Origin of the sequence: Paenibacillus germinis (assembly GCF_013141785.1) — a bacterium.
Lineage (GTDB): Bacteria > Bacillota > Bacilli > Paenibacillales > NBRC-103111 > Paenibacillus_E > Paenibacillus_E phytorum.
The window spans coordinates 1-57,671 of record NZ_WHOC01000170.1 but is presented as its reverse complement, the minus strand read 5'-3'; the positions used below and the strand labels follow the sequence as shown (position 1 = coordinate 57,671).

Below are 57,671 nucleotides of genomic sequence, written 5' to 3'. Positions count from 1 at the left end.
AACCTTGGTTGTAGTTAAAACGGAAATATGTACGTATAATTCCGAAGTGTATCTATTAGAAAATTGAATCCTGTAGTATAAATATAGTAAGCGCTATCAGAGAGGGGCAACTAGCGCATTGAGCAGAAGGAGAATCATGTTGAATACCAATTAAAAAACGGTATGCGACAGGTTATGCTCCAGTCTTTGCATATATCCAGTAATGTGAGGAGATAGAAAAATGAAAATTCAATATTTCTCTGCAGCTGAAAAGTGGACAGAGGCGCTGCCCATTGGTAATGGCCGACTCGGTGCCATGATATTTGGCGGGGTGATGAATGAACATTTGCAATTCAATGAAGATACGTTGTGGTCCGGTTCCCCAAAGGACGGCAACAATCCCAAAGCCAAAGAAGTACTTCCAGAAGTCCGCCGTCTTCTCATGGATGGTAAATTCATAGAAGCAGATAGGCTGAGTAAGGAAATGCTGGGTCCGTACACGCAATCCTATATGCCGCTTGGCGACTTGCACATTAAGTTTGATCACGGGGATCTTTATCAATCTTATCACCGGAGCCTATCTCTTCAAGAAGGAATATCGCGTGTAGAATATCGGATTGGCAATGTTACATACAGCAGGGAAATATTTGCTTCCCATCCGGACCAAGTGATTGTGCTTCGTTTGCAAGCAAGCAAACCGGGTATGTTGAACCTGCATATTAGGCTGGATAGTCAGCTCCATTACCGAACGGATACATTTGGAAATGATCTGCTGCTTAAGGGAACTGCACCTGAACATGTGGATCCAAATTACTATGCCACTGACAATCCGGTTGTATTTGGTGATCCTATAACTGCAGAAGCTATACGTTTTGAAGCGCGTCTAGGGGCAGTACTGGATGACGGTAAGCTGCAAGTCGATCATGACGGCATGCATATTCTTGGAGCTACAGGAGTCACTCTCTATTTCGTGGCAGAGACTAGCTTTAACGGTTATGACAAATCCCCCGGCAGGCAGGGGAAGGATCCTGAGCCTCTTGTCGCCCGAGGGCTAGAGTTGGTGAAGGCGCAATCGTATGATTCACTGCGACGCAAACACATTGAGGACCATCAAGCACTATTTAATCGGGTAGAGCTTAGTTTGGGTGAAACCATTGCGCCAGCCGATATATCGACTGAAAAGCGGATATCCGAATATGGGGCCAAGGATCCCGGACTGGTCGAACTCTTTTTTAATTATGGCCGTTATCTGATGATTGCTAGCTCTCGTCCAGGCACGCAACCGGCTAATTTGCAGGGCATCTGGAATAAAGAAATACGGCCGCCGTGGAGCAGCAACTATACGCTTAACATCAATGCACAAATGAATTATTGGATGGTAGAAACCTGCAATCTTGCGGAATGCCATGAGCCTTTTCTTAGTTTTATCGGAAGATTGTCGCAGAACGGAACGAAAACGGCAGATGTACATTATGGGGCTCGTGGCTGGACGGCACATCACAATACGGATATTTGGTGCCAAGCCTCACCTGTAGGTGATTATGGTAATGGAGATCCCGTTTGGGCATTATGGCCGATGGGGGGACCCTGGTCAACACAGCATTTATGGGAGCACTATGCATTTGGCAAAAATGACACTTTCTTGCGCAATTATGCTTATCCTATTATGAAAGAAGCAGCGCTTTTTTGCCTGGATTGGTTGGTAGATGACGGTTCTGGCCGATTGATTACCATGCCATCTACTTCTCCTGAACACAAATTTGTGACCGCAGAAGGAAAAGCCGGCGTTAGCGTGGCAGCCACCATGGATCTGTCAATCATTTGGGATTTGTTTACGAACTGTATGGAAGCATCAGAAATTTTGCAAATGGATGCTGACTTCCATCAAGAATTGGACGATGCGCGAAGTCGTTTATTTCCGATGCAAATCGGCAAATATGGCCAGCTTCAGGAGTGGTCCCAGGATTTCGAGGACGAAGATAAGCATCACAGGCATATTTCCCATTTATTCGGCGTTTATCCTGGCCGTCAGTTGACACAACATACAACACCAGAGCTATATGCTGCAGCGCAGCAATCCCTGAATAGGCGCGGAGATGAGGGGACGGGATGGAGTCTCGGCTGGAAAGTGGGATTATGGGCCCGATTTGGAGATGGAAACCGGGCGCATGGCCTAATTGCCAATCTGCTTAGGCTTGTTAAAGATGATACAGAAAATTATCAAACTGGCGGTATTTATGCGAATCTGTTTGATGCTCACCCTCCGTTTCAAATTGATGGTAATTTTGCCGCAGCATCAGGAATAGCTGAATTGCTGCTGCAATCCCATCAAGGTTATCTTCACTTGCTTCCTGCTCTACCCGATGCTTGGCCGACAGGCTTCGTTAAAGGCCTAAGGGCACGTGGAGGCTTCGAGGTGAACATAAGTTGGAATAATTGCGAAATTGTTCAAGCGGAGATTTATTCTCATTCTGGAGGACTTTGCAGCGTTCATATCGATGCTTTGGTTAGGAGTGAATTTCTAACGGTGATAGGAAAACGGTATACTCTGACATTGAATCCGTTGACCATTCAAGAACATTGAATGATTCCGTTGAACAATAACTTGTATAGAAGGGCAACAAAAGTATACTCTTCCCATCATAAAATAAATATTTACATCAATTGAAAAAACCGCGGAGGCTTACTGCTACGCGGTTTTTCAGCAATAAGCCGAAGCATCGCTCAACCATGCTCCGGCTTATTTAGTTCACGTTCGCACTCGTATTAGTGTTTACCTTGAATGGCCTTAAGTAAGCAATCGCAGGTTGCAAGATGCATCCCTTCATGGACTATTCCAAAGTTGAGCAGCTCTCCCGCTCTATTAAACGTGAGTGGTCCAAATTGCAGCGGCTTTTCGAACGGTAGCTCCAGACTCTCGGGGGATAACTCAGATAGTTGGCTAAGTTGAGCTGACAGCTGCTGGATGAGCTCTTCCTTCGATGGAGGCGTGTTGGTCCAGTTTGCCGGCGCTGTTCCGGAGTTGAAGAACGATGCGTAACTTGCGGGAATGGCCGATTTCTTCGAGAAACCAAGCATCATGTAGGCATCCATCCAATAAATCATGTGTCCAACGTTCCAGCGAATCGTGTTATTATAGGAAACAGCTTGAATGTCGAATAGTTCCTCTGGGATCGCCTGCACCTGGTGAAGCGCCACTTGACGTACTGTTTTTGACGTGCTGATAATCATTTCTGACATGTTGTTTTCCTCCTTTGAATTGAGAAGCGTTTGATATGTTCTTAGTATAAGTTTCATGGTTTGTTCCATCAATGCAGTCTGAATTACCGGAACGTTAAGTATAAGTTAACGATTATGCATTGACAGTGGGAGAAGATGAAGCAACAATAATTATTGAACATGCGTTCAGCGATGCTTTTGAAAGCGAGTGTGAGCTATGGAGTTAAAACAACTACAGTATTTTATGGCGATTTGTGAAGAACTTCACTTCACGAGAGCCGCCGATAAGATGGGAGTCAGCGCTCCCAACATCAGCCAACAGATAAGGAGATTGGAAGAAGAATTAGGCGTTCTCTTGTTCGATCGAGTGGGAAAAACAATTGTCCTCACAGAAGCCGGAGCGATTTTACAAGAACATGGTGCGGCCGTGTTCGGGCATCTGCAGCAAGCGAGCGATGCCATTGCTGACCTGAAGCAAATGCAAGGCGGATCGCTATCCATTGGTGTCTTGCCCGGTGATGCGGATCTCATGTTCAATGCCTTACTGCTGAACTTCCATCAGACCTATCCCACCATTTCGCTCTCTCTTTTGGAAACCACGAAAATAACAGAACAAGTTCTGGACCGCAGCATCGATGTTGGTGTAACGATCGGGCCCGTTAGCGATGAACGGCTCACATCAATTCCTCTATTTCACGAAGAGTTTTCATTGGCCGTCAGTACAAATGATCCCCTTGCCACTGAGAATTTCATCCCATTGAATAGGCTGAATGCCTTAAACATGGTCATGTTCCCGCCCGACCATCAATGTCGCAAGCTGATCGACCGCTACTGCATGGATAAGGGGTTTACTCTGCAACCTCATATGGTGACAACAACGTTATCCTCCCTCCTCCAGATGGTACAGAGTGGAGTTGGGGCTTGTGTACTACCACGATTGCTGCTGGATACTCTTCAAAATAAAGACATAAAGGTACTGCACCTGCGGAATCCTACGCCTTCTCAGGACATTTGTCTAATCTACCGCAGTGACAGATATGTCGGATACGCCATGCGCACCTTCATTAAAACTCTTAAAGCCTATATCGAAACCGTCATCAATCATGCGAAATCTTCATAGATAACACGAAATTTTGGAATTGTTCAATTTGAATCGAATCTATCAATTCGCGAATACTTCAAATAACATTTGCAAAAAAATCTGCATACACTATAAAAATGGTATCCTCAAAAAAGTGAAGGGGCAGTATAGCCTTCCGGAAACGATAGTTCAACATAATAATGGCAGTCTAGAACTTTAATATTTAAGTTTTGGACTGCTTTTTTTGTTCGACATACCACATGTCTAAAACTTATTTTTCCAAGGCTGCCGTTTTTACCAAACTGATTGGAACTTCAATGCTTAAGGCTTCTGAAGGTTTTACTAAATTATATCCAAGCTTATTCACTATCGTTGCGTTTATTATCTCTTTCTTTTTTATCTCTTTAGCTCTCAAAACACTTCCCTTAAATATGACTTATGCCATTTGGTCAGGGGTAGGAGCTGTTGCCACGGCGCTTATTTCGGTACTGATCTGGAAAGAAAAAATAAATACAGGAAGCATTATAGGCATTGCTTTAATCGTGATTGGAGTTGTGGTTTTGAACTTATTCGGTGCAGGGCATGGTGAGGCAAAGAATACGACAGAAACGGCAAACTCAGTATTTAAGAGAAGTTAGGGGGTTCCTTATCATAAATATGTGATAAGGTCATTACGCTCCCTCGATATGATTACTGATACTCACTCTAGCTCAGATGTGAACTCACCCAATAGATCACAGTTTGAATGCACTGTACCCTAATAAAAATTATTAATGAATCGAACTATATACATAATCCATTTAATGGATACAAAGTATTAATTGTGGGAACAATTGCACTCACTAAGAGGCAGTATCTTTCGGGGTTGAAATAAACTTTTGGAAGCAGTTTTGTGTGCATGTCTGTAACAAATGCCTGATTTCAAGTGTCAATAGATCTGAAAGGGTTATCACGTGGACGATGTCAAGAATCCGTTTCCCACCTAATTTGGCCGGGAAGGAGGTGAGAAACAGCATGTTTGCAAAGCATTCAGGAACGAAAGGAACGATCTGGTTTGGAAGTTTATGCATCGTACTCGTTCTGGCGTTTATACAGCAGAATGCGTATCCCCACATAGCCGAGGCCGCTCTATTCGAGTCGCTGAAGAACCTAACAGGGGACCCAGTCTACTCAGCCAAGCATGTTGGTGAAGACTCCGGGGCTGAGAATTCACTGAAAGCGGTTACCGAACAAAATAGTTTGACGTCATTGGTATCGAACATTCCCGTTGTATCCAACGTTCTGCCCGACAACGGAAAGACGGCTCCATCTTCCACCGATCAGGCGAAAGATTCGAGCGCGTCTTTGCCACCAGTTTCGACTCCGTCTCCGGAGAAAACCTCCGGACTAGGTCTGCTTCCCGATCTGTTAGTGAAAACGCCTTCCATTTCAGTTGATACACCTTTGATTAATGTGGACGTTCCATCAGTGAAGGCGGAAGTATCCACTGATGGGATACCGGTGGTGTCGGTAAACTTGCCTGCCGCAAAAGTGGACACGCCAATCGTGCAAGTAAAGACGCCTGCGGTTCAGGCTGTAGTTCCATTGACGCCGATACCAGCACCCCAAATCAAGGTAGTTAACCCGGTCGTTCAAGTGAAAACGCCTGTGACGGATATCCCAGTGCCGAGCACGAGCCAGTCAAATCTCCCTCTGATTGAGGGAGAAAAGGCTGACGTAGGAAAGAAAGAACCCCTTACCGGAACAGACGGAGCCCAGAATCTGCACTTCAATACGAGTGGGAATGAAAGTCCTACCGCTAGACCGTTTCAAGTGATCGGTAATGTATCCGATGCACCGGTCAAGTTAACTCCGGCAGCGGCTCAGTGGAAAGACGGTTCAGGAAGCAAATCATCTCCGGTTACCACGACCAGAGCTCCTGATCCTCTCGCGGGCTTACCGAGGCTGAAGCTCGGATTATCATTGCCCGTTCCGGCGGAAGTGAATGCTCTGATCGAGCCACAAAAGGCCGCGAAGAACCAGACGGGAACATCAGAAGCAACGCCGATTCGTACGGATCCCGCGAGTGCTTGGTTTTCCGCACCGTTGACTCTTTATACAGGAAACGGTTCAACGGGCGGTGGCGCATCATTCGTTGCTGGAAGCAGCGCGTTCTTTGGAGGTCTAGGTTTTCTTTTTCCTGATATTCTTTTGCCTCCTCCGAAAATAAAGAACCAAAACTATGAACACTCCCGGCCTTTTAGTGCGAATCAATGGTCGAAGCCGCCACCAGCTCAACCACCTCGATATACCTTCTTCACACTCGTCGTTAAACAAGATGAGAAGGAGTGTATATCATATGAAAAATACAAATCCATGGGAAAGATTCCTTTGAAGCGGCAGCTATCAAAGGCGCTGCATGAACAAGCTGCGGACAACCTTTCAGCAATCGATCAGGCTATTTACGAGAAACGGCAACAATTAAATAAATACGCTAGAACATATGGTCTTTCAGACCCGAGATGTCTTCATTGTTCGATGGAACTCGATGAATTAATTAATGCTTTCAATAAGATCAGTAAAACTATTGATTAAACCTTTGTAGGACTCATTTGCATTCATGTTCCATCGTTAGCAACTTATACAAACATTTTGTGCAAAATTCTTGAATGACTATTGCCGAATGTCGCCAACGGAAACAATAGTGAGGAGCTTGCTTTTGAAGCGGCTCCTTTTCTTGTTTTCATTGAAATAAAAGGGAGTTTAACGAAGAGTTAGTGTAAAATCATCACCCATCGGACATCTAAAACATGGTAAAATAAACCAGAAAATACAAGGGTGTGAAAAAACATGATTACTCATTTTGCTCGATTACAGTTAAATACGGTTTCAGTGCAAGGTGTTAAGCAGTATTACCATGATCTGTTACGCTTCCCGATTATTTATGAATCAGATGACGAAATACGTTTTCTACCGACAGAATATTTTACCTTAGGATTCAAGGAAACAGCAGACCCAATAGCTCCAGCACATTTTGCCTTCGAGGTTCCTTATTCAGAATTTGAAAATGTAGTAAAGTGGATCGATAAGGAACGTATTCCACTTCTAAAGTGGCCAGATGGCAGAATTGTGGACGCTTTTGAGACAGGGAAAAATGTTTATTTTCGAGACGGAGACGGGAATTTACTAGAAATCATTACTCATAATTATGTAAAGGAAGGTATTTTACCTCCAAGGGGTCCTTTAAAAATACTTTATCTTAGAGAAACTGGATTTCCAGTAGATAGTGTCATTCATTTCAGAGAATTGTTAGTTAGAATTCTCAACCTCAAACTTGATAAGGTATCTGATAACTTTACTTTCGCAATTGGGGGAACAGCACATGCCGTTATTCCTTCAAAGAAAAGAAAATGGATTCCTATTTCAATGTCTGCTTTAACACCAACGATGAATGTTAGTTTTGGAGTAACAAATTCCATTTTCATTGAAGAAGTCAAAACTTGCTTACAGGAAGAAAATATTATGTACGAAAGTAATGGTGACGGCGAACTTCATTTTAAAATAAATGAGTATAATTTTGATTTATGTATTACAAATTTCCCGGGAGAGGTGCCTAGTCAATTAAATTTACCATATTCGGGATTGTAATCTTAGGTAGTAACTTAACTAAAGTAATGAGCAGGATTGTTGTGTCGATCTGCCATAAGTGAACAATTGGCTCGTCTTTTTCTGGTGATTGCTGGATATACTTGTATATTAACTATCGTACATAGGAGGCAAACTAATGGCAGACGAAAACAAAGTGACAATTAAAGTGAACGACAACGGATCGCTTCGGGTGACGGGGCCGGTCGAGCTGGTGGATGCAGAAGGCAATCCGTTCGAGCACAAAGAATCGTTCTCGTTGTGCCGGTGCGGAGAATCCGGCAACAAGCCGTTCTGCGACGGAACGCACAAGTCGATCGGCTTCAAAAGTACACCGAGAGCGAAGAAGGAGTAAATCTTGGCAAGCGGCAACCTGGTCTCGCATGAAGACTAAAAACGGATCTAGACCATCCCCAGTTGATTACTAGCTGTAATGGGGAACGATATTTAAACATGAAGGGCTGCCGCGTGGCAGCCCTTCACTGCTTTTATGAAGCTGCTCAACTTGTTACGTTAATGTAGACACCTTAACGGACTTAAGAGTATTCTTATGTATAATTAAGATTCGACGTAATTGGCAAGTAAAATGTCATTTTCTAGTAGTTAAGGAGGCCCATATGTATGAAGTCTCATACCTCTGACCGTATTAAAATCCCGCCAGGATTTTGGGCAGGATTACGTCAATTAGGGATTGCCGCTCACGACGTAGCTCGCAAAGCACGACTGCCGCTCACCATTATTACTGAACCAGTAGTCACCACAGCCCAATATTTCGCTATCTGGCAGGCTTATTCCGATCTTATTGGAGACACTGCCAAAGGAATCATCAAGCTTGCGACCATCTTTGAAACAGCGAAGTACCCACCAACAGTCTTAGCGACTTACCACGCTCGTGACTACCGCGACGCTCTAAACCGAATGGCTCGGTACAAACAACTGTGCCCCCCCGAAAGCTTACGGATCACCGAGGAGGGCGAGCACTGCACAATCGAACTGGAATGGCTGGATAACGAGCAACTCGTTCCGTCGATGCTGGTTGGTATCACGCTGGCATTTCTTTTGGAGCTTGGGCGCCGGGGAACAGGTCAACCTTTGACGGCGCGCTTCGTCGAATTTTCGCACGCAATGGGCGATGTACAAGCCCTTGAAGCTTACTTCGGCTGCCGGATCCGGATTGGTGCAAAATGTAACCGGTTGACGCTACATCGAAGAGATCTGGACCGCCACTTTGTCTCGTACAACGAAGAGTTGCTGGAGATTCTGACTCCCGTACTGGACCGATCGCTCAATGAACAGCTGCGCAGCCGCTCAATACCCGAGATGGTCAAGTGGATCATGAAACGTAGCCTCACAGGAGGGCGCCCCGACATTCAGTCTGTCGCGAAGGAGTTGGGGATGAGCGATCGTACCTTGCAGCGCCGGCTTACTGACGATAACACGAGTTTCAAGCATTTGTTGACACAAGCTAGACATGAGCAGGCACGAGAGTACTTGGCAGACCCCTCGCTTGATATTAAAGAAGTGGCTTTCTTGATTGGATATGAAGACCAGAACTCGTTCTACCGCGCCTTCCGCCTTTGGGAAGGTGATACTCCTACAAATTGGCGTACTGAACATTTAGGTGCAAGTATTTACTGAATTTTATCATTTGGCGTGTTAAACAAGAACTTTGGCGCAATATGCTAGTTACTGAACAATCCAGACCAGGTAATATAATCCCTATCCGGAGCACAATGAAAAGGAGAAATGTATGATGGATATGGGATTAAACAATAAAACAGCTTTAGTTACAGGATCAACGAAAGGAATAGGTAAAGCAATTGCCATTGAACTTGCCAAAGAGGGTGTTAATGTACTAATTAATGGACGAAATTATGAAGAGGTAGAACGAACTGTAAATGAAATGAAGTCAGATTTCCCCGCTACCTCTCCTCAAAATGCTACAGCCGATATTGTGGATATTGGGCAAAGAGAAGCTTTATTTGAAAAATACCCCAATATTGATATTTTGGTTAACAATATGGGTATTTATGAAATAATGCAATATGAGGACGTTGACGATGAAGTATGGGAAAAATACTTCCGTACTAATGTTCTTGCTGCAAATGGATTATCTAAATTTTATTTACCTAAAATGTTGAAAAATGATTATGGCCGCATTATCTTTATTGCGAGTGAAGAAGCAATTATGCCTTCAGGACAAATGCCTCAGTATTGTATGACTAAATCAATGCTATTATCATTGTCAAAAAGCTTGTCTAAATTAACAAGAGGAACAGAAGTTACAGTCAATACGATCATGCCAGGACCAACTCTCTCTGAAAATGTGCATCAAATAATTGAGGGTTTGTACCCTAATGAAGATATGACTTTTTCAGAAAAAGAGAAAGAATTTATGACTACAAACCTACCTCAATCAGAAATACAGCGATTCATCAAGCCTATTGAAATAGGTAGACTAACTACATTTGTATGTAGTCCTTATGCATCTGCATTCAAAGGTTCTCCAATCCGTATGGATGGGGGAATGGTACCGACCATTTTTTAACATTTTTTCTATTTCACATATTGTATATTAACGCCAATAAACGCCACAAGATTGGCGGTTTACAACATACTAGTTTAATTTTCGAAGAAACCTTTAGAGTCACGGCACTTCAGACATATCGACAGCAGTGAATGATTATGGTAATATTTGAGAATAATAGATTCAACACAGGAGGTTATATAATGGGAACAAGTAATCAGGCAATGGTAACAGTAGAAACAATCGTTCATTCTCCCGTCGAAAGTGTGTGGAAATATTGGACGGAACCGAAGCATATTACGCAATGGAGTAAGGCTTCCGATGACTGGCATACTCCATTCGCCGAGAATGATCTGAGGGCCGGCGGTAAATTCGTCTCGAGAATGGAAGCCAAGGACGGCAGCATGGGATTTGATTTCGGCGGCGTATACGACGAGGTGAGCTTGAACGAGAGTATCTCCTATACGCTTGGCGACGGTAGAAAAGTGAAGATCACTTTTATTGGCCAAGACAACGACACGCAAATTATCGAATCCTTCGAAGCGGAAGAAACAAACGCCATCGAGATGCAGCAAGCCGGATGGCAGGCGATTTTAGATAATTTCAAAAAATATGCAGAAACAGCTAAAGAAGAATAAAAAACTTTCGCAGCTATAAAAGCGCATGCCGATATTGGCATGCGCTTTGCTATGTACGCCCAGCATGGGCGTCATCTCTAAGTTGAAAGTCATTCCGAAGTGTTGAAATCCTGCGAAGGATTGAATTTAGGTGAGATAAACCTTTAATACTGGGGGAAGAGCAGTTTAAAGCAACAAGAATTAAGTGTTATTCATTGGTAAAAATGATTATAACTTTACTGAGCATAGATCAGGAATTTAAGTTGGAGCTATAGTTAATGAAAACACATTTGTTTCGTGGGAAAGTTGCAGGTAGTCCTTTTTACAGACTGAAGGAAGGTGCTTTCAATAGAACAGATCAGACGGATCTGGATGACAAGGAATTCATAAGAGCAAATTTGATGGGACCTAGATCAATTATCATGGTCGAGGAGCTGACGGAAAATTTATCTTTGAAGAAAGGAATGCGAGTGCTATTTAGGTTGTGGCACTGGACTTACCTCTATCTATTTAGCGCAAAAATTTGGCGTAACCGTTTTTGCTACCGATCTATGGATCAGTGCTACAACGATTATGCGCGTGAGAATTTAGAGTTACTGAGAGCGGATGATGGGAAATATATGAACTTCGTTTCAATTATTGCTTCTAAGAAAAAGAGTAAGGAAATCTAGATTATGATACTCTTAATCTACTAGACGCTTCAACAATATTTATCGAACTAACGAGAGAATTCGGAGCGAAAATGCTATTGTAATATGTTTTTTTTACGAATGCTGCCAACAATCCACAATAATAGAGGTATGCCGATGATATTTATTGGAAATATCACATGAAGCCAAAACTTCGCGTAACTCATGGAGTCGTTAGTGTTTCGTGGCAGCAGTGAAATTACAAAGACAATAGGCGCTATCCACCAAATTGTATGTTTCCATTTTTTTATGTGAAAGAATTGTGCGGTACCAAAACTGGTTATGAATAAATAAAGGGATAGTTTAATAAAAATACCGATGATCCAAAGTGAGACAACCAAAACATCGACGTTCTGGATAAATTCCATTACAGAAATATAGGTCACAGCAGAATAAAGAGGATAAATCAGTTTAGCCGGTAAATTCGGACCAAAGACCATAATTACTATCATTGTCATCGCCAAAACGGCGACTGAAGCGGCTGCAACCCCGAATAAGGAAGAGATCAGAGCTCGCTGGGGTTTAGACATAAAGGCTATTAACATGACCACCATAAAGGATTCTCCTAGGAAGGAGGCAGGACCTAAGCTTCCTTTAACAATGGGTAAAAATCCAGTGTTGGAATAAACCGGCAGTAATCTATGCCAGTCCCAATCATTTACACTAAAAAAAATGATGAGAATACTGCCAATCGTGCTAATAGGGCCGATGATTTCGCTGCAACGACCGATACTTCTAAGACCTCCATTATAGGTGACATATACGATAGCACCTAACATTAAGAGAATAACAATCCATAGTGGCGTCGAACTAAATAAGGCAAGGTAGACAAAATCCGCAAATTCCCTTAAAACGATTCCGGTTATGGAAAGCCACATCAAAAAGTAAGGAATTAGTATGATTTTTCCTAGCCACTTTCCGAGAATCGACTGACTGTATTGAATAAAGGTTTGCTCCGGGTAAAGGAGGCTTAATTTAACTGCAACAAATGTAGTAAATAAGCTTATCAGGGTTGCGAGGATCATTGAAATCCAAGCGTCTTGTTTGGCAAGAAAAACGGTGGACGAGAGGGTAAAAATTGCCGTCATCCCAAATTCCATCGTGAAAATCAGCCAAAATAGCTGATATCCGGAGATTTTCATTTTTTAATCTCACTTTCCTTAAATTGGAGCGGTGGCCCGACTAAGCCAATATATTTTAAATTCATATTCACATTGACCGTGACTTCTATGTCTGGAAAAATTGTATCCCACTGTCCCTTTAATTTGTTCCATTCACTTGGATGCTGACGATTCAAAGTTTGATTGAAACCTAATACATCAGTGCCATATTGTTTTTGAACTTTAGTAATCATTTCAAGAACATGCTTGCTAGTTTCCTTGTTGATTTTGTTCTGTACAAGTTTCAAATTTTTCTGCTTGCTGAGGTCCAAATTCGTATTGTTCTCTCCAACATGTCCCAGTCCACTTAACTCTATCTCCATCTTCACCTTATTTTCCGGTGTTATGCTGCTCTTTAGTTTGCTTCCAAACTTTGTAACAATGACGCCAACACTCCCACCTGCTTCGGGAATATTTTCCGCTAAGTCAAAGTAAGATATTCGTTTGAGAATCCACTGCCGATAAGCGCCTTCAACAAAATTTAAATAACCGACTAATTTATAATCGTTGTTAAAAATAGCGCGACCATAAAAACGGATCGTTTTTTGCGGAGAGTCACCCTGTACGATGTCTACTACAGGCAAAGTTGGGCAGCTTCCTTCGGCACTTGCGGCCATCATAAAGTCGAGATAGGATGTGCCCGTAGTACCTCCAATCGCTTTATGTATTTTGACTGATGCGACGGAAGGGATTTTCTCCAGAGGGTAGGGTACTTGCAAAGCTTCCAAGCCTGTATTTCCCTTGACCACCCAAATGTCCAGTCGAATTCGATTGCCCGGATCTCGAGAAAACGCATCCAGCATATCTTTGATTCCATTTTTAGCTAAATGCTCTCCAATGTAATAATTGCGTCGATGACCGCGGGTTATGATTCGAGAAAGCTTTTGTCGCGCTTTTTGAATGGATTCAAGAGTGCTTTTACCGGTACCCGTCTCAATAAAGTAAGGTTTTTCACCACCGGCTCCTCCTGTTGAGCTTTGTCCAACTCTGGAGGGAATAATAAATTGAGCGGCAGTTAAATACGTCCCATCCTTGTTAAGATCAGCCGATGCGGCAAGATCAAATGCTCGGTCCGAAAGTTCTTCACGATCCCAACAACCTGTGGTTAATGCGATACAGAGTATCAAAAAAATGCAAGCTGCTGGGCGAACTTTCATTTTGCTTCATCTCCTTCATTCCGACTTGGTTTTTGACCTTTGCGAATTCGCAATTTATTTCGTGCAGAACCCGATAATGGTAATGTATACATACTCCACCTTGGCGCTCGGATTAAAACATCCTTTAATTCAGTCCATGTCAATGGTGCAATTGGACTTAAATAGGGGACGCCAAACGACTCCAGATTCGAAAGATGAATGAGAAGGATTATAGAAGCCATTGTAATTCCGTATAACCCGAACAACCCTGAAAAAATGAGCATCGGAAAACGGAGCAATCGAAATGCCGTTCCCATACTGAATCTTGGGGTGACGAGTGAAGCAATTCCTGTAAGGGAAACAACGATGACCATTGGAGCCGATACGATCCCTGCCTGAACGGCTGCTTGTCCAATAACTAGTGCCCCGACAATGCTGATTGCTGAACCAGTCGGCCGCGGCATTCGTATTCCAGCTTCGCGTAAGCCCTCAAATAAAAATTCCATCAATAATGCTTCAATGACAGCCGGAAAGGGAACACCTTCACGAGCAGATGTAATACTGAGCAAAAAATTAGTGGGTAACAATTGCGGATGAAATGTCGTGATTGCAACATAAATAGAAGGTAAAAATAGTGAGATTATAATCAAAAGCATTCGCAACCAGCGAATAAAGGTAGCGTATATAAATCGCTCATAATAATCATCGGCCGACTGAAATGCATTCCATAAGGTACAGGGGACGATCAGTACAAAAGGTGTGCCATCGATGAAAATCGCTACTTTTCTTTCTGCAAGGCATGAGGCAACAATATCCGGGCGTTCAGTGTTCTGCACTTGTGGGAATAATGTGAACGGGTGATCTTCTATGAACTCCTCAATAAAATTCCCGCCAAGCACAGTGTCGATTTCAATTTGACTGATTCGTTTACGAACTTCTTCAATGATCGAATCTTTTGCGATGCCTTCAATGTAAGCAATGACAATAGTGGTATTCGAAAGATTGCCTATGGTCATGGACTCCATCTTAAGTTTAGTGCTATGAATTTTTCTGCGAAGAAGGCTTGTATTCACAGAAATGGTTTCTGTAAAGCCCTCTCTAGGACCCCGAAGGGTAGTCTCACCTGAGGGCTCTTCAATGGCTCGCTTTTCGAAGCCCACCAATTCAGCGATAACAGCATTGTTTACTCCATCTGTCAGGATAACTACACTAGCGGATAAAATACCTTGAACAATATCCTCCATTATCTCCGTTGTTTTTGTTTTTGCGATAGAAACCAGCTGTTGTTCTAACATTAAATCTACGGGGCTTAACTCCCCAAATCCGGGACGGGGAGTTTCTAACATCCAAGGTTTTAGCAAAGTGTTATCTAATGCTTTGGTATCCACCAAACCATCCAAATAAATCAATAAAATATCGATTTGTCCGAAAATTTGAATACGCCGAAAGACAATATCATAACAATTTTTAAAAATATTTCTGAAAATGAGTTCATTCTTCTCTAAAGATTTGCTAATTGGTTCACTGAGTGCTTTTTCAGGAGATGTACTGTTAGAACTTGAATTTTGCTCAGTAGACATGGCATTCCAACTCCTTTAGAACGTATACGACACAAATGAACTGGTGATTATTAGCAATATTTTTATCATTTCTCAAACAACTTTGGACTATGCATATTTTGGAAACTGCGACCGACTATTACTCCGGATCATCCTAAACAGTGTCCCACGAGCATTCACGATCTGGAAGCTCAGGACTTACCATACAAACTTTGCGGCCCTTGAATGAAGAAGTAGAAGCCTTAGGTAGCGATCGAAAGCAATATGAGAGAAGCCGTGTACCCCACGGCTTTTTTCTGACGTGTGGCGATGGCAAGAACTGCTCATTCAAGAGGACAATGTAAACAAATGTATACGACAAGTAATAACTAGTCTCTTTGCATCACGAGACATTTTTCTTAATGTAATAGGTACAGACACTGCTATTCGCTTATACTGTGATTTTGTTACGGAAAGGAGGAAGGTTCACCGTAATAAGTTTGAAACGAACAACAAGTTAATGAGGTTTAATGGATATTTACTCGTGGAGGGAGCAAGGATTATATGAGGATTAAAAAGAAATGGGCAGCAATGACCGTCATAGCCGTTATGTTATTGTCTGTGTTACCGGTAGCACAAGCGGAACAAGATCAGCCCGCACCTGCAATTCGAAATCTTGCACTAGGGCTGGATTATAAGTGGTCGGAAGAGCCGGAAGCAAGCCATCCTGATGGCAGCAAGAAGCTGACGGACGGAGTCCATGGCACATTGAATATGTCAGATCCGGCATGGGTAGGACATGTGAAGAAAATGACCCGCGAAGTTGTTTTCGACCTGGGCGAGTCTAAATCGATTTCGAAAATCAATGCACGGTTTTTGCAGGATTGGCCAACGAATTCGGCTCTTGTTCCTTTAACGGTTTCGATGTACGTCTCTGACGATAATGTGAATTGGGGATTGCTTTCACACAATGCAACGCAGCTTTTGTGGGGAGACGGGCCGCCAAGAGACGAGACGTATACGTGGGATGGCAGCAGTGACGCCATTAAGAGCAAACCGGGCGCACAGATGGCTTATGCACGTTATGTGAAAGTGACCTTCTCCATGCACACAAGAGCGTGGACGTTGATTGATGAGATCGAGATAATGGGTGCAGATGGAAAGCTTGCCGGAGCGGAAGTTGTTCCTGCCGAACCTGTCGGTTATTTGCAGGCGGGAGAAGCTACAGCGGGAATCCGCAATCTCGGTTTGCTCTATAACGGTCATTATCCAGGAGGGAAAGGCGACTGGAGCAAAGAAAAAATTATTCCTAACATTAGCTATGTAAACAAGTCTGGCGAGCCAGTGGATTGGCTGTTTGACGGTGTTCTTTATTTGGGATTGAGTACCCCGGAAGGCCATGGATTTAATGGAAGCGCTAACATGAGCGACTGGAGCTGGTATCTGAACAAGACTTTTGCAAACAACGGCGATATGGATCAGTTGAATGCCGCAACGGTCGAGGTAGGCACGAAACTAAATCAGCCAGACCATAAAACCAAAGTCGTCCTGATGATTCCGGATCCGGGCGAGTATATGAACAACTTTGGTGATGTTGATGGCGATGGCGTAGTTGAAAACTTTAGCGTTTCGGATGTAGGAAGAGATAAAGCGCTTGAGAACAGAGCAAAGGTTGTACAGTGGTATGTAGATCAGGCGCAGTTAAAATGGGCAGCAAAAAATTATTCAAACCTTGAGCTCGCCGGCATGTACTGGTTAGAGGAGCAGATCAGCACATCCTCTACTGGTCCTGATACTGTTAAGCTGGCTAGTGAGATTGTTCATGCCAAAAATTTGAAGTTCTTCTGGATTCCGCACTCCCTGGCTTACAAAGCCTATATGTGGAAGGATGTTGGGTTTGATGCTGTAGCGTTCCAGCCTAACTATTTCTTCGAGGAGTTGGGGTACGACAAGCTTAAAGACGCTTCCAATATTGCCAAACGATACGGAATGACGAATGAGCTTGAATTCGATGATCGTATGGTGAACGATGGCGTATTCCGCGAACGCTTTGTCGATTATTTGAACAGCGGCGTTGAAACGGGTCTGATGCAACCAAACATTTTTAAAGCCTATTACCAAGGAAACAATGCCGTGTATGATACTGCGGTAAGCGGGACGCCTTCAACGCGTATCATGTACGACTGGCTGAATCAGTTCGTCAAAGGCACTTATCAAGTCCATAACGAGGCTCCGCCCGAGGCTGATGTTAAAATGAACGGACAAGCGCTGCAAAGCGGTGTCGTTGTGCCGGATACGGAGAAAGTCCAATTCACATGGTCGATCAAAAATGATGATGGAAGCGGTCTCGCGCAAGTAACCGCCAAATTCGACGGCAAGCCGTACACGGCTGGCACAGAAATTAGTCTTGCAGGCAAAGCAGGCAAACATGAACTAGCCGTCACGGTAGCGGCAACAAAAACAAAGACTACGGCTTATGTGATCCAAGCAGGCATGAATGCTTCCAGCATGCTCAAGCTGGTCGGAGATTTCAAGGCAAATAATCAAATCTCGAGTGCTGACGGCGTCCGCGCGATGAGCAATCATTTGGAACTGATGAAGCGCTTTGAAGGCACGGATGCAGGCGAGGTATCAAAATACCTCAAAGGCTTCAATGCGACGCTCGATCAGCTCAAGAATGAGCAAGGTATTTCTGCAGAAGCTTACAATACATTGAAAGAAGGCGTCTACTTTCTGGTTGGAAGCTTGGCGCAGGATAAGCCTGCCGAAGCCTCCTCGATTGAAGCATCGAGTTTAGCGCCCGGAAAAGCTGTCGACGGCTTCCCTGCCACACGCTGGTCGAGCATTTCGGTTGACAATACATGGTTCCAGGTCGATCTTGGCGAAGTGACCGAGATGGATACGGTACGCATCGACTGGGAGTATGCCCGTGCCAAAACTTACAAGCTGCTTGTCTCTGACGATAACGTGAATTGGAAGAGCGTCATCGCGGAAAATAACGGGATCATCAACGCGCAGGACGGCAAAAATACGATTTTGTTCGAACCGGTTAAGGCCAGATATATCAAGTTCCAAGGCATCCAAAGAGAGACATTTTACGGATATTCCTTCTATGAATTTGGCGTGTACAATCTTGCGAAGAAAGTAACGATCCAAACTATTGACGGGCTTAAAGCGGCAGTAGTTGCGCCGACTAAAAATGTAACCATTCAAGGATTGGCCATGAATGGCAAGCTTGCGGATGTGAATGTGAAAGTGCTTGATCCGCAAGGCAATGTTCAATACGAAGGCAAAACAGCCGTTACCGAAGCAGGCGACTTTCAGTTTGCATTTACGCTTACCGGAAATGTTGAAGGTACCTATGAGGCGCAGCTGGCAACCAACGCTATGAGTGAACCGGTAAAAGTTACATTCGAGTACAAGAAAGCACCTGGCAGCGATCAAACACCTCCTGTCACAACGGCTATTGTCTCTCCGGAACAGCCGAACGGACAGAATGGCTGGTATAAGCAGCCGGTAACGGTAAGTCTAACGGCTCAGGATGCGGCATCAAGTGTAACGCAAACAGTATACAGCCTGGATGGCAGAACGGCATGGCGGGCATATACGGCTCCCATCCTCTTTGACAGGGACGGTGAGTACAGTGTTAGCTACAGATCGACAGATCGTGAAGGAAATGCGGAAACACCCAAAACGATTAGCTTTAACATAGACGTTACCTCTCCAAGCATTACGGTCGCCGCACCTGTTGAAAGAACGTACGCTACCTCCGAGGATGTAACGCCTCAGTTTACTGCAACCGACAGTATATCGGGTATTGACGCATCGAAGACGGTTGCTGTATTGGATGGAAAGCCGGTACAGCCTGGAACTGCGATTGCCTTGTACACTCTGGAGCTCGGAACCCACGAGCTTATAGTTACGGCCACCGATTTGGCAGGCAACACGACAAGCAAAACGTTCCGTTTCCAAACCGCCGCAAGCCTGGATAGCTTAAAAGCGCTGGTCAATCGATTCAAAAACAGTGGTTGGATCGACAATAAAGGGATAGAAACAAGCTTGCTTAAAAAGCTCGATACAGGAAACGTAAAAAGTTTCATTCATGAAGTGGAGGCTCAAGCCGGCAAGCATATATCGAATGAGGCGGCAAAAGTACTGCTTCGCGATGCCCGAACCCTGTAAAAAGCATATAGCATGATTGAAAAGCGGGCCTACTTCAAATTAAGGGGTCCGCCTTTCAACTAGTAGTATTCAGAAGTTCAAGATGTTTTTCAAGGAGGAGAAAATGATAAGGAAATCTTGTTCTATGTTGTTGTCGCTGGTGCTTCTACTTACACTGCTTCTTCCTGCAAGCTTCACTCAAAATGCTGTTGCTGCAGGGCAAACAGACACCGTTTCCCCAAATCATCCAGTTACCCAGTCCGTAAATGAATCCGTTTACAGTGCCGATGTAGGCGTTAATTTATCGGTATATAAAGCGGTATATGCTTCAGGGAATGAAGTGGACTGGCTTGGTCCGGCCAATGCCGTTGATGGCAATGGCAATACAAGATGGTCATCCGCCTTAAATGATGATCAATGGTTCTATGTGGACCTTGGACAAGAATTCGTCATTAACCGGGTGAGTATTAAATGGCAAACCCCCGCGAGCAAGTATAAAATTATGGTTTCGAGCGATGCGCAGCAGTGGACCAATGTCCTGGGAAATGACAGTGAGATTGTGTGCAAAGGAGGGACGGAAATCACCGACTTTGATGATGCCAAAGCCAGGTACGTTAAATTTCAAGGCGTACAAAGGGCTCCGGTAGATGGAAACTTTTACGGATATTCCTTCTTCGAATTAGAGGTGTATAACGCCGGAGATTTGCCTAAAATCGTGAAAGGCATTACCAAAATACCGCCGATCGCAAAGGGACAAACGGAGATCGTTATGCCGAATGTACCTCAAGGCTATAAGGTTTCCGTATATGGCAGCGACAAACTGCCTGTCATCGATAAAGCGGGCAAAATCCACACGCCGCTCGTTGATGCTAAAGTGAATCTCCTTTTCCAGGTTGAAAAGGTGAATAATCCCGATGAGAAGGGCATTACCGGTAACGTGCTTGTTGTTGTTCCTGGTCAATATACGCAAACGACTGACTTGAACAAGGAGCCGAAGGTCATACCGTCACTGAGAGAATGGTATGGCAGAAGCGGGTATTATAACCTGACAAGTACTTCAAGAATCGTTGTAAATCCGGCATATAAAGAAGCCTTGCAAAAGTCAGCAGAGCAAACAAAGGATGATTTGAAGGATATTGGCAACATCGATCTGGAAATCTTTTATGGGGCTCCGCAATCTGGCGACATTTATTTGTCCATAGACGATACATTAACTTGGCTTGGAAAAGAAGGCTATCTTTTCGATGTAAATGATTATGTATCGATTACATCGGCCGAGGTGACGGGCGCATTTTTTGGGACGAGATCCGCCCTTCAAATCTTGAAACAGGACGAAGATCATATCCGCATCCCAAAAGGGACAGCAAGAGATTATCCCAAGTATGAAACTCGCGGACTCATGATTGACGTCGCCAGAAAGTTTTATACGATCGATTTCTTGAGAGACTATGTCAAACTGTTGTCCTGGTACAAGATGAACCAATTTCAAATTCACTTGAACGACGATGTAGGGACACCGTTTGAAGACGGTACAAATACGGCATTTCGTTTGGAGAGTACGGCATATCCTGGACTTACGAGCAAAAGTGGTTCCTACACGAAGGATGATTTTAGAAATCTAGTGCGGCTTGGCATGGATTACGGTATTAATGTCATACCGGAGATCGATACGCCGGGGCATTCACGGGCGTTTACTTCTTTCGATCCGTCATTGGGGAGCGGACCTCATCTGGACATTACAAAACCGAAAACCGTGGATTTTGTAAAAAGTCTGTTCGATGAATATATGGACGGCGATAACCCGATCTTTATCGGACCCGATGTCCATATCGGTACAGACGAATATTGGGGCAGCGATAAAGATGTTTTTCGCGGGTACATGGATACGCTTATTAACCATATCAACAGCAAAGGCAAACATCCGCATTTGTGGGGCGGCATGACTGAATATGGCGGCGTAACCCCAGTAAGCAACCAAGCAACGATGGATATCTGGCACGTACCCTACGGAGACGCTCGGCAAGCGATCAATCTTGGATACGATATCCTCAACACGGAGAACAGCTATATGTATCTTGTGCCAAGATTGTATAAAGAATATATGGATCCTAAATTTATGTATCATATGTGGGAACCGAATGTATTTTCAAATACGACTTTGCCTTACGGCCATCCAAAACTAAAAGGCGCTATGATTGCGCTATGGAATGACATCTCGGATGCAAGCGGGTTATCCATGGATGATTCCCACGACAGGATGTTCCCTGCTGTGCAGGTGTTATCCGAAAAGATGTGGACCGGTACCAGAGAAGACAAAGACTACCAAACCTATGCAAACGCAGCATCTCTGATCGGAGAAGCGCCGAATGCCAACATATCACATAGGCTTCAAGTAGAAAATCAAGACGGCAATGTGTTGAGGTACCTTTTCGAAAACGGTTTCACCGATTCTTCAGGAAACGGTTTCGATGGAATCGGCAAGCATATATCGATCACAAGTGGTAAATATGGAAAGGGTGTGCGATTCGGCGGTGGAGAAAACTACATTGAAACACCACTGCAATCCTTAGGGTTCGGATGGACCGTTTCCATGTGGGTCAAACCGGATGCCGACAATCCTGATGACGCGGTTCTCATGGAATCGCCTATCGGTCAAGTGAAGCTGAATCAAGGTAATACGGGAAAATTAGGATTTTCAAAAGAACACTACAACAGTATCTTTCAATATCAAGTTCCGGCAGGGAAGTGGACGCACTTGCTGCTGTCAGGAGACAATAAAGGCGTATCCCTTTATGTAAATGGAAACGAATATGTTGAAAAATTATGGGTAACGAATGGATCGTCACCACATATTGATACGATGGTTTTACCGATTGCAAAGATTGGAAGCGCAACGCATTCTTTTAAAGGTATCATCGATAATTTGATAATTCTTAATAAAGCTACCAGTTTTGACGGTATCAATTTGGCTTTAAACAGGCATGCGGATTCATTGGCAGCAGAAGCCCCTCATTTATCTGCGGATCAGGCTGTCGATGGTAATGTGGGTACAAGATGGTCGAGTACTTTTACTGACGATACCTGGTTCACTGTAGATCTGGGAAAACAACAAGATGTCAACAATGTCGTCATCAAATGGGAGAATGCTTTTGCCAAGAAGTACAAAATATTCGTTTCCGGCGATGGCGAACAATCGATGAATGTTAAATCCAGCGACGGTACGATCGACGGTCATGGTGGAGTCGAGACGATTACGTTTGACACCAGAAAGGCCAGATATGTGAAGTTCCAAGGAATTGAAAGAGGTACACAGTACGGATATTCCATTTTTGAATTTGAGGTATATGGTCCTGGGCTTTTGGGCAGCTACTTGGGATTGATCAAACAAGCGGAAAGCTTGCTTGAATTGGGAAAAGGAGACAGCAGCCTGAGAAGCCAGTTGCAAGACTTGTTAAACAATTTCCCTTATGCTTATGACAGTTCTATAAGTACGCTTCAGCTGTTGATTACTCAGTTGCAAGAATCGATAGACAGGGAAACCGATGCGACGCCTCCGGTAACGACGGCATATACATCGCCTGACCATCCTAACGGGATGGACGGTTGGCATATACATCCTTTAACCGTAACCTTGTCCGCCAAAGACGAACTTTCCGGTATTGCAAGGACGGAATTCAGCTTGAATGAAGGGGGGAGCTGGCAGCCTTACACTGCTCCGTTAAACCTTAGTGCCGACGGAACTTACGAGGTACAGTATCGATCTACTGATAAAGTCGGCAACGTGGAAGTTGCGAAGTCCATCACGGTAAAAGTCGATCAAACAGCACCGACGATAGCCGTATCCGTTAATGGCGCCCCTCTGTCTGAAGGGACCGGTTTTCAGGATAGCGAGTCGATCACGTTGGAGTTGCACGCTTCCGACACAATGTCGGGCGTTGCCAATCAAACGATCACCGTAGACGGTAATCCGTATACTGATGACGGCACGTCAATGCATTTGGCAGGCCAGTTAGGAACCCATATGATTCAAATCGCAGTGACGGATCAGGCTGGTAACGTATCGCAGTTAGTGACTCATATTGTTGTTAAAACAAGTATCACTTCAATGGAGCGGCTACTGGACTATTATTTTGCTTCCGGTGATTTAAGCGGATCTCTCAAGGATAAGCTTTCCGAGAGTTTGAAGAATGCCCGGAAGCATGAAAATAAAGACAAGTTTAAAAATGCCGCCGAAGTGATGAACGATTTTGTGAAGAAAATAAACAAATCGTCCAAGAAGGATATTATTTCCGAAGGTGCTAAAACAGCCTTGGTGGCCGATGCAAACTCCTTAATCCAAAGATGGTTAGGTAACGAAAGCGATCAGGATCAAGATAGCCAATAAGAACACCCATCGAAAGTACATTTAGAAGTGATAAGAGCCTCTTTCCGATAATTCGAGAAAGCGGCTCTTCTACTCCTTTCATCGAAATTAGATTTTTTTCTAGACAATGTCGAGTAACCAAAAATAAGAAATATTAAACGAAAAAAATTCTCTTTTTAAATAGGAATTTTGCCGTTATTCTTGAGCTAAGACAAATGGGCATGGACAGGAGATAAGTATAATTGAAACCAATCATTCAACTACTGCATTTTGGCTATCATCAGTCGATGAGCTGCATATTTCCTGTTGCGATCTTTGGAACTTTAGCTCTCTCTAACGTAATAGCGGTACCTTTCATTCATCGTTATGATGCCATTCTACTTATACTGCTTGGAGTGCAATATTTCATGTACCGCAGCGGATTAGAGACACGTGATGAAATCAAAGTAATCTGTATATTTCACTTTATTGGATTGTTGCTGGAGTTATATAAGGTATGGATGGGATCATGGTCATATCCTGAGCCTGGGTATACGAAGTTGCTCGGTGTACCGCTCTATAGCGGATTTATGTATGCAAGTGTAGCAAGCTTTATGTGTCAGGTGTGGCGGAGATTGCGGATGGACATGACCGGCTGGCCTGGGCTTAGGTACTCGGTGCTGTTAGGTGGAGCCATCTATTTCAACTTTTTCACACATCACTTCATTCCCGATTTTCGTTGGTGGTTGACGGCACTTGTGTTTATTATCTTCTGGAAAACACGGATCATCTATCGGGTACGGACTATAACTTATCGAATGCCCTTAACTCTCGCTTTTTTCATTGTAGGTTTTTTCATTTGGTTAGCAGAAAATATAGCCACATTTTTTGATGCTTGGAAATACCCTGATCAGCACCAAACCTGGCAACTGGTTAGTTTCAGCAAGATCAGTTCATGGTTCCTTCTGGTAATCATTAGCGTCATCATCGTTGCCCAACTTAAAAATGTTAAAGCTAGTCGAACAAGGAACGATTCATGTTCCTGCAAAGATTGCGTTAATGAGGAACTTTAGGATAATAACGCTTTGAGAATTTTATATTTTATTAATGGGATCTAATTGGTGTCATTATGTATAAAGAGGTTTGGTTATCTATGGGTTGAACAATTATAGGATTCCATTTTCCGGAAAATCTTATTTTTACTTTGCTGCAATCGACAGACCGCATTATGTCAATCATATATTTAATATTGAAGCATACAGAGATTTGATCTCCATATAGCTCATCAAATTCAACCTCTTCCAGTACATCTCCGATTCCTGTTGCTCTTGAAGATAACTCAATAATGTTATTTGAGGAGATGTGTAGTTTAACAATATTGTGTTCCTCTGCCAAAAGGGAGGCGCGTTCTATTGATCTCAAAAAAATAATCGAATCAAAGGTTATTTCTGTAGTAAATGCATCTGGTGTAAGTTTGTCTAGGGAAGGGAAAGTGCCCTCAATCAATGAGGATTGCATAATCAAGTTATTTGTTTTGAATGTTATTTTATTATCTCCAATCGAAATATCTGTTGCTGCTTGTTCGTCATGTAGCATTTTCGAATAATTGGATAAATGTTTTCCAGGAATAATAACATTGGAAAAATTCTTTATCAATTTGTTTCCTACATTAATAACTCTTGAAGCGAGTCGTATGCCATCTGTTGCTACAAGTCTAAGATTTTCGTTATCAAATTGACATGAAACTCCAGTTAAAACGGGTCTGGAATCAGATGAAGAAATTGCAAAACAAACCTGTTTTATTATTTTTCTGAATTGGTCATTCGGAAGACTAATCATTTGAGAGTATTCGAAGTTTGAAATCTGCGGATATACTTCGGGATCCATTCCGCTCAAATGATAAGCTGCTTTGCCTGATCGAATAACAACATTTAAACCTTTTTTGGTTTCAAGTGTTACTAATCCGATAGGTAAATTACGTATGATTTCAGTGAATAAACGTGCTGGTATTACCATGCTTCCACTTTCATGGACTGACATGTGATCTTTTTCGTATGGAATTTCATATTGTAGCATCATGTCAATAGTACCTGCAGTAAGTGTCATTCCACATGGTCCGACCTTCAATTTAATCCCAGAAAGGATAGGAATAATGCTTCTTGCCGGGACAGCATTAGTAACATATTGCAATGCATTAGATAATAACTTTTGAGATACCTCAACAAACAAAGGCTTCACCTATCTCTCACATTTTAGTAATACAAGATTCAATAATATTACGTAAAACTTCCGACCTAGAGCAATCTAGGATACTGCATCGGTTTTCTATCTCATCCCATGTCTCTTTAGATAAGGTTAAAGAAACTTTTCTTGTTTCACCAAAGCCTTTTCTGCCAGCACCCTCACGAGGTCCGCCTCTTGTAAACATCATAGATAACTGACCCTCTTGGTTTGGTACACCAAGTTTTATTTTTTTATCGTTCATAGAAAACACCTCTACATTGATTTGAGTTACTTGATTCAAATTATTCTAATTTAACTTTATCATAATGATATAAAATTGGCAATGGATGGATTTATGGGAGCTTTACCAAAACTGTCGAGGAACCGTATCCTTTACATAATAGACCTGATAATCACATAACGACGAACTATTTAGAGGCGCTTGCTTCGTGGCAGCTCCTCTTTTTGCTCATTCAAGCAACGAGCAGTAATTTTCAACAAAAGCTGTAACAAATCGAATAAATCAAACGTTGATATACTATAGGGGAAAGTGTAAGTAATGAAGATACTCATTTCGTTCTTAATTACTTTATTAATGCTTATAGGATGTAACCTGCAATTTGCCTGGAGGAATTTTGTCCTCGTCTTCCTTCAGCCGTTTAGCCGTTGTTGGCTCCGACCAGATCATATTCAGCAACGGCGCAACCGCTACAAAATCGTCCGGTTGTCGCATCCTTCGAATAACAAAATTTGGCACCTTTTCCTACCTCCACCTTAATCAAGTAAGCTCCCGTAGACATTATCCCATGCCCAGAAGGCCACTTCATGGTAAAGTATGGATATAAAAAAGATTCTACACCGTGGTTGCTGAGAATCGGTAACCTCATAATACGATTGGGCAGAAGAGCGATGAGATCATTCGTAATTACTTCGATAATTCTGTACACGATATTGAACCGCTAGCATTCGGTCTGACTAATCTAACGAAAATTTTAACAATTAATGGTCAAAAGTGAAGGAGCTTGCCAGCTCCTATTTTTGTTCAATCAAGTAACCGGCAGGATTGAATAGTGGGGGGGTGGAATATTATGGATTGAGTTTAATAAATCTTGGAGGTTCTGTTATGTTAAAACCATTATTTGGTGCATTTCCTACTGATAAAAGAATTGCAGGTATACATAGCATACCTATAACAAAAGATGGTTCGATTGTTATGGGTTGGGATAAAAATGAAAAAAGCTTAACTACGATTGGTGGAAGAATAGAAAATAACGAGGATATAGATACTGCACTTGATCGTGAGACCGTTGAAGAAGCTGGTCTTATTTTGGAATCAAATAGAATACCAATTGCATCGTGGTATTGGGATAGTACCGATACTTATACTGTTTTTGTTATAGCTAGAGTTAAAGAATATGTAGATATGCCAGAAGGTTTTGAAACAACTGGTCGAGTAATCATGAATATCGAAACTGCACGTCAGATTATATACAAAATGGAGGGTGAAGGTTTACGTACTGAACTTCTAGATATCGTTGATTCAGTTTATGATAAATTTTTTTCACTTAACTAATGAAAAACAATAGCTTAATAAACACCAGGAAACGGTAGCCGACCTAGTTGATCGGTAGCCGTTTTTTCAACCAACGTGCAGGATAATGTGGTAAAATTAGGTAGGGTGGCGGGTGCAATAGTGTGGGGAAAGTCCATTCCACTAAATTTAGACCTTACTATGCTCCCTCCTTGGGGTACGATGCATGTATTACGATACTGTGCTTTTAGGCGAGGAAAGGAGTTTATCGTCTATGTACATCCCATTCAGACAACTACTTTTGAGAAAAATCATAAGTGCTGGAATAACGACCTTCTTATTTTCCATTATCTATGCTTGGTTGGAGCCCGACCCATTCGGTGCCCGCAGTATACATTCCATCAGCGCCCATTCACACGAAGCATTTCGCATAATCAACGTTTATATGTTGTATGCCGCACCTGCTATTTATATTTACGGAACAGCTACCTCTATGGCCAGTGAACTGATCACACGCTCTGTAGCCCACCGCCAATGGCTGAGACTGACTATCTCAACATTGTTGCATTGCGGCTTCGGGCTTATTTTACTGCGCATCAGCCTCTTAGCGGCCCTCATCTTCTTAATCTCCGACATCATCATTGCTTTGAACTATAAGCAACCACTCACTTTGAAAATTACCCTCGCAAGCCTAATTCTCCCCATTTGCTTGTGGCTCGCGAGCGTTGCTTATATTAATATGACAGGATAAGTACTATGCCAATATCAACTAATTGGTAAGAATCCGCATTATATTAGGTTATTTAATAAGGATGTGAACCACGTGAATATTCATTATTTATCGGAAACTGAGTATCTGGTTAAAGATGTCTTAGTTGATCATATCCATGAGCGTCCGTTTTGCATATTTGATTTAGAGGGAACTGGAATTTTTGTTGAGAAGGAGTACATCACTCAATTTGGCGCTATTATTTATCAGAACGGAAAAATATTACGAAAGTTCAGTTCCTTAGTAAAATCGCCCAAGTTAGTTCCAGAAAGAGTTGAGCAATTAACGGGGATTTCCAATGAAAGTTTAACCAATGCCCCAGCATTTGCTGAAGCATACCAGCAGTTTATAGATTTTTGCGGAACGGCTGTATTGGTCACACAAGCAGGCTATGAATATGATCTTCCAATGCTTCATAAACATTGCCGAATGAGTAATATATCATTGTTTGAGAATCGCGTTATCGATACTAAGGCATTATTTGCCAAATTGCATCCTGAACTTTTTGACGTTTTTAGTACGGATTATCTTGTTAGGCATTACCAAATCAAAACAAATGATATTAAACGTCATGATGCATTAGGGGATTGTGTTTTGATAAGCAGAATACTTGATCAAATCTTAATGGAATACAAAGAAAGAAATATTTATGAATTCAATATCAAAGAAGGTTTAACGGTTAAACGATTCGCTATTCCTGCGATGTATCTTAAGGAGGAATAACTACTAGTTAAATATAATTAATATTTCCATTGTCCATTTTTTCCCAATACATTAAACTGACATTGTAGCTTCATTACTCAAGCCATAGAGAGGTTTTGGTTTCATATGAATTTAGAAGTGTTTCCAGCATTAAAGACTGAACGATTTATTTTGCGTCAGATGTCAATTGAAGATGCACCTGCGGTATTTGAAATTTTTTCCGATGCAGACGTTACAAAAGATATGGGCGAAGACCCATTTAAAAGTATTGAACAAGCAGAGGATTTAATTAATTTTATGAACAATCTATTTATTAAAAATAAAGCTATCCGATGGGGGATTTTTAAAAAAGAAGATAGTACCTTAATAGGTACTTGTGGATACAATGGTTGGGAAATTCATCGAGGTTCACGTGGAGAAATAGCTTATGATTTGGGAAAAAAATATTGGCGAAAAGGGTACATGACTGAAATATTAAAATGCTTAATTTCCTTCGGCTTTGAAACAATGGGACTGTACCGAATAGAAGCATTTACGAATGTAGATGCTATCCCTTCTATAAATTTATTAAGAAAAATTGGTTTTAATGAAGACGGCGTACTTAGAGGATATTCTTACTCTCACGGGGGTTACGTCGATAACCGCTGTTTCTCACTTTTAAAAAGTGAGTGGAATTAATAGAGGGCAAGCTTTTGTTGAAGTCTATGGGTTATAGCTTTCCTGTGAAACTGTGTTGGACATTCAATAGCAACAAACAGGATGACAGAAATGATCGGAAGCAGGCTAAAATAACAGGCAACTATAGTAGAGGAGCTGCTTTGAAGCGGCTCTTTTTTTTTTTTTGATTGGAACCATTTGGAAAAACGAAACGTCAATTTTGTAGATCTATTATGAGGAGGCTTGCTTTTGAAAAAAATAGCGTTGATCCTAGTTCTGTGCATGATTTATATGTCCACTGGCGTCCTAGCAGCGTCAGATATGCAAAGCGGCAAAACAAACCTGCCTCAGGGAATGCCTAAGAAGATTAGTCTTTTGGACACTACACCGCTGTATGCGGAACCTACCTACGATTTTCAAGAGCCGCTGGCTGAGCTCAGTCCTCAGGATGTTGAGGTGGTCTCTACACAGCTTGGGGATCAGAATTACGCTTCACCCCTTTCTTATACGTGGGTTCAGATTCATACGACATGGCTAGGAGATTTGTGGATTAAAGTGGAGAATCGTAAACTTGGTGTCATCCGGCCACTGGACTTAGATATTCAGTTAGGTGAAGAAACACCGCTGTACAATCTGCCTTATGCCGAATCTTTGAACGGAGCCAGCCTATTGCCACAGAACGTGCACGCTAAAGCTGAATTCGTCTCGCCTTCCGGTTTCTACGCTATTCAAATAGAAACCTCTTGGTTAGGCGATCAATGGTTGCTACAACCTAATGTAAGCAATGGCATAGCAGAAACACTCTCATTACCTACTGCAACGAGCCCTGATTATGACGATACGATGCTGATTAAAAACATTCAAGTTGTCAAGTTTGGTGAACGAACTTTTGTCAAAGGAGATTTGGTTCTTCAGAAAGAGGCTTGGGAACGTGGAAGAGCTAAGCCTCGGGGTGATGTTGCAGTCTCCGGCAAGCTTACGTTTATGGATATGCCAGGAAAAACCGTGTCAAGAGTGCCCTATGCTGTTTGGTCCAAAGCAGGGGAAAGTCTGGAATCCTCCCTTTTTCTGCCTGTCAATGTGGACCTGTCTTCAGTTGTTGTAGCAACCTTGCAGGATACGTTTCCTTTGTACTTCGGATTACCTCTACCGCCATTGTTAAATCTCACGGATCCAGATGGAAAAGTATTAGTAGGTATTCTTCGCCATTATTACACTGGTGATTACTCTATTGCGCGAGCCTGGATTAGTGGGAAATTGCCTGGGAAGCATACGTACCAATTGACACTGAACTTTTATTCAGAGGGCAATCAATTGTTAGGGACCGCGCATGTTACCCAACTTCTACACGGTCCTGAATCTCCGGATCAAGCGGGAGATGAAGGCGGCGGAACACCATACAGCATAGATATCGTAGGCCAAGGTGATTGGACGAATTACATAAAGGTTACAATTAAAGTAGATCAAGTATCGGATCATTCATAATCAACATTCATTGGAGTTGGTATTTATCGCATACGCAGCAGCATTTCTACTCTCTTTTTTCATCGTCTACTTATTAATTCCCCCACTGGGTAAATTAGCGTTTCGTCTTAACTTTGTGGACAGACCTAGGCAAGATGTCGAAAGAAAAATACACCGTGAACCGATTCCACTAACAGCGAGTTACGCTATTTTTATAGGTTTCTTCATTACTTTATTGTTATTTATAAAAGGCTTTACGCTCCAGACAGGAGCAATTGTAGCTGGGTCTGTGCTTTTACTGATCATTGGTACCGTGGATGACTGGTATAAAACCAATGGTAAAGATTTTCCGAGTTTACCTAAGTTCATTGTTCAGGTATCCTCGGCTGTGTTGGTGTATGCCTCGGGGATCACATTTAGTGGATTCTACAATCCGTTCAGCGGAGAATTTGTACTGCTCTCGGATTGGCTGCAGTTCATTTTAACTATCCTATGGATATTCGGCGTGACGACAGTAATTAATTTCTCGGATGGGATGGATGGTTTGGCCGGGGGGCTTTCAGCGATATCCGCGATCACTTTGTTCGTTGTGGCGTTGGCAAAAGGTCAATCCGACTCCGCCATGATGGCTATGATCCTTGTTGGCGTCACCGTCGCCTACCTACGCTATAATAAACCACCAGCCAAAGTGTTTATGGGGGATGCGGGTGCAACATTTCTTGGTTTCATTCTGGGTGTGATTGCACTGGATGGCGCCTTCAAACAGGCAACGGTTTTGTCCCTTTTTATCCCTATCTTGGCGCTTGGTGTACCCATTTTTGATAATATATTTGTTGTCATCAAACGCTTATTACAAGGCAAACCAATCTATCAGGCCGACGCAAGTCAGGCCCATTACCGATTGCTTCGTACAGGACTAAGCCCGAAACAGGTTGTCATGTTCCTCTATTTGATTAGCGGCTGCTTAAGCTTGTCGTCCATCATATTGCTGTTACTTCATGTGTAACTTATTATCTTCATTGAGTGTCGGGTGACAAGGATATTATCCTTTACCGATCGCTATTCACACCTTGATTGCGGTTAGGGATGTTAGGGAGCTGCCTGATGTGGCGTATGTTCCTCTTTAAATATATCTTTCAAGTGCGGTATTCTTTATCCAGAAAAGGCTCATGTCAACCTGAGACTTACTTTACAATAAGTGACGAGCACTTTGCGCAGCATTTGACCTAAGTTTAGAGTTTTTCTCAATCTTTATCGTAAAGCTGATTAAAGCAAGAAGTCCTACGCAAACGAAGAGGGGAAACCAGCTTTTTGCAAATCGACCGGCCTCCATAATCGCCAGCATCACAAGTGTGGGCAGCAATGGCTCGCCGTATGCCTTCCACCAGTTAAGCGCAAACTTTTCATAGTAATAAAATACGATCATCGTCAGGGCGGACACAGCCCAGCCTCCGGTATAAATCCAAACTGCGAGTACAGGGTTGCTAGCAGCAACTAGAGGTACAAAAATAACAACGAAAATCCCGGCGGCAATCATGACCCAGAAGGAGGATTTCGTCTTGCCAATACCCGCCATAATACTTCCGCCTAGACGGCCAACGGAAGAGAAGAGGACGCCTAGCGCCATTAAGCGAATGTACGCAGCGGAATCGCCTGTCGAATAATCCGAACCAAATAAAAATTCATTAATCTGATCTGGATATAAACAAATGATTGCTGTTAACGGATAAAGCAAGAGGTTGTTGTAACGGATACAACTCGTACCGCGACGCTTGCTTTCTTCAACATCCTGCGCGCTCTCTGCGACAAAGGGCAGTGTGACTATCATGAACGCCCATGTGATGATTCCGATAAAGCCGGTAATACGAAAACCGTTTGCTAAATAACCTACGGCCAATACGGAGCTGGAGCCTACCATCATGACGAGAAAAGGCTGCTGAAACGCCTTCGCAATATTACCAGCCCAGGATGGTAGCCCGTATGCTAGCATGCTTTTGATCTCCTGAATCGGAAGAGGACCGAACCATCGAGGTTTATGCACACGTTCAACTTTGATGCAAATAATAAAGGCTGTCAGGAGTGCCCCAACGCCCATCCAAAGTGAAATGTTTTCCAGTAAATTCATCCTCCCACGCGGCAAAAGCACGCCAAATACCGTACCGATCGTGGACAGTGCCGTTGTAATAACCATAAAGAAGGCTTGCGTTCCGAAATCGCGGTTTCCTGAGAAGGAAGCAACGCCAATGTTTAGAATCGAGTTGAAAATAAACATGATCGAGCTCAGCATCAATGCCCCTCGAAGCTCTGTCAAATGGTAGTAGTTCGCTAATATCGGAGCTAAGGCGCAGAGCAGTAATCCGATAAGGAGGCTGAAAAGGGTGCTGCCTGTCAAGGCGACACGGAAATTCGTTTGAACCGCATCCAGAGGTTTTCGCGAAAACGCATAAATTAAGGAAGAGTTGAAGCCGAAATTGAGAAAAAGCGACATCATTCCGAAGATTTGCAGCAATAGGTTAACCTCGCCAAACAGATCAGGGTCGCCCAGTTCCCGGGCGAGTACGATACTGCCTACGGTTTGCAACATTTGATTGATAAAAAGTCCGAGACCGATGATGGAAACATTTCGAAGCAAAAAACGCTGTGTATCTGTTAATTTGAAACGCTGTGCACGCATGGGGACGTCCCCTTTTCCATAGATTAGGTCTAACGCTGAGATATCCAAAGCGTATCAAACACCGCATTGCATGACAAACCAAGAATTTGAAGGAAAACGGAGTAAAATAAAGAAATTCATTGCATATGACGGGCTGCTAATTCCTGTAAGAGAAATATGGCATTACGTAAGTAAAAACGGAAGGGAATTCAGTTAGCCCACTTTCTAGTCGAGCTGTCTATTCGGTCAGAGAGTGATGCCGCCATTGTAAAATGACAGGGTCATTTTATTAAAAGCCTTAGATGGCGACGGCGACTATAGATGCGGCAGCGCGACAAGAACATCTGCCGATTTTTGGGAATTACAACCAGTAGTGACGTAAAATATGGATGATAAGCGAATATCTATGCGTATAAGGGGGGTACGCCCATGGGTATCATTGGTAACCGCTATACGCTCAATCAACCGATCAAGAGGATGGCGAACGGGTTGTGGTTAAGAGGGATGGATCTGACATTCAAACGCGATGTTCTTCTATATACTTGCCAAGAGATAGACGAATCAGCGCATAAGGAAACCTTGCGATGGATGAGAAAAGCATCCCAGATGTCCGACGAGCATTTCATGCATATTCTGGACGCAGGTTCAGAAGACGGAACGTTGTTTGTTATTCTTCAAGCGTTAACAGGAAGTCCTTTGTCCGATCGACTGAGCGATTTGGAGATAACAGGTCACAAGGCGCTCACGTATGTGTACGAGCTGGCCAAGGGCATTCGAGAAACTCGCCTCAATCGACTGCTAGAATGTACGGTTGACGCGGAGAATATATGGATTGAAGATAATGGACGGTTGCGGATCATGAATTATTGGACGGAAGGGAAGAACGGACGACGCGGTGTGCCTGGGCTGGCTCTACTTCTGTACCAGCTGTGTGCCAAAACGGATATCCCGACATCCTCTATTAGTGCATACTCATTCGACCTGAATCGGTCGTTTGCGGATTTCTCGGATGTAACTCGGGAACGTGCCATAGATTTGGCCTGCAAGGCGTATGAAGGGACATGTACGCTTGCTGATTTTCAACAGGAACTGGAAGTACTGCTTGGTATCAATGGCGAGAGGAAGACGAAACTTCTTACATCGGTATTACTGGCTAACGATATGAAGTCGTCAAGCGGACAGAAGTGGAAATCCGCCGTAAATGAGCCCAGGGAGCTTCAGGCTACTAACCGCAAAATGGTGCAACTCAGCAAGCTGTTCCGCGAATCGTTCCAGCTGCGCAAGTGGCGTCTGCTTTCTACGGCCGTCTTCGGTGTGCTCGTTCTGCTGCTCTGGCTGTCACTGCGTCCGCACCCGGACCTTGTGAACGGCACTAAGCCGCAGACAATTCCGACGCCCGCTTCTACAGAGGTATCAATAAATCGTAACGAGACATCTAAGCCTACAGCATCGGCATCCGAGATACCGGCTCAAACGGGCGCGCCGACTCGGACGCCTATTGACGCCGATGATCAACCGGCAGTCGATGGCGAGGTACAAGCCAAGGTAGGCGTCGTTCCTGATTTGGTCACTCATACTAGGGAGGATGCCGAGAAGATGGCAATTGCCTCCGGGCTTCGATACCAGTTTATTCTGGAGTCGAATGTCGCCGTTAAGGGGGTCGTGTTTAAGCAAGACCTAACTCCCGGAACTGCCGTCAAAAATGGCGATCGCATCAAGTTCTGGGTGAGCAAAGGGATATAAATAGGAGGCGGTTTTACCAACGGTTTATGGGGCTGATTGGCCTAAGAGATATTGGTGCTGAAATCTAGCCCAAAGTTAGCAGGTTATCAGCAAGTTACAAGTACTCGAAATTTGGGCGGACTTTCTTGTGCCTCGGACTTCTTGTGGATACGTTGCTATACAGTTCCCTTTCAGAACAGTATGAATATACTGAATGAAGTATCGGCCTACTGGAAGGGGAGACAGAATGAAGCGAAAATCTTGGCACGTCTTGAAGCCTCGAGTCAATACGCAAATACCCCGCATAATTGCAACTATTCCTGTAAAAAGCCCAGTCTCCAACATCGTCGTTAATCCGGTGACGAACCGCGTGTACTTTTTACAAGGCGACAACGATTTGAGTGTTCTGGATGGGAACACAAACAAAATCATAGCAACATTGAAAACGGGACAATTGCCTTTCCAAATGGCAGTCAATACGAGAACGAACCGTATTTATCTTGTTAACTTCTTTGATGGTACTGTTTCCGTTATTAACGGCCGTACGAACCGGATCATCACAACTGTTAAAGTGGGAGAACGCTGCGATGAAATCGCACTTAATTCAAGAACGAATCTGATCTATATAGCGACAATATCCTTATCGTCTAACAAGGCCAATGTTGCTGTTCTGAACGGGAGTACCAACAAGATCCAAAAGAGAATCCCTTTTATTGGACGTCCTTCAACAATTTCAATTGATGAAAGAACGAACCGAATTTATGTGACGAACACCAGTAAAGATACAGTATCAGTTATTGACGGAAGTACGAATAACATTCTGACATCTGTCAAAGTGGGGCGAAATCCAGTCATAACTCCGGCCTTAAATACGAGGACAAACCGACTTTATATTGCTAACAACCTAAGCCGATTCTGTTCCGTATTGGACCTGCTAACGAATCGAATTCACAATATTCAGCTCGGCAGACTTCAAAGTGAAATTACTCTTAACCCTGTGACGAACCGAATCTATGTATCAAGCGCACAAATATCAGTAAAGGGGCGGATGTTTGTCATTGATGGCAGATTGGATCGTGTGATCAGAACGTTAACTATTCCTTCTTCAACAAATATGCTGATAAACCCGCGTACGAACCATTTATTCATTACGGAGTTTCGGGAGACCGGAGCAGCTCCGCTAAGTGTCTATAACGGCAGCTCTCTAAAGCGTATCGCAATTCTTCGCCTCACCAAGAGATCAGGTGCCACGGTGCTTAACCCCCAAACAAGCCGAGTCTACTCAGGCGGGGAAACTAATATTACGGTCATTCAGGATTAGGTCCGCAAAAAATAAAGAGCCGTCTTCCAAACCAAATTGGAAGGCGGTTCTCCTATTTGTATGAATTCAAAAGAGAATCGTCCAGCCTGGTTTCACTTGATTCTTCGTATATGAGACTCCGGCGACTTTTAGGCCGCTACGTTCGAGTAGAGTAATAATATCACCCTTGTCTCGGAAGAAGGCAGGTTCAGCTACTGGGATGGACATAAACTGTCCGGGTTCGATGATGCCATGAATCTTGTACTTTTGTTTAGCCTTGTTTGCGATTACCCACCCTGTTAAGTCTACGGCCCGATTGGAAGCATTCAGCAGTGTGACCGTTTCGTAACTGCCGTCTTCAGTCAGCGCGACGACCCCTGCGATTCGAATGCTGCCGCCTTCCACCTGAACAGGTGTTGTGTCGGTATTAGGTACTGGTTCCTCCGCAGGGTCAGTGATTACGTGTCCTGAATTATCGTCGGTGTGCCATGACTGAGACTGAAAAGCGAGGAATACAGCGATCCAATTGTCCTCCGACGGGAAGTGAATCAGCAGCGCCCCGTCCTGGTAGACACCGTCGTCTTTCGTAAATGTACCACTATTACCTTGATTCATATGAATATCGTGAATGCCGTTGCCGATTTCGAATCCAAAAATTTTGTCCGATTTGCCGTGTTCAGGACCCCATCTTTCACCGAATGCGTATATAACGGCATCATCTGTTTCCATCGCGCGCCTGATGTAGAAGTCAAGCTTCTCGTTCAGATCGTTGTCTCTTCCCGGTATATTGAAGGCAAGCGGTATCATGTTACGGCGATCAAATAGATTGCTACGAATATAATCGAGTGCCTGTCCGTCAGGCTTGCTTGCCAGCGGCGAAAAACCAAATGGCATAGCAGACAATTCGGCCGTCGTGACATGCTGAAAATGCTCAATCGTACAGTACAACAGCTCGGACGGACTAAGCTGCGACTTGACATTGATCGCTATGCGGAAGTGTTCGTTATTTGCGATAGCGTGCACCTGGTAATGCGGGTTCTCGTTTGTGCCGAGACGCCGGTCGTGTGCTTTGCATTTGAGCATTCCGTAGGGATGGATAGGCATAATAGTCCTCCTTTAATCCGGACTCGAAAATGTCCGTTGTTCACTCAATTAACCTTTCCACATAAGGGGAATAATTCCTCTTTCTATTCGTTGTAACTTTTTGTAAACCATGATACACATATAAAAACACGACATGAAAAGGTAAAAGTAAATGTAGAGCGAATATATATCAGAGGTATCTATTTCCTGAATTTTCCTGAGAGAAGAAGAGTACGAAGGGTGATACGCATGGGTGTACTAGGGATTTCTGAAAGAATCGATGTGGATCGGCTTCAAACTATATCTAACCACATTCTCCAAACCGAAGATGGCTTAATAACAAATTGGTGCTGCGATGAGATCGGGTCGGCCAATCGTAATTTCGTGACAGATGGGGTCTACCGTATATCGGGAATGACCGACATCGGTGAAGGTGTGATCCGTTCCTGGACACTTGTTCTCAAAGTCGTAATTGCCGATCCTAAGAGGGATGATCCAGCTCATTATAATTATTGGCGACGTGAAATTTTGACTTACCAGTCAGGTTTACTTAACAGTTTGCCAGCTAATGTTATAGCACCGGAATGTTTTGCAATCGAAGAAAAGGTCGACGGATCGGTATGGCTGTGGCTAGAGGAAATAACACATGAGCCACGATCGTGGGAGTGGAACGATTATGCAAACGCAGCGGAAAAGCTAGGGGAATTCCAAGCTTCCTACTTACTTGGTAACCCATTGCCCGAATTACCGTGGGTGAATCGACAATGGATGCGTTCATGGATAAAGGAATGTAAGAATTATCGGATTATGCCCTATGAGAGTATAAAAGAACTGATTGTTTCAAACAAGAGATTGGCCGCCATCAACAATCGATTTAATCTATTGGAAAGATCAATCAACGACTGGCTGATAACACTAGAGCTTCTGCCGAGAACGTTTGCGCATCAGGATTTTTATGAATTAAATATTCTGTTGAATTCCGATCGTTTACAAAAAGGTAGGCTCGCCGTGATCGATTGGCAGTTCGCTAGCATATCTGGAATAGGAGAGGATCTTGGCCGGTTCATAGGGTTATCCTTTAGCCGGGGGCATGTGCCGATTGATAAGTTTAGGGAGTACCGGGAGCTTTTTCTGTCATCTTACATAAAGGGAATGAGACAAGCAGGGTGGCATGGTGACGAGACGCTTCCTCGTTTCGGCTGTCTGGCCTCCTTTGCCTTACGTTCTGTGTGGGAAGTACCGAAACTACTACAGAAACTAGAGCAAGATGCGGAGTCACCAGAGAGTCTACGACTGATGTTAATTACGGAGCAACAGATGGAAGCTGCGACAGAAGCTGAGCGATTGCTGATAAACTTGAAGTAAACAGATATTTAAGGTTGCTTGTAACTATCCTGAACCAACACCAAAGGCTTCCGTGGGACGATCAGCAGCCTTAGCTTCACTAACGGGCAGCATAGTTTTAAATCATGTGGTGTGAAGCGTAATAAGTACATTTGACATTAGTTTGATATCAAACTATAATATGGTTATGCAAAGTAGAGATGCCATTTCATTAATTTCCAAAATTAGAGAGAAAGTTAATCGGTTTATTGCAGCAGAGATGGTGAAGCATGGGATAGACGGTATTGGCACTTCGCATGGTGATATCATCTATGAGCTATTTAAGAAGTCCAGACTCACTATGGCGGACATTTCAAAAGGGATTAATAAGGATAAATCTACAGTCACAGCACTAGTTGACAAGTTGGTCCGACTCGGATATGTGACAAAGGAAAGGGACAGAGAGGATACGAGGGTTGTTTATGTTGCTTTAACCCATAAGGGGAGTGAACTGGAACCGATCTTTGAATCAATTTCTAAAGAAATGTTAGATTTGTTTTACTTAAACATTTCTGAAAAAGAAAAAGAAGATCTGCTTAACGTTTTAAAAAAGATTTATTACAACTTTTAAATTTTTTTAAATAAATAGTTTGATATCAAACTAAATTTGAGGAGGAAATAATCGTGAAAGATTTTACGAAAGAATTGCCCGATCATATGGAGAAATACATTGGGGAAAACGATTTATTTTTAGAGATATTCGAGGGGGAAAACCTCCCGAAAGCAACTAAAAAAAGGCCACCTTTGCTTTTTGTACACGGTGCTTACTCAGGAAGTTGGATGTGGAGCAAATACATTCCTCACTTTATCAGTGAAGGGTGGGAATGCTATGTCATGAACTTGAGAAGTCACTACAAAAGCAGGCTGCTGGACATGACTAAAATAACGTTCGAGGATTATTTGGAGGATATTAAAGAGGTTATCGCTGAGTGTGGTGTTTCGCCGATTCTTATCGGATTTAGCATGGGGGGGATCTTGAGCCAGAAGTTGGCTGAAACCGTCGAGATCGCAGGGTTGGTGTTGATCGATTCAGTAATAAGTAGAGAAGTTCATGAAGTAGTACCATACAAAGAATTAGCCCAGATAACACCTGGTATCATATTGCCTGCCCCAGCCCGTGAAGAGCTTTCAAGCATAGATGAAACGACAGATGACATTGAATTTCAAAGAAAGTATCTGACAATGGAGTCATCAAAGGCATTTAGCGCTTTTTCTTTTTCAATCGAAACAAAGGGTATATCAATAGACAGTAGTTTAATTTCTTGCCCGTGCTTGGTCATCAAAGCAGTAAACAGTGATGATGACGACCGCCGGGGTAGGGTGACAGCGGAGCACCTCCGTGCTGCATATAAAGGGCTTTGGAACACAACTCATACCGGCGTGCTCGTAGGGCAGAGATATATGGAAACAGTCGATACAATCATGAACTGGTTAAAAAGATTTTAAAATGGACGGCAGGCTAAGATTGCACATCGTAGAGTAGTGTATAATCAACCGCTAAGGCGCGCTTTGCCGTGAGGGCATCCGGAGGACGAATATGGAGGCCCATGTAATCTCATGGACCCACTAAATTCATGCAAATTCACTTAATATTGCTCTGCGATGTCGGAGTTGACGGTGAAAAATTTTTTGCTGCAAACCGCCGTGCGGCCGCCACGCACAGTACGACGGCGATATTCACTGCAACGATAGTCCAACTGACTGACTCGTGCAGAACGAGAGACGCAAGCAGCAGGCCGAAGAAAGGCTGGAGGAGTTGTAATTGTCCGACCGCCGCTATGCCGCCCTGGGCAAGACCACGATACCAGAACACAAAGCCGATGAGCATGCTGAACAGGGAGACATAAACAAGACTAAAGAGAGCGGAACGACCGATACCCGTCCACGAGTCCGGCATGTAATAAAACGAGAGCAGTGACATAATGGGAAGCGACAGAACGAGCGCCCAGGAGATCACCTGCCAGCCCCCTAACTTCCGTGAGAGCCGCGCCCCTTCCGCATAGCCGAGACCGCACACGATGATAGCAGCCAGCATAAACGCATCGCCGACCGGCGAAGATGTAAACCCCTGGGTTAGGGCGAATCCTGCCACAAGGGAGCTGCCTATAATTGAGAAGATCCAAAAGGTTGGTTGGGGGCGTTCACCGTCGCACAGTACGCCGAAAATCGCCGTCGCAAGCGGCAGAAGTCCAATGAAGATAATGGCATGCGCGGATGTGACATACTGAAGCGCCAAGGCTGTCAGCAGCGGGAAACCCACTACCACGCCAAGTGCTACCACCAATAGCGGAACTATGTCGCTTCGGGCAGGCCGTTGTTGCCGGAAGACGAGGAGAAGCGCTCCCGCAAGCACACCAGCGATTGCGGCGCGGCATACGGTGAGGAACAACGGATCAAAATCCACCACAGCCACGCGTGTTGCGGGTAGCGAGCCGCTGAAGATGAGTACGCCTAGGAAACCATTGATCCAGCCGCTTGTCGTTTTTTTCATTACAATCACCCCGAAATATTATTTCATACGAAAATGCACTCGACACTTTAAAGTAACCATGTACGACGATACGCCTCCCATAATGACGCCAACTTTCATGTGCGCACCTCGTTATCTCATAAGTTGTTTGGCCGTCTGGCCGATAATTTCTATCCCTTTGCCGATATCATCATCCGGCACTTTCGAGAATCCGATCCGCATCGTATGCCTTCCTCCGCCGTCTGTGTAAAACATATCGCCAGGCGTAAAAATTACCCCTTGGCTGGAACACGCATTAAGCAGCGTCGTCGTATCGAAACACTCATCGAATTCGACAAACAGATGCAGGCCTCCGTCTCCCGATAGTCTTTTATAAGGGAGGTGCATTTCGCAGCATTGCTTCGTCCACTCGTATTTTCGTTTATATTCGGCACGGGCTTTTTTCAAATATTTCTCCAGATTGCCGTTATGGAGATATTGAAAGAGCACCGATTGATCAAGTGTCGAGGTGTGAATGCTGCGGGCCCGTTTAATGCTTTCCAGGTAATCGATCAGCCGGCGGTCAGCCAAAACCCAGCCAACCCGGAGGCCAGGGAAGAGCACTTTGGAGAAGCTGCCGATATAAACAACTCCATTGCTCTGTCCGGCCGTTGCGATTAAAGGGGACACATGCGAACCCGAATAACGCAATTCTTCGTTAAAGCCGTCTTCGATGACCGGGATGCGGTGACGGGCCATGAGCTGCATGATCGCCAGTCTTTTCTCAGGGGACGTTACGATGCCAGTAGGATTGTGGTAGGACGGGGTAAAATATGCGCAATCGTAAGCTTGTTCCTTCAATGCACGTTCTAGCTCGGTCAGATTGATGCCGTCACGCTCCATCGGAATGCTAGTAATGTCGAAGCCGTTCAGTTTCAAGTTTTTGATGGCGGTGTAATGGGTCGGGTTTTCGCAAATGACCGATCCGCCGTCTTTCCTGCGAAGGGCGGACATAACGATATCGAACGCTTCCGTGAAGCCGCTCGTTATCAGCATATCTTTCCCGCTAAGATTGACGCCCTTTTGCTCCATATATTTCAGCAAATAATCGATAAGCGGCTTATAACCTTTCGCGTAGCCGTAATTCAGCAGTACGCCTCCCTCCCTCGCTATTCGGTCAAGAAAAGCGCGCTTTACATTGTCCAGATCGAACAACTTTTCGTCGGGCGCAATGCTGGTAAAGGAAATGACGCTTTTGTCTGCGCGAATGCCGCGTTTCATCCGGTCCAGTTCTACTGCTTGCCGCGCATATCCGTTTATACGTGATTGCCAATCGATTTCGCAAGATGGGGCGGTTGCGCCCGGGGGAGCGGAAACTGCAGCAACATAGCTGCCTTTCCCCTGAACCGCATAGACGAATCCGTCCCCCTCCAGCTCGGCATAGGCGGAAATAACGGTGTTGCGGCTGACGGCGAGCAGCAAGCCGAGCTCGCGTGTGGAGGGAAGCTTCTGATCGGCTTGCAGGGATCCTTTTATAATCAGACGTTTCAAGTAATCTTTCACCTGAATATAGACCGGACGGTCATCCGTGATCTTGAAGTCATTAAACATGTACATCACTCCTATATTCATGATGACACAGATGGGGAGGGAAAAGAAAGAACCACGCCCCGGGATTTTTTGCCGGGGTGTGGTTCCGGAAGCGGGTTATTTGACATGAATGATTATTTTTCCGCACACCTACAGCTTACGCTCAGGTCGTGCAACTTGGCCGTAGCAGCCTTCTTGTTAAAATCAAATTAACAATAACTAAGTGAGGTGCATTTTATGAAACGAGAAACACTCTTTTTAAAGGTAGTTGTTTTTCTTATTGGAATTCCGATTCTTGCTTTGTGTATATTTTGGTTGCCTTGGATAGCTAATGAAGCAGCAGAACATTAGTCATAGTTGGCTTATTTGAAATATCACGTTTTAATAGAGGGGGTATAAGAGTAAATGATTTTATTTATTGTGGCTCTGCGCCCCATTCCATGGTATATATGAAATGACTCAAATTTGACGAATGGAGTGAGATGAATGAAAATCGCCGCGCAATTGTATACTCTTCGCAGCTTTCTGAAAACCCCAAAGGACATCAGCGAAAGCTTGAAAAAAGTAAAGCAAATGGGGTACCAGGCCGTACAAGCTTCCGGTGTCGGACCGATCGACATTCAAGAATTTAAAGCGCTTGCTGATCAGGAAGGCTTGACGATCTGCGCTACGCACATCGGGTACAACGAGCTGTTGAACGATATGGATACCGTCATCGAGAAGCATAAAGCATGGAATTGCAAATATGTCGGTTTAGGCGGCCTCCCGCCGGAATTTCGCGAAAACAGCCAAGGCTACGCCACTTTCGCAAAACAAGCCTCGGAATTTGGGAGACAGCTGCAAAGTGCCGGGTTAAAGTTCATCTATCATAACCACGACTTTGAGTTCGCGAAATATGACGGAAAAACAGGCATGGAGATTTTATTTGAGGAGTCGGACCCAGATAGCGTGAATTTCGAGCTGGACGTTTATTGGGTACAAGCTGGTGGGGCCGATCCAATCGAGTGGATTCGCAAGATGGAAGGAAGAATGAAAGTTGTTCATTTCAAGGACATGATTGTGACACCGGATCGGAAACAGCGTTTTTCGGAAGTCGGCGAAGGTAATATGAATTTCAAAGGGATTATTCAAGCATGCGAAGAGATCGGAGTGGAGTGGGCCGCGGTCGAACAGGATGACTGTTATGACCGCAATCCTTTCGATAGTTTGAAGATCAGTTTTGTCAATCTTGCAAAATTAGGGTTAAAAGCATAGATGAACTTACGCGTAAGATAATTTGAAATAAGTAAAACTTCGACTACAGCATGTCTGTAGTCAAAGTTTTTTCTAAATTGCCCCTGTGCTGAAGTTACGGAGAACTAGAGGTCAATAAACGACCAGAACAAGGCTGCCGGTGGATCGGTGGCCTTTTCTCACGATCGGGCAGGATATGAAGAAGGGGGGACATTACTTGCTTAAGAGAAAGATTGTCATTTGGTCTGGTTTGATCATTTTTTCGATTTTTTTGACAATATCTGCACTTGTAAAGGAGTACCCCTTCTCTATACCAAAGGCAATACTTTTCATAGAGACTGGAAATGCACGTTTAGTACCCCTTACATCAGATGCCAGTAAATTAATTGGGAGACGAGGGCCATCCGATCAACAACTCACTGCTTATCTGGCACTACGGGGCTGGAGGCATAAGGAAACACTTGGTGACCATATCATCTACGAAAAGGACAATGTTACTTTAAACGTCTATTCCCGTTTCCGAAGAGGTTACTGGTGGTACATTCTTGACAAAGCCCCATAAGCTGAAAAGAATGCAGGTTGATCGGATTTTCCGGTAGAAGCCTGAATGGCTTGGCTGCCCAATCGTTTCTTGTGGCGAAGCCATAGTTTAACACCTTACATGTTTGCGTTTGAAACCAAGTTGTCCTCTATCTATTCCCTTTTGAATATTTTCGGAAGCATGTAGGAAACTGCTTTTTTTCTTGTCTCGTTTGACTTCTACTGGGCCTACTGCCATTGCGGTCTCGACCGCCTTATCATGGAGCGGCAAATAGGATACCCCCACTGTGTAAATAAAACTATTCATAGCGTATTTAGTTCTTTCGGGAGAATCGTGAATCGTATTTCTCACAGTTTCAAGCATATTGGCAATTTTGCTTTCGGAAAATTCACCGTCTGGGCGATTACCCAAAAGCCAGCAGTAACAACTCCAGCCCGCTGACATTCTTAGTTCTTCGCCGCTTGCGATCCATTTATCGGCAACTTCTTGAGCAATATCTGCTTCTGCCAAGGTTACTGCAACCACATAATCGGACAGCATATAAAAATACGCCGCATCCATCCAACGCTCATAATCCGCTTCAGTCATTGCATTTGGGTCTGCAATTATGCCGGCAAAGTACATTGCGTCGTAGTTCCCTGTGCTGTAAAGCTGCTCAGCCAAAGGTTGATTTATTTTAATTTTCTTGGCGATGGGCTTCATATCGCCTGTAGCCACGCCAAAAAGCGGTTCGTGAGCGCCATTGGATCCGTATATCTTCTTGGTTCGTTCCTTGCCGAGAGCTTCAAGCTCCTGCATAACCATTTCTACATTCATTGTTTAACACTTCCTTCTAATTGGAGGTTTTCCCTTAAGGTTTATGCTATCTATTAAGACTATATCAGATTTTGTAAGTATTTATAATTGCACTTCCATCTGAGCAGGAAACAGATTCAGTCGGAGATATCCGCACCACCCAACCGGATTGTGACCAGGACATTGAGCTAACGAGCAGGATAATGTAGTGACTATCTTGAATAAATTATGTATAAAAAACTAAAACAAATTCAATAGGTGTGCTGATTGATCAGGGAGTGTTAAATCCCTTGACATCAGAGAACTTTATAGTATTATTGAAATAATTGAATATGTTGAATTTTCTTATCAAGAGCAGGTGGAGGGACTAGCCCGATGAAACCCGGCAACCGACAATCCTTTGTTAAACAAGGAATGCACGGTGCTAATTCTTGCGGAGACGCTGTACTAAAGCGAATCTGGGAGATAAGAGTGAGGATATGACTTTGAATTTTTATGACCTTTCTCTAATTCCAGGGAAGGTCATTTTTGTTTTGCATTAACAAACTAAATTAGTGTAATAGGAGGGACATGATGGCGATCACGATATCTGATAATCTGACAACCAAAGAGATTTTAAACCATAATTCGGTTATAGGTCTTTCGTTTGAAAGTTTGCAGCATTGTAAGATTACCCAAATAGAATGTTTTCGATTTGACAGTGAGCTTTCAAAAAAGCTTTTAATAGAACACAGCACAGATTATGTCTGTGGGCTAATTGCTATCTCTACAAAGACGGGAACATGTGGGTTAAGGGAATTTGCGATCCCTTGTAAAAGCATGAAGTGTGATACGGTTTTGTGGGCTGCTCCTTTTCAGCGAATAAAAGGTTTGACCTTGGTTGAAAGCTTGAACTATGTTCGACAAAAACAAGAGGCATGGGGACCCGTAAGATCCGAATTAATTGAGTCTGCATTAATGGATCTAAATGGAAAACTTGGACGGGCATCAAAAAATGACAAGGATCAAAGATACTTCTGGGATCGAGCATACTTATTTGACCATACGCAAGCGTACGTCTTTTTCTAAAAATTCGACAAACCAGGTGAAGATTTGGAAGACCAACAAACGGGAAACGATTGTGGAGGAGCTTGCTTTAGATAAGGTTCTTTTGAATCATATGCGGATCGAAAAGGCTGCTGTCATTTGCCACTCGATTGGAGGCCAGATTGCAACGGAACTCGCTCTTTCTATCCTGAACGTCTACAAGAACTCATCTTAGTTGCACCTGCTTTGTCGGGATTTGTTCACTCTCCACTCATCCTGAAGATCTTTTCCACCATATAAGTTATAATGAAGCTTGTTGAATTTTCAATTTAATGGAAATTTTTCTTGGTTAATGAATCTATTTAATGTCAGGTGAGAAAAGAAATACATCGTAGATTTAGCTGAAGCTGATTAATTTAAAAACTATGTTAATGTTGTACAAAAAGGGAATTAGAATTGTCGAACAGAAAAAAATAGTTCTTGCTGAAATTGAAAATGATTTGAAAGAATAGGAAGTGGTGGGATTAATTAAAAAATTCGTCGCACTTTTCATTTTAATCTTGTACATAATACTAATTATTTCACCGAATAAAAGCTTCGCGTTGTCATGTTCTGAAAGTAATGAACCAAGAGAACTATTTAAAAGACACGATTCGGTCTTTATTGGCAAAGTCAAAGAGTCCACGTATGAGGAAGTAGGTACTTTAAATCCAAAAAGCAGGGTAACATTTGAAGTTAATTCTGGATTGAAAGGCGATAACAGTGAAAATGTAACTATTGTAACTACCGCTGGTAGTGAATTTTTAAATGGTAAAGAGTATCTTGTGTATGCTTATAAAACAACGAAGAAGAATTACTTATATAAGTATGAACAAGGAGAATTAGCGACAGATACCTGGTGCGGTGGAACAAAAGAATTTTCGCTTGCTAGTTATGACCTTGAAGAAATAGCTGAATTGAAAAAAAGAATGAAATTCTCAATTTTATTAAGGTTGTTTCGTTTGTAATTATTACGTTATTAATGATATTAAAACGAAACCGGAACGGAAAACGATAATTAAGCTGATGGAGAACTTTAGTTCAATAGGATCAAGAGAAGGCTGCCAACAGCATAGAAAGGAAGCCTTCTCAACATGTTTTCGCGTTTCTCTTAGTGTTTATTAGTGGTTATTTAATAAAAAAGAAAATTAATCGGTAAGAGGAATGATAACTTCATAACAAGATCTAGTAGGCTGTCGGTGATTAATTCGGTGGCCTATTCCGTTAACGGGCAGGTTAATGGAGCACTAAAGGTGAATTAAATAATTAATATATACTCTGGAGGTGTGCCAAGATGTCAGAGAATTCAGCTCGATTAATACAATATGATGAATTGCCAAAACTGCTTCAATTATATAAGCATCTACATGAACAAGATGCTGAAATAATTTTTAATGATGCTCTTCAAGATTTATGGGAAGAAATAATAACAGATAAATATATGAAGATTATTGTGATTGAACAAGAAGGAAAACTAGTATCTTCATGTGTAATGAGCATTATTAAGAATTTAACTCGAGGCACTAGGCCTTATGGGCTCATTGAAAATGTTGTGACTCATAAAGACTATAGAAGACAAGGATTTGGAAGATCAGTACTAAATAAAGTAGACGAAATTTGTCATGAATTTAATTGTTATAAAGTGATGTTATTAACGGGATCTAAGAGGGAAGAAGTTCATAATTTTTATGAGAATGTTGGATTTATTAAAGGACAAAAAACGGGATTTATAAAGAAATTTTGAATAATGATATTTAGTAGTATTGAAAATGATTCGAAGTATTCACGTTTCAGACCATTCGGTCCGCCCGTCGTCCGCAGCAAGCTCGGACGACGCTATGAAAGCAATGTGTTTTGTTCCGTACGAAACTTGGGAAGTAAGTCCAACTTGATCTTAAATTGCTGAACAAACGGAAAACGATAGCTCCATAATAATGTACATCTAGGCTGCCGGTGATTCGTTGGCAGCCTGTATGAAATTAAGGACAGGTTTCCAAGATTCTTTTATGGGGAATCACAAGGATTAAGAAGTGGGTTCGTAGATAGTACTTCCTTATGGATATTAAAGCATCATGGTATATCAGTATTTGGGACAGAAATTAATTCATTAGATGTAGCTGTTGAATGGAAAGATATTCAAGTTGCTATGAAGTTCAATCTGAACGTTTACTGGGCGGATAAGGCGAAGAATTTTGAGTTGTTTTTCGAAGATCATTGGATTGATGATACAGTACTAACGTTGGGAAGAATTGCTTATACGCTTGAACATAAAACAATCGTTTCAAAAGACGAAGGTGGTTACTATCTTTTAGAAAAATTACCTACTGAATAGCATCGACTTGTTAATGAAGCGTTACGGATTCGTCAGAGTTTAGATACATTTGAATATACTTCAAGAGAAGAGCGTGCCTTGCATGCACAGCGATTTATACACCACGTAACTGACTATTGTAATGGTAAGTATAAATTGATTTGAGCAAGAATTAATCAACACGCGATTATTTGAAGGTGGAAGAGAAGCGTTTCGACAAAATGCGGTGGATCTGTTCACCGATTGTCCTTCCCGTGACAGAGGTGCCTATTTATGTGACTCTTTCTTTACGGCAAGAGCCATAAAAAAAGATGACCCCTGATGAGTTCAATGGTCATCTCCTGGCAGCTTAACTCCGTGGTGGTTTGTTTAAACTGTCAATAATCCGGGTCAGTGCTCAGCTCTGCCGGAGGTAACAACAAAAAATAGATTGAACAGGAAATAACGCTATGATATAATCGATAGCGCTACTGACAAATTAAAGTCAATGGTATATCCAATTTTATTCCTACTTTAATTGTACATCTGGAACTTTGATTTGTCAATGCTCTTTTTTATCCCAAAAAAAACGGAAGAAGGAGTGTGTTCAGGGAGAGATGGATACGAAGGATTGGCGGCAGGAACAGGAGCGACTGGAACGGGTCAGGAACAAACTGCAGGCGAGAATCGCTGAACTGGAGCCGGAGGTTGCCGGACTGCATGATCAGGCTACGGACATCCGCAAGCGGTTTTGGGAAGAAGTTACGATCAACACAAGTACGAACGAAGATTTCGAAGAGTCCTTCTACACGATTAACCAGCAGTCCTCAGTATTGGCCGAACGTGAGCGCGGGCACAAGCTGTTGACGCAGCAATGGAAAAACATGAACCGTCTGCTCCCATCTCCTTATTTCGGGCGCATCGACTTTCAGGAGGATAGTCAGGACCTCAGCGAGCAAATCTATATCGGCGTATCTTCCTTCGTTGACGAAGACGGATTGAGCTTTCTGATCTATGACTGGCGTACGCCAATCGCTAGCCTATACTACGACTACTCCCCCGGTAAGGCGTCTTATGTCACACCGGGCGGACGAATCGAAGGGACGATGGAGCTCAAACGGCAGTTTCAGATTCAAAACGGACAAATCCGCAATATGTTTGACGCGAGCGAAACGATCGGAGACGAATTGCTGCAGCAAGTGCTCGGCAAAGGTGCGGATTCGCAAATGAAGAGTATCGTGGCAACCATCCAGAAGGAACAAAACGCCATCATCCGCAATGACAAAAGCCGGATGCTTATCGTACAGGGGGCGGCCGGCAGCGGTAAAACTTCCGCGGCATTACAGCGGGTGGCGTACTTGCTGTACAAACACCGCCAGACGATCAGGGCCGATCAAATCGTTCTTTTCTCACCGAATCCGATGTTTACCAGCTATATCTCCACCGTCCTTCCGGAGCTTGGTGAAGAGAATATGCAGCAGACGACTTTTCAAGAATATCTCGACAATTGGCTAGGTTCTTCTTTACTGCCGGAGGATCCCTTTGATCAGATCGAATATGTACTAACCGCACAAGGAACGCCGGGGTATGAGGGTCGTCTTCAGGGGATCGAGTATAAAGCTTCCGAGGCTTTCCTGCAAGCTCTGCAGAACTATGGAATGTGGTTGGGGCGGGAAGGCATGCGATTCAACGGTATTCGGATTCAGGACCGCGATTTGATTACTGCGGAGCGAATGAGAACGAAATTTTACGGTTATGACCAGTCCCTGCCGTTGTTCAATCGTGTCGTTCTCTTGCAGGAATGGCTGCTGAATGAACTAGCTTCGCTGGAACGCATGGAACGGGAAGCGCCTTGGGTACAGGAAGAGTTGAATTATCTCGACACCGAGCAGTACATGGAAGTCTTCGGAATGCTGCATAAAGAGAAGGAAGTATTCGACGTTGCTGAACAATACGCCGCAGTTCGCGAGAAAATTAACAACAAGCGCCGGGGAGATGAAGGCGACTTTGACTTCGCTCGGAGTGAGGAAGATCTGCTCCGCCGAAGGATCGTGAAAGAAAGCTTTAAACCGCTAAGGAAAAGTGTGAAGAAATTCTCGTTTGTAGATGTCAAAGGCATATATGGACAATTGTTTGAGGGCGGAGCCGCTTATCGGGAGAAAACGAATGGGGCCGTCATCCCTCCTCTGTGGCCTGAAATATGCAGGCAAACCAAGGAAACGTTGCTCCGGAGCGAGTTGTTCCACGAGGATGCGACTCCTTATTTGTATGTAAAAGAACTGATCGAAGGCGTCCGGACGAACACGGAAATCCGGTATGTCTTCGTTGATGAGGGTCAGGATTATTCGTCGTTTCAATATGAATATCTAAAAAAGCTGTTTCCCCGTGCCCGGATGACGGTGCTCGGCGATTTCGGGCAAGCGATCTTCATGCAGGCTACAAGTTTGGACGCACCCGATTCGCCGCTGCTTCGCCTTTTTGGTGAAGCCGAAACAAGCCTTGTCTGCCTGGTACGCAGTTATCGTTCAACCAGGGAGATTGTTGAATTTACGAAATCGATGCTTCCAGGCGGAGAAGAAATTGAACCGTTTGAAAGGGGAGGCCAAAAGCCTCTTCTGACGAGACTGGACGGCAGGGAGAAGCGTGATGCACAAATTATGGCAGACATCGCGGTGCTCATGTCCGAGGGCTTCGATTCCATCGCCGTCATTACGAAGACCGCAGCCGAAAGCCGGGATGCCCATGAATCGTTACGGATTCATGGAGGCGAAGCTCTGCAGCTCATTACGAAGGAGACGCTCAATTTTGAAAAAGGAGTGATGGTCATTCCCGTGTATCTCGCCAAGGGTGTCGAGTTCGATGGAGTCTTGGTCTATGATGCTTCGCCCGAAGCTTACGGCCGGGACAACGAACGCAAGCTTCTTTATACGGCGTGTACGCGGGCCATGCACCGGCTTCATCTTTACACGACGGGGATTGGTCGCCGTTCGTGCAGGCGTTGCCTGCGAATTTGTATGAGAAAGCAACCTATTGACGGATCGGGGGTGACGTCTGCCGCGATAAGCTGCGCTCATGATTCAGCAAATCTTCGGCGCCATCCTGTAGCTCGTCATCAACGTCGGTTGTAAGCAAGAATCCCACGACGACTCCCTATTTCCTTGTGTCGGCGTCCATCGAAGAACAGATCAATTTGTTGCTCGACCATTAATTTCATCCATACACAGCTCGATGAGCAGAAAGCAGGGATCTATGTCAACTCCTACGCAAACAAAAACAATGGCAGCCGGCAGGGACGACTTCTCGCTGAAAGCCATTCTGCCGCCGCTCATAGCGATTATTGTCGGCATGATCATGGTTATTCTGGACAGCACTGTCGTCAATAATGCTATTCCGAAACTCGTGGAATACTTCGACACTGACCTAAAGACGATCCAATGGACCGTCACCGGCTATACGCTAGCCTTATCCGCCGTTATCCCGCTTGCAGGCTGGATGGCCGATAAATTCGGCTCCAAGCAAATTTTCATGATTACGATCGCCCTGTTCACGATCGGCTCCGTGCTGTGCGGCATCGCGCAAACGCCGGAACAGCTGATTATTTACCGCATCATTCAAGGCTTGGGAGGCGGTATGGTGGGCCCGATCGGGATGGCCATGGTGTTCAAGCTCGCGCCTCCAGAGCGCCGAGGATCCATCATGGGCGTACTCGGCGTTCCAATGCTGATTGCACCGGCTTTCGGCCCGGTGCTATCCGGCTGGCTGGTCGATTCTGTCAGCTGGCACTGGATTTTCATCATCAATCTGCCGATCGGCATTATCGCCTTCATTCTCGGGTATAAATATTTGCCAAAATCCGACCGGCATGCTGCACCGCATTTGGACGTCATCGGCATGTGCCTCGCGCCGATCGCTTTCTCCATGCTGGCGTACGGGGTAAGCGAAGGCGGCACCAGCTGGTTCTCGACTTCGACGATCACGGGCTTAACCGTCGGCGGCATTGCACTCATCCTCTTCATCTTCGTGGAACTGGCACAGAAGCAGCCGTTGCTGGAGCTGAAAGTGTTCAAGTCGTCCGACTTTACACGCAGCATCATCATGACGTGGATCGTACAGCTCCCGCTGTTTGGCACAATGCTAATCGTGCCGCTGTATCTGCAAGGCGTCATGCATTACACCGCGCTTGAAACGGGCTGGATCCTGATGCCTTATGCACTATGCGCGGGACTCGGCATGCCAATCAGCGGCCGGTTGTTCGATAAGATCGGCGCGCGTCCGCTCGCCTTCGCCGGTCTTACCGTCATAACCATTTCCCTGTTCATCTTATCCGACATATCGGTGGATACCTCGCTGTGGGTTATCATTCTGTGCATCTGCATTTTGGGTCTCGGCATGGGCTTCACCATGATGCCGCTCAACACACATGTCTTGAACTCTGCACCTCGCCGTCTGGTGAGCCGCGTCACACCGCTGACAACAGCAGCTTCGCAAGTAATCCTCTCGTTCGCGGTCGCGGGCCTGACGGGTTATCTCACGTCGCAAATCACTTCCCACGCCGCAAGCGCTGGAGCGGACGCGAATCCACTGAACGCCGTCGTCGCGGGTTATGGCGACACGTTCTTCCTGTCCGCATGCCTCGTGACCGCAGGTGTCGCACTGTCGCTCCTTCTGCGTAAACCGAAGCAGCAGGAAGAAGACGGAACCGCCGGCGGGCACAATCCGGACCCGGCGATGATGATGGATCACTAATCGCGAATCGGCTCCGATTCGCTCGTATGCAAATAGCCTTGGCCGTTAGTCGGCCAAGGCTATTTTTTGCTGATCATGTTAGTCTGTATTAAAGGAGTGTTAAAAATAACATTAAAAACTATTTAGGGACGTCATTCAAGGAATATACAATTAGTATTAGTGCTAAGAACATATATCTTATGCCGAATTTTTAGACAAGAACAAAGTATTATTGATATAGCGTGAAATTGATCAACAAGAAGTGAATTGTTAACCTTTACACTTCTCATAAAATTAATCTGTGTAGTTGATGACAGGTCGGAAGCCTGTTGAGGGACGGGCAGTAGAGCGTGGTGGTTACATGCTTCCTATTTTAGGTGAATGGTAAATAAAGGAATTTATAAGAGTGTGTCGAATAATATTATTTGATACTTATGTTTTGGAGGTTGATGAAGATGGAACTAAAAATTGAACGTTTAGATATTGAAATGGCAGACATTTCTGGGTCGAGGTTTCAGAAGGTTAAAGCTGAGGAATTAAATTTTGAAAATGTCAATTTAGCAAAAACGCAAATTAATAATGCTAATCTGAGAGGAATGGCATTAAACGATGTGAATATGTCCGAGTTTAGAATTTCGGATGCTAATCTCTCAGGTACTGAAATCAAAAATGCTAATTTTAGTCATGCTGTAATAGACCATGTTCATTTATTTGGCACTGAATTTCGTAATGTTGCTCTCCCTATGGAAGGTGATGGTAATTACAATCCAAATGGCGTTTACAAACCAATAAGCTTTATAAATTCTGACTTATCAAACGTACAATTAACAAGCTGTAATTTAGCAAACATGGATATTCGCGATTGCGATATATCTGGATTAAAGATTAACGGTGTGTTAATAGAAGATTTAATAAATAAAAAATAGAAAATGAATCATCAATTATTCAACTTAAGAGGAACGTTTGCTCAATACACACCTTTAAGGCTGCCATCATGATTGGCAGCCTTTGCTTACCTACACGGGCAGTAATAATCCCAAGTGATGCAAATGATCTTTCAAGGCTTAATCAAGAGTTTAACGGAGGTGGCCAAAGGCCTTCTACGGATATAATTGAGAGCCTAAATGATAGCGCTGAATTGATTGCTGTAGCAGAAATAGGTGGCAAAGTCGTTGGTTTTGGTTGCGCTCAGAGTTTTAGATCATTCTGTTATAACGGACTTCAAGGAGAGATTACCGAATTGTATGTTTCGGAAGCTGTTCGAAGAAAGGGAATTGCCACTTCATTAATATTTTATTTGGAAGAAAACCTAAAAAAACGTGGAGTGAAAAGTGTTAAAGTACTAACAGGAAGAAGAAACAATGCTGCGATTAAGACCTATGAACAATGCAACTTTCATCAGGATGATGAGCTCTTGTTGAAGAAAAAGTTGTAGGACTCAACTAACGGAAAACTTTAGTTCAATGCCGTAATGGCTCTCACATTGCATCCCTTCGCTCCGAGGGACGGGCAGTAATGCTGAATAAAACTTTCATTCGTAGAAAAATTGTCGTTTTGATAATTTGAAGGAGGGAATGGATTGTTGAAGGAAAGTGTGTTACAAACAGCAGCAAATGCATTTGGACTTAATTCGAATCTTCTTACACATGTTGGTGGCAACGTTAATGTTGTGTATCAATACCCAGCACAAAACGGGTACCCAGAACGGATATTACGTTTATCAAATCAGAAGTGGCGTAGTGAACAAGAGGCATTAGCAGAAGTACACTTCATGAAATATCTGTTTGATAACAGCGTTTCTGTTCCGAAGATTTTCTCATCAAAAACAAGAAAATTGGTGGAAAGTGTAACAGATGGTTATCACGCCTCTGTATTCTCCAAAGCTCCTGGTAGAATCCCCACTGAAGAAGACTGGAACCCAAAAATGTTTGTTAATTGGGGACGTATTGTTGGACAGATGTACCTACTTACCCAATCCTATGTACCACTACATGATGTCAAACGCCGCGATTGGAAACAGGAACCTTGGATGGATATGATGCGACACCTCCCAGATGAGGAGTCTATTGCTCGGCAAAAAGCTAATGAGTTGTTAAACTGGTTAGAGACTCTTCCAAAAGATTTGAAAAACTATGGTCTTGTCCACTGTGACCTTCATGCAAACAACATCTTCGTAACTAAAGACGGTTCCATTACGGCATTTGACTTTGATGACTCCTGCAATCATTGGTTTGCTTATGACATCGCCCTAATCCTTTACTCGGTCATCACGAGATATAACCGACAAGATATAAAAAGTAGAACACTCGATGACCATGTAGCCTGGTTCCTCGACTGGTTTATAAAAGGCTATCAAGAGGTACTTACCGTCGAATATTGGTGGCTTAAAGCTATGCCGAAATTAATGAGTTATCGAAGGTTGCTCGATTTTAACTTTTTACACCAACGTTATGACTGGAAAACGGTAGATGGCAAACTGAAGATGACATGGCTACGTATGAAAGCAGAGATTGAAACAGATGAACCTTTAACTAATTTTCCATTTTAAGATTTTTGTTATGTCGCTAACGAGGAATGATAGTGAAGGAGCTTGCCTCGGGCAACTCCTTTTTTGTTCATTCAAGTAACAGGCAGTTATATAGAACCGAATGAGATCAAGGAGCCAAATGGCATAAAATCAATAGTTGACACGACACCAAATGGTGACCTATAATTAAAGTGTCACTAAATGGTGTCTAATTATGTGGAGGTGATGAAATAAACAGCGGTCCCTTCGTACATCAATAGATTTATAATACAGAAAATAATTTTTAGGAGGGGGCGTTATGAGCGATAACAACCAATTGCGGGATGTTTTTGACGCGATTGCAGATCCGACTAGGCGCCGACTAATTCGTCTGTTAGCAGAGGCGGAGGAGATACCGCTTCATGAATTAACGGTACAGTTTCAAATGGGCCGTACAGCGGTATCCAAGCATTTGACAATCCTTAAAGAAGCCGGACTGGTACTTGACCGAAAAGTCGGCAGAGAAACGCGATTTCGGTTAAACGCTTCTCCACTCAGAGAAATTCAAGATTGGGTGGCTTTCTACAGCAATTTTTGGCGTACGAATATGTTGCGCTTGAACCAACTATTAGAGGAGGAAGAAGAATGAGTTTAGCATTATCCTTGGATTTTCAGTACACGACATCGATCGAGAAGCTTTGGACCGCCATAACCGATTCAAGCAAGCTTGCCAAGTGGGTGGTCAACATCCACAATGGTCAGGCGATGGATAATGATTTTGAGCCCGTCGTAGGACACCGTTTTCAGTTTCGCACTCAGCCGTCCGAATATTGGGATGGCATTATTAACGGAGAGGTGCTTATCGTGGACGCACCAAACCGGGTGTCCTATACTTGGGCGAGCGGAGGGGAGAAGCA

General features: G+C 43.6%; 47 protein-coding genes, 3 pseudogenes and 1 riboswitch. Of the genes and pseudogenes, 37 read left to right on the top strand and 13 right to left on the bottom strand.

Going from position 1 to position 57,671, the window contains the following annotated elements:
• The first annotated feature begins 220 nt into the window (after nucleotides 1-220).
• Nucleotides 221-2,563 carry a glycoside hydrolase family 95 protein gene (locus tag GC102_RS33320; RefSeq protein WP_171693304.1) on the top strand — a complete coding sequence of 781 codons (2,343 nt, stop codon included), beginning with the start codon at nucleotides 221-223 and terminating at the stop codon, nucleotides 2,561-2,563.
• Between the two features lie 182 nt (nucleotides 2,564-2,745).
• On the opposite strand, the gene GC102_RS33315 is transcribed toward GC102_RS33320, so the two are convergent.
• On the bottom strand, nucleotides 2,746-3,219 hold the full coding sequence (locus tag GC102_RS33315) for a DinB family protein (protein WP_171693303.1): 474 nt from the start codon (nucleotides 3,217-3,219) through the stop codon (nucleotides 2,746-2,748).
• A gap of 196 nt (nucleotides 3,220-3,415) precedes the next feature.
• On the opposite strand from GC102_RS33315, the gene GC102_RS33310 reads away from it, so the two are divergent.
• The 9 genes from GC102_RS33310 (at nucleotide 3,416) to GC102_RS39805 (ending at nucleotide 11,718) form a co-directional block, all read left to right on the top strand.
• On the top strand, nucleotides 3,416-4,318 hold the full coding sequence (locus GC102_RS33310; protein ID WP_171693302.1) for a LysR family transcriptional regulator: 903 nt from the start codon (nucleotides 3,416-3,418) through the stop codon (nucleotides 4,316-4,318).
• A gap of 221 nt (nucleotides 4,319-4,539) precedes the next feature.
• Nucleotides 4,540-4,917 (top strand): DMT family transporter, encoded by a 378-nt coding sequence (locus tag GC102_RS33305; protein WP_171693301.1) that lies wholly within the window; start codon nucleotides 4,540-4,542, stop codon nucleotides 4,915-4,917.
• A gap of 376 nt (nucleotides 4,918-5,293) precedes the next feature.
• A complete protein-coding gene (locus GC102_RS39810) occupies nucleotides 5,294-6,853 on the top strand; it encodes a Spo0E family sporulation regulatory protein-aspartic acid phosphatase (RefSeq protein WP_246321261.1) in 1,560 nt (519 codons plus the stop codon).
• A gap of 255 nt (nucleotides 6,854-7,108) precedes the next feature.
• Entirely contained in the window at nucleotides 7,109-7,906 is a 798-nt protein-coding gene (locus GC102_RS33295; protein WP_171693300.1) for a VOC family protein, read from the top strand.
• 136 nt (nucleotides 7,907-8,042) lie between these two features.
• Nucleotides 8,043-8,258 (top strand): CDGSH iron-sulfur domain-containing protein, encoded by a 216-nt coding sequence (locus GC102_RS33290; RefSeq protein ID WP_171647833.1) that lies wholly within the window; start codon nucleotides 8,043-8,045, stop codon nucleotides 8,256-8,258.
• A 266-nt stretch (nucleotides 8,259-8,524) separates the two neighbouring features.
• Nucleotides 8,525-9,541, top strand: coding sequence for a helix-turn-helix transcriptional regulator (locus tag GC102_RS33285; RefSeq protein WP_171693299.1), 1,017 nt, complete (start codon nucleotides 8,525-8,527; stop codon nucleotides 9,539-9,541).
• A gap of 115 nt (nucleotides 9,542-9,656) precedes the next feature.
• On the top strand, nucleotides 9,657-10,451 hold the full coding sequence (locus GC102_RS33280) for an SDR family NAD(P)-dependent oxidoreductase (protein WP_171693323.1): 795 nt from the start codon (nucleotides 9,657-9,659) through the stop codon (nucleotides 10,449-10,451).
• Between the two features lie 182 nt (nucleotides 10,452-10,633).
• The gene (locus tag GC102_RS33275) at nucleotides 10,634-11,068 is read left to right on the top strand and encodes an SRPBCC family protein (protein ID WP_171693298.1); all 435 of its coding nucleotides are present in this window, start codon (nucleotides 10,634-10,636) and stop codon (nucleotides 11,066-11,068) included.
• 257 nt (nucleotides 11,069-11,325) lie between these two features.
• Nucleotides 11,326-11,718, top strand: a complete 393-nt coding sequence (locus tag GC102_RS39805; protein ID WP_246321260.1) for a hypothetical protein — start codon at nucleotides 11,326-11,328, stop codon at nucleotides 11,716-11,718.
• 74 nt (nucleotides 11,719-11,792) lie between these two features.
• Here GC102_RS39805 and GC102_RS33265 read toward each other — a convergent pair whose 3' ends face one another.
• From GC102_RS33265 to GC102_RS33255, 3 genes are read right to left on the bottom strand one after another with little or no spacing between them, the layout of a single operon-like run.
• On the bottom strand, nucleotides 11,793-12,878 hold the full coding sequence (locus GC102_RS33265) for a GerAB/ArcD/ProY family transporter (protein ID WP_171693297.1): 1,086 nt from the start codon (nucleotides 12,876-12,878) through the stop codon (nucleotides 11,793-11,795).
• Nucleotides 12,875-14,053 carry a Ger(x)C family spore germination protein gene (locus GC102_RS33260; RefSeq protein ID WP_171693296.1) on the bottom strand — a complete coding sequence of 393 codons (1,179 nt, stop codon included), beginning with the start codon at nucleotides 14,051-14,053 and terminating at the stop codon, nucleotides 12,875-12,877. Before GC102_RS33260 ends, GC102_RS33265 begins: the two co-directional genes overlap by 4 nt.
• Entirely contained in the window at nucleotides 14,050-15,612 is a 1,563-nt protein-coding gene (locus tag GC102_RS33255; protein ID WP_171693295.1) for a spore germination protein, read from the bottom strand. The genes GC102_RS33260 and GC102_RS33255 overlap by 4 nt, the downstream gene beginning before the upstream one ends.
• Nucleotides 15,613-16,134: 522 nt before the next feature.
• On the opposite strand from GC102_RS33255, the gene GC102_RS33250 reads away from it, so the two are divergent.
• The 3 genes from GC102_RS33250 to GC102_RS33240 all read left to right on the top strand — a co-directional run bounded on the left by GC102_RS33250 (nucleotide 16,135) and on the right by GC102_RS33240 (nucleotide 25,146).
• Nucleotides 16,135-19,752: a DUF4855 domain-containing protein gene (locus GC102_RS33250; protein ID WP_171693294.1), complete on the top strand. Its 3,618-nt coding sequence runs from the start codon at nucleotides 16,135-16,137 to the stop codon at nucleotides 19,750-19,752.
• A gap of 103 nt (nucleotides 19,753-19,855) precedes the next feature.
• Nucleotides 19,856-24,115, top strand: coding sequence for a discoidin domain-containing protein (locus GC102_RS33245; RefSeq protein WP_246321259.1), 4,260 nt, complete (start codon nucleotides 19,856-19,858; stop codon nucleotides 24,113-24,115).
• A 221-nt stretch (nucleotides 24,116-24,336) separates the two neighbouring features.
• Nucleotides 24,337-25,146: a DUF817 domain-containing protein gene (locus tag GC102_RS33240; protein WP_171693292.1), complete on the top strand. Its 810-nt coding sequence runs from the start codon at nucleotides 24,337-24,339 to the stop codon at nucleotides 25,144-25,146.
• A gap of 31 nt (nucleotides 25,147-25,177) precedes the next feature.
• Here GC102_RS33240 and dnaN read toward each other — a convergent pair whose 3' ends face one another.
• The 3 genes from dnaN to GC102_RS33225 all read right to left on the bottom strand — a co-directional run bounded on the left by dnaN (nucleotide 25,178) and on the right by GC102_RS33225 (nucleotide 27,053).
• Nucleotides 25,178-26,302, bottom strand: a complete 1,125-nt coding sequence (gene dnaN / locus GC102_RS33235) for a DNA polymerase III subunit beta (RefSeq protein ID WP_171693291.1) — start codon at nucleotides 26,300-26,302, stop codon at nucleotides 25,178-25,180.
• 16 nt (nucleotides 26,303-26,318) lie between these two features.
• Nucleotides 26,319-26,558, bottom strand: a complete 240-nt coding sequence (locus GC102_RS33230; protein WP_171693290.1) for a hypothetical protein — start codon at nucleotides 26,556-26,558, stop codon at nucleotides 26,319-26,321.
• 330 nt (nucleotides 26,559-26,888) lie between these two features.
• Nucleotides 26,889-27,053, bottom strand: a complete 165-nt coding sequence (locus GC102_RS33225; RefSeq protein ID WP_171693289.1) for a hypothetical protein — start codon at nucleotides 27,051-27,053, stop codon at nucleotides 26,889-26,891.
• 366 nt (nucleotides 27,054-27,419) lie between these two features.
• Here GC102_RS33225 and GC102_RS33220 point away from each other — a divergent pair, with 366 nt between their 5' ends.
• From GC102_RS33220 to GC102_RS33195, 6 genes are all read left to right on the top strand, one after another.
• Nucleotides 27,420-27,869 carry an NUDIX domain-containing protein gene (locus GC102_RS33220; RefSeq protein WP_171693288.1) on the top strand — a complete coding sequence of 150 codons (450 nt, stop codon included), beginning with the start codon at nucleotides 27,420-27,422 and terminating at the stop codon, nucleotides 27,867-27,869.
• Between the two features lie 232 nt (nucleotides 27,870-28,101).
• Nucleotides 28,102-28,578 (top strand): hypothetical protein, encoded by a 477-nt coding sequence (locus GC102_RS33215; protein ID WP_171693287.1) that lies wholly within the window; start codon nucleotides 28,102-28,104, stop codon nucleotides 28,576-28,578.
• A 72-nt stretch (nucleotides 28,579-28,650) separates the two neighbouring features.
• Entirely contained in the window at nucleotides 28,651-29,319 is a 669-nt protein-coding gene (locus GC102_RS33210) for a 3'-5' exonuclease (RefSeq protein WP_171693286.1), read from the top strand.
• 105 nt (nucleotides 29,320-29,424) lie between these two features.
• Nucleotides 29,425-29,976: a GNAT family N-acetyltransferase gene (locus GC102_RS33205; RefSeq protein WP_171693285.1), complete on the top strand. Its 552-nt coding sequence runs from the start codon at nucleotides 29,425-29,427 to the stop codon at nucleotides 29,974-29,976.
• 228 nt (nucleotides 29,977-30,204) lie between these two features.
• Nucleotides 30,205-31,440, top strand: coding sequence for a hypothetical protein (locus tag GC102_RS33200; RefSeq protein WP_171693284.1), 1,236 nt, complete (start codon nucleotides 30,205-30,207; stop codon nucleotides 31,438-31,440).
• Between the two features lie 16 nt (nucleotides 31,441-31,456).
• On the top strand, nucleotides 31,457-32,425 hold the full coding sequence (locus GC102_RS33195) for an MraY family glycosyltransferase (RefSeq protein ID WP_171693322.1): 969 nt from the start codon (nucleotides 31,457-31,459) through the stop codon (nucleotides 32,423-32,425).
• A 183-nt stretch (nucleotides 32,426-32,608) separates the two neighbouring features.
• Here GC102_RS33195 and GC102_RS33190 read toward each other — a convergent pair whose 3' ends face one another.
• Nucleotides 32,609-34,093: an oligosaccharide flippase family protein gene (locus tag GC102_RS33190; RefSeq protein WP_171693283.1), complete on the bottom strand. Its 1,485-nt coding sequence runs from the start codon at nucleotides 34,091-34,093 to the stop codon at nucleotides 32,609-32,611.
• A gap of 408 nt (nucleotides 34,094-34,501) precedes the next feature.
• Between GC102_RS33190 and GC102_RS33185 the strand changes: the two genes are divergently transcribed.
• Together GC102_RS33185 and GC102_RS33180 are read left to right on the top strand one after the other, a co-directional pair.
• Nucleotides 34,502-35,815 (top strand): PASTA domain-containing protein, encoded by a 1,314-nt coding sequence (locus GC102_RS33185; protein WP_171693282.1) that lies wholly within the window; start codon nucleotides 34,502-34,504, stop codon nucleotides 35,813-35,815.
• Nucleotides 35,816-36,041: 226 nt separating this feature from the next.
• Nucleotides 36,042-37,115, top strand: coding sequence for a YncE family protein (locus tag GC102_RS33180; RefSeq protein ID WP_171693281.1), 1,074 nt, complete (start codon nucleotides 36,042-36,044; stop codon nucleotides 37,113-37,115).
• Nucleotides 37,116-37,181: 66 nt separating this feature from the next.
• Here the strand turns inward: GC102_RS33180 and GC102_RS39800 are convergent, their stop codons facing one another.
• A complete protein-coding gene (locus GC102_RS39800; RefSeq protein WP_312883453.1) occupies nucleotides 37,182-37,499 on the bottom strand; it encodes a lamin tail domain-containing protein in 318 nt (105 codons plus the stop codon).
• Nucleotides 37,500-37,514: 15 nt separating this feature from the next.
• Nucleotides 37,515-38,198, bottom strand: a pseudogene (locus GC102_RS39795) (DUF2278 family protein); the annotation flags it as partial.
• 228 nt (nucleotides 38,199-38,426) lie between these two features.
• On the opposite strand from GC102_RS39795, the gene GC102_RS33170 reads away from it, so the two are divergent.
• The 3 genes from GC102_RS33170 to GC102_RS33160 all read left to right on the top strand — a co-directional run bounded on the left by GC102_RS33170 (nucleotide 38,427) and on the right by GC102_RS33160 (nucleotide 41,006).
• A complete protein-coding gene (locus GC102_RS33170) occupies nucleotides 38,427-39,542 on the top strand; it encodes a phosphotransferase (protein WP_171693279.1) in 1,116 nt (371 codons plus the stop codon).
• Nucleotides 39,543-39,702: 160 nt separating this feature from the next.
• Nucleotides 39,703-40,131: a MarR family winged helix-turn-helix transcriptional regulator gene (locus GC102_RS33165; RefSeq protein WP_246321258.1), complete on the top strand. Its 429-nt coding sequence runs from the start codon at nucleotides 39,703-39,705 to the stop codon at nucleotides 40,129-40,131.
• Nucleotides 40,132-40,184: 53 nt separating this feature from the next.
• Nucleotides 40,185-41,006, top strand: coding sequence for an alpha/beta fold hydrolase (locus GC102_RS33160; protein WP_171693278.1), 822 nt, complete (start codon nucleotides 40,185-40,187; stop codon nucleotides 41,004-41,006).
• 136 nt (nucleotides 41,007-41,142) lie between these two features.
• Here the strand turns inward: GC102_RS33160 and GC102_RS33155 are convergent, their stop codons facing one another.
• A complete protein-coding gene (locus GC102_RS33155) occupies nucleotides 41,143-42,051 on the bottom strand; it encodes a DMT family transporter (RefSeq protein WP_171693277.1) in 909 nt (302 codons plus the stop codon).
• A 111-nt stretch (nucleotides 42,052-42,162) separates the two neighbouring features.
• Nucleotides 42,163-43,620, bottom strand: a complete 1,458-nt coding sequence (locus GC102_RS33150; protein WP_171693276.1) for an aminotransferase-like domain-containing protein — start codon at nucleotides 43,618-43,620, stop codon at nucleotides 42,163-42,165.
• A 216-nt stretch (nucleotides 43,621-43,836) separates the two neighbouring features.
• Here GC102_RS33150 and GC102_RS33145 point away from each other — a divergent pair.
• Together GC102_RS33145 and GC102_RS33140 are read left to right on the top strand one after the other, a co-directional pair.
• Nucleotides 43,837-43,944: pseudogene (locus tag GC102_RS33145) on the top strand (DUF2975 domain-containing protein); the annotation flags it as partial.
• A gap of 141 nt (nucleotides 43,945-44,085) precedes the next feature.
• Nucleotides 44,086-44,853 (top strand): sugar phosphate isomerase/epimerase family protein, encoded by a 768-nt coding sequence (locus GC102_RS33140; protein ID WP_216628248.1) that lies wholly within the window; start codon nucleotides 44,086-44,088, stop codon nucleotides 44,851-44,853.
• Nucleotides 44,854-45,481: 628 nt separating this feature from the next.
• On the opposite strand, the gene GC102_RS33135 is transcribed toward GC102_RS33140, so the two are convergent.
• On the bottom strand, nucleotides 45,482-46,189 hold the full coding sequence (locus GC102_RS33135; protein ID WP_171693275.1) for a DNA alkylation repair protein: 708 nt from the start codon (nucleotides 46,187-46,189) through the stop codon (nucleotides 45,482-45,484).
• A gap of 321 nt (nucleotides 46,190-46,510) precedes the next feature.
• A riboswitch (SAM riboswitch) is annotated at nucleotides 46,511-46,640 on the top strand.
• Between the two features lie 522 nt (nucleotides 46,641-47,162).
• Between GC102_RS33135 and GC102_RS33130 the strand changes: the two genes are divergently transcribed.
• The 11 genes and pseudogenes from GC102_RS33130 to GC102_RS33080 form a co-directional block, all read left to right on the top strand.
• Entirely contained in the window at nucleotides 47,163-47,429 is a 267-nt protein-coding gene (locus GC102_RS33130) for an alpha/beta fold hydrolase (protein WP_171693274.1), read from the top strand.
• A gap of 283 nt (nucleotides 47,430-47,712) precedes the next feature.
• Nucleotides 47,713-48,201 carry a hypothetical protein gene (locus tag GC102_RS33125; protein WP_171693273.1) on the top strand — a complete coding sequence of 163 codons (489 nt, stop codon included), beginning with the start codon at nucleotides 47,713-47,715 and terminating at the stop codon, nucleotides 48,199-48,201.
• A gap of 326 nt (nucleotides 48,202-48,527) precedes the next feature.
• Complete coding sequence (locus GC102_RS33120; RefSeq protein ID WP_171693272.1) at nucleotides 48,528-48,977, top strand: GNAT family N-acetyltransferase; 450 nt, start codon at nucleotides 48,528-48,530, stop codon at nucleotides 48,975-48,977.
• A gap of 402 nt (nucleotides 48,978-49,379) precedes the next feature.
• A complete protein-coding gene (locus tag GC102_RS40785) occupies nucleotides 49,380-49,565 on the top strand; it encodes an aminoglycoside adenylyltransferase domain-containing protein (protein WP_171693271.1) in 186 nt (61 codons plus the stop codon).
• A 575-nt stretch (nucleotides 49,566-50,140) separates the two neighbouring features.
• Nucleotides 50,141-52,557, top strand: a pseudogene (helD, locus tag GC102_RS33110) (RNA polymerase recycling motor HelD).
• 215 nt (nucleotides 52,558-52,772) lie between these two features.
• Nucleotides 52,773-54,269: an MDR family MFS transporter gene (locus GC102_RS33105; protein WP_246321257.1), complete on the top strand. Its 1,497-nt coding sequence runs from the start codon at nucleotides 52,773-52,775 to the stop codon at nucleotides 54,267-54,269.
• Nucleotides 54,270-54,703: 434 nt separating this feature from the next.
• On the top strand, nucleotides 54,704-55,174 hold the full coding sequence (locus GC102_RS33100; RefSeq protein ID WP_171693269.1) for a pentapeptide repeat-containing protein: 471 nt from the start codon (nucleotides 54,704-54,706) through the stop codon (nucleotides 55,172-55,174).
• A gap of 68 nt (nucleotides 55,175-55,242) precedes the next feature.
• Nucleotides 55,243-55,683 carry a GNAT family N-acetyltransferase gene (locus GC102_RS33095; protein WP_171693268.1) on the top strand — a complete coding sequence of 147 codons (441 nt, stop codon included), beginning with the start codon at nucleotides 55,243-55,245 and terminating at the stop codon, nucleotides 55,681-55,683.
• 144 nt (nucleotides 55,684-55,827) lie between these two features.
• Nucleotides 55,828-56,796 (top strand): phosphotransferase enzyme family protein, encoded by a 969-nt coding sequence (locus tag GC102_RS33090; RefSeq protein ID WP_171693267.1) that lies wholly within the window; start codon nucleotides 55,828-55,830, stop codon nucleotides 56,794-56,796.
• A gap of 277 nt (nucleotides 56,797-57,073) precedes the next feature.
• Nucleotides 57,074-57,403 (top strand): ArsR/SmtB family transcription factor, encoded by a 330-nt coding sequence (locus GC102_RS33085; protein ID WP_171693266.1) that lies wholly within the window; start codon nucleotides 57,074-57,076, stop codon nucleotides 57,401-57,403.
• The coding region (locus GC102_RS33080) for an SRPBCC family protein (RefSeq protein ID WP_171693265.1) at nucleotides 57,400-57,671 on the top strand (272 nt) is incomplete at its 3' end. The genes GC102_RS33085 and GC102_RS33080, both read left to right, overlap by 4 nt.

Coding starts and splice junctions, on each gene's coding strand:
- GC102_RS33095 (WP_171693268.1), top strand. CDS start 55,243: ATGATTGGCAGCCTTTGCTTACCTACACGGGCAGTAATAATCCCAAGT.
- GC102_RS33310 (WP_171693302.1), top strand. CDS start 3,416: ATGGAGTTAAAACAACTACAGTATTTTATGGCGATTTGTGAAGAACTT.
- GC102_RS39805 (WP_246321260.1), top strand. CDS start 11,326: ATGAAAACACATTTGTTTCGTGGGAAAGTTGCAGGTAGTCCTTTTTAC.
- GC102_RS33120 (WP_171693272.1), top strand. CDS start 48,528: ATGTCAGAGAATTCAGCTCGATTAATACAATATGATGAATTGCCAAAA.
- GC102_RS33250 (WP_171693294.1), top strand. CDS start 16,135: ATGAGGATTAAAAAGAAATGGGCAGCAATGACCGTCATAGCCGTTATG.
- GC102_RS33315 (WP_171693303.1), bottom strand. CDS start 3,219: ATGTCAGAAATGATTATCAGCACGTCAAAAACAGTACGTCAAGTGGCG.
- GC102_RS33085 (WP_171693266.1), top strand. CDS start 57,074: ATGAGCGATAACAACCAATTGCGGGATGTTTTTGACGCGATTGCAGAT.
- GC102_RS33170 (WP_171693279.1), top strand. CDS start 38,427: ATGGGTGTACTAGGGATTTCTGAAAGAATCGATGTGGATCGGCTTCAA.
- GC102_RS33280 (WP_171693323.1), top strand. CDS start 9,657: ATGGATATGGGATTAAACAATAAAACAGCTTTAGTTACAGGATCAACG.
- GC102_RS33215 (WP_171693287.1), top strand. CDS start 28,102: ATGTACATCCCATTCAGACAACTACTTTTGAGAAAAATCATAAGTGCT.
- GC102_RS40785 (WP_171693271.1), top strand. CDS start 49,380: ATGAAGTTCAATCTGAACGTTTACTGGGCGGATAAGGCGAAGAATTTT.
- GC102_RS33245 (WP_246321259.1), top strand. CDS start 19,856: ATGATAAGGAAATCTTGTTCTATGTTGTTGTCGCTGGTGCTTCTACTT.
- GC102_RS33260 (WP_171693296.1), bottom strand. CDS start 14,053: ATGAAAGTTCGCCCAGCAGCTTGCATTTTTTTGATACTCTGTATCGCA.
- GC102_RS33155 (WP_171693277.1), bottom strand. CDS start 42,051: ATGAAAAAAACGACAAGCGGCTGGATCAATGGTTTCCTAGGCGTACTC.
- GC102_RS33135 (WP_171693275.1), bottom strand. CDS start 46,189: ATGAATGTAGAAATGGTTATGCAGGAGCTTGAAGCTCTCGGCAAGGAA.
- GC102_RS33185 (WP_171693282.1), top strand. CDS start 34,502: ATGGGTATCATTGGTAACCGCTATACGCTCAATCAACCGATCAAGAGG.
- GC102_RS33190 (WP_171693283.1), bottom strand. CDS start 34,093: ATGCGTGCACAGCGTTTCAAATTAACAGATACACAGCGTTTTTTGCTT.
- GC102_RS33265 (WP_171693297.1), bottom strand. CDS start 12,878: ATGAAAATCTCCGGATATCAGCTATTTTGGCTGATTTTCACGATGGAA.
- GC102_RS39810 (WP_246321261.1), top strand. CDS start 5,294: ATGTTTGCAAAGCATTCAGGAACGAAAGGAACGATCTGGTTTGGAAGT.
- GC102_RS33150 (WP_171693276.1), bottom strand. CDS start 43,620: ATGTTTAATGACTTCAAGATCACGGATGACCGTCCGGTCTATATTCAG.
- GC102_RS33285 (WP_171693299.1), top strand. CDS start 8,525: ATGAAGTCTCATACCTCTGACCGTATTAAAATCCCGCCAGGATTTTGG.
- GC102_RS33290 (WP_171647833.1), top strand. CDS start 8,043: ATGGCAGACGAAAACAAAGTGACAATTAAAGTGAACGACAACGGATCG.
- GC102_RS33255 (WP_171693295.1), bottom strand. CDS start 15,612: ATGTCTACTGAGCAAAATTCAAGTTCTAACAGTACATCTCCTGAAAAA.
- GC102_RS33165 (WP_246321258.1), top strand. CDS start 39,703: ATGGTTATGCAAAGTAGAGATGCCATTTCATTAATTTCCAAAATTAGA.
- GC102_RS33140 (WP_216628248.1), top strand. CDS start 44,086: ATGAAAATCGCCGCGCAATTGTATACTCTTCGCAGCTTTCTGAAAACC.
- GC102_RS33205 (WP_171693285.1), top strand. CDS start 29,425: ATGAATTTAGAAGTGTTTCCAGCATTAAAGACTGAACGATTTATTTTG.
- GC102_RS33220 (WP_171693288.1), top strand. CDS start 27,420: ATGTTAAAACCATTATTTGGTGCATTTCCTACTGATAAAAGAATTGCA.
- GC102_RS33130 (WP_171693274.1), top strand. CDS start 47,163: ATGACAAGGATCAAAGATACTTCTGGGATCGAGCATACTTATTTGACC.
- GC102_RS33230 (WP_171693290.1), bottom strand. CDS start 26,558: ATGAACGATAAAAAAATAAAACTTGGTGTACCAAACCAAGAGGGTCAG.
- GC102_RS33275 (WP_171693298.1), top strand. CDS start 10,634: ATGGGAACAAGTAATCAGGCAATGGTAACAGTAGAAACAATCGTTCAT.
- GC102_RS33105 (WP_246321257.1), top strand. CDS start 52,773: ATGTCAACTCCTACGCAAACAAAAACAATGGCAGCCGGCAGGGACGAC.
- GC102_RS33305 (WP_171693301.1), top strand. CDS start 4,540: ATGTCTAAAACTTATTTTTCCAAGGCTGCCGTTTTTACCAAACTGATT.
- GC102_RS33100 (WP_171693269.1), top strand. CDS start 54,704: ATGGAACTAAAAATTGAACGTTTAGATATTGAAATGGCAGACATTTCT.
- GC102_RS33320 (WP_171693304.1), top strand. CDS start 221: ATGAAAATTCAATATTTCTCTGCAGCTGAAAAGTGGACAGAGGCGCTG.
- GC102_RS33180 (WP_171693281.1), top strand. CDS start 36,042: ATGAAGCGAAAATCTTGGCACGTCTTGAAGCCTCGAGTCAATACGCAA.
- GC102_RS33295 (WP_171693300.1), top strand. CDS start 7,109: ATGATTACTCATTTTGCTCGATTACAGTTAAATACGGTTTCAGTGCAA.